Here is a 57,671-nt window from a genome sequence, read left to right as displayed (position 1 = left end):
ACAATATTAATTCCGATAGTGGCAATCATTAAGGTCAAACTACCTAAAATGACTACAAATGTGTTATCCAGTTTTCCAACCATCTCGACAGGGTCTGTAATAAGTTTTCCATATACTGGAAGCGTTGCCGCAATACACACCACAGTAAGTAAAGAAAAGCCTAAGAAGTTAATTGGTAAGCCAAGAAAGTTCCCCATTTTAATCGCGTTAAAACTTTTGCCATAACGAGAGAAGTCACCAAAGTTCAGCATCGGCCCTGAAAAATATGAAACAACAAGCGCAATAGCACCAATCATGACTGGTACAACCGCAAAACCGTCGTATTGAACACCGCTCAAGTTTAAATCAATATTCTGCCAGCCAGCTTTCCAGATGAGCCATACTGCCATCGCAAACATTACAACGTAGACAGCTGGACCTGCCCAGTCAATGAATTTACGAATGCTGTCCATACCAGACCAAAAAACAATCGCTTGCAGTAGCCAAAGCAGCATAAAGCCAACCCATCCTAAATAGGAAAGCCCAAGAAAGCCGTAAGTTGAAACATCAGCATAGACTGACCATTCTGGAAAGAACTTTAAAATGACCAATAAAAAGGCACTGGAGGCCAAATAAGTTTGAATGCCATACCATGCGACAGCAATAAGCCCACGAATAACGGCAGGAATATTGGCACCAAGCACACCGAAAGTGGCACGGCAAATAACAGGATAGGGCGTGCCAGTTTGTTGGCTAGACTTGGCAATGAGGTTTGTAAAAAACTGAACTATAGCAATACCGATCAGTAAAGATAAAAGTACCTGCCAGCTATTTAGCCCTAGTGCAAAAAGGCTCCCAGCCATGACATAACCGCCGACACTATGAACATCGGACATCCAAAAGGCAAAAATATTATAAGCGCCCCACGTTTGCTTTTTTAAAGGAGCTAAGTCTTGATTTGTTAGCTTTGCATCATAAGAAGATTTAATTATTGCTTCCGTATTATTCATCTTGAACACTCACTTCTTTAAGATGGAGGCACTTTCAGCAGCATTGTTGTTCTGTCTAAAAGAATGAAATTAAAATTGTGTACAATGTGATATTTGGATTGTGCACAATTTTAATTGAGCAAAAGTTATGCCAAATTTAGGAAGTAGTGTTTATGAGTCATTAAAACTGGTATGAATTTTGGATATGAAGGGATAGATTTATAAACTGAGACGTGCTTATTTTTTATAAAAACTAAATAAATTAAAACTAAATAAATTTAGGTGTATAAGTGGATATTTAGAGATTTAATATTGAATTATTCAGCTCAACATAAGCATGGTGAGAATGAGAGAAATATTTCCAAACGCTTAAGTTAAACTTACACTATTCAAAATAGATAAAGTTCTAAAAAGAGGAGACATTAATAAAAATGGAGAAATCAATGTCATCGAATGCACCAAAAAAAGCCGTAGAAATGAGCAATGATGAAATTGATGACCATATATATAATGCAATTGTAGATGCTATTTTAAATCGACAACTCGCACCTGGCGCACGTTTGGTTGAAGCACCTTTGTGTGAAGCATTTGGTGTAACGCGAGGAGTATTAAGACGTGTTTTCGTGAAACTTGCACATGATAAGGTGATCGAAATTCAGCCCAATCGTGGGGCACTCATCGCAAAACATAGCCTTGATGAAACAAAAGAAGTCTTTGAAGCACGCAGCATGCTTGAAATTGCTACGGTTAAAAAGCTAGCTCAAAAGTCACATAACCTAGATTTTAGTGAGCTTCGAGGCTTAGTAGACCAAGAGTCTCATGAGCGTTTAGCTGGCAATTGGGCTGAGTGGATTAAGCTATCAGGTCAATTTCATTTAAAGCTGATTGAAGCAAATCAAAATACGATCATGACCAATTATTTGCAGACACTTATTGCGAGGACTTCGTTATTAATTGGCTTATATGAAATTCCTAAACATAATAATTGTTCGGCAGATGAACACCGTGCAATTTTAGATGCCATTGAACAAGGTGATGAAAAACGAGCAACTCAATTGATGGAAGAACATTTAGAACACTACGCAACCACATTTATTGAAGAAAACAGTACAGTATCTGCCGAGCAAAATTTATTAAATTTATTTAAAAATAAGAAAATTGAAGCTATTTAAACGAGTTAAAAGTATTGGGCCAATTCTTATGAATTAGGCCCAGTTTAGTTATCTTATAGGAACGATTTGTTGCGTCAGAAAATCAATAAATAGTTTTACTTTCTTCGATAGAATTTTACGGTTTGGCCATGTCACATATAAGTGAAGGGGTTGACTGGTGTAGTCCTCCAAACACTTCTGTAATTTACCTTCTTTGTAGTAAGGTTCAGCAATAAACTCAGGAAGAAAGACAATACCGTGGTCTTTTAGGCACATATCTAATAATAATTCACCATTATTACAAGTCATCACAGGGAAGCAATTAAAGGACACTTCTTTCTGATCTTTTTGAAAAATCAATTTTTTATGTCGGCTATCTTGATAGTAAATCAGAAACTTATGTTCTTTAAGTTCTTCTAATGAGTTTGGTAGTCCATGCTGATTAAAATACTCAGGTGTTGCATATAGATAGCGCTGATAGGTATTTAATATTTTACTATTTGCCAAATTGGGAGGAGAGCCATCGACACGAATGGTTAAATCAAATTTATTATTATTCATATCTAATAGCTGATCAGTCATGAATAAATCAATTTTGATGCTGGGATATTTCTCTATAAAGTCTGAAATGATCTGTTGAAGAAAAATATTGCTAAAAGACATTGGTGTATTGAGCTTGAGTTCACCTTCAGGATATTGCTGGTTATAGCTAATTTCATAGGCAGCCCATTCGAACTCACTTAAAATGACTTTACTATGCTGATAAAACTTTTCCCCACAAGAGGTGAGGTTCATCTGTCTGGTGGTTCGGTTCAATAGCGTGGTTTTTAGGTCATTTTCGAGGTAGCAAACACGTTTGGCAACCAAGTCGCGAGAGATATCGAGTGCTCTAGCTGCACTACTAAAATTCCCATGTTCTACGACACTTACAAAAGTGGAAATACAGTCTAATCGATCCATGGATAAGCGAAAGTTAAAAAATATATATCAATGATTAAACTATAAAAATTAAAAAGCAATCATTGTTTTTATTGTATCCATACAGCATACAGATTCGTGCTGATTTGCTGTCTATGCTTTTACATTTTTATCTGTTTTCATAATAACCAGTAAGCAATTTTAAAGCATTACTCATAAGGAATAATGGAGTTTACCCATGAATAAGTCACTTTTAGAACAACTTTCACCAACGAATTGTCAGGTTATTTTTATTGATCATCAGCCACAAATGGCTTTTGGGGTACAGTCAATAGATCGTCAAGTATTAAAAAATAATACTGTAGGGTTAGCAAAAGCAGCTAAAACATTCAATATTCCTGTCACCATTACGACGGTTGAAACTGAAAGCTTCTCTGGTCATACCTATCCAGAACTTTTAGATGTATTTCCAGATGCTCCATTACTAGAACGTACTTCAATGAATTCATGGGATGACCAAAAGGTACGTGATTCGCTTGCAAAAAATAATCGTAAAAAAGTGATTGTTTCAGGTTTGTGGACTGAAGTGTGCAATAACACCTTCGCTTTTGGTGCCATGCTTGAAGGTGATTATGAAATTTATATGGTGGCAGATGCTTCTGGCGGTACATCGAAAGAAGCACATGACTATGCGATGCAACGTATGATCCAAGCGGGTGTTGTTCCTGTAACTTGGCAACAAGTATTACTCGAATGGCAACGTGATTGGGCACACCGTGATACGTATGATGCAGTTATGGCAATTGTACGTGACCATTCTGGTGCTTATGGTATGGGTGTGGACTATGCCTATACGATGGTACATAAGGCGCCTGAGCGTACAACGTCAAAACACGAAGTACTTGCACCAGTTCCTGCAAAATAAAACAGAACTGATTTAGGTAAAGGCATGTCTAGTATTCAATATTTAAGTGATATTAATACAGATATACCTTTATTTTTTAGAACGATAATTCACAAGAATGGAGTTCAGAATGACCGAAATAAACCTCATACTTAAAAACGGTAAAATCACAACACTAGATCCTCAGAACCCCGAAGTACAAGCCATTGCGATTGCAGATGGTAAAGTCGTACGCACCGGCTCAAATGATGAAATCATGAAGCTCGCAACACCAATCAGCAAAGTTGTAGACTTAAATGGCCGTCGCGTTATACCGGGTCTAAATGACAGTCATCTGCATATTATTCGTGGTGGTCTAAATTACAATATGGAACTGCGCTGGGAAGGTGTGCCATCCGTTGCAGATGCACTACGCTTACTTAAAGAGCAAGCAGATAATACGCCAGCTCCACAATGGGTCCGTGTAGTAGGCGGTTGGACTGAGTTCCAATTTGCTGAAAAGCGTTTACCGACTTTAGAAGAAATTAATAAAGCTGCGCCAGATACTCCTGTATTCGTTTTACATTTATATGCCAGTGCCTTGTTGAACCGAGCTGCGCTTAATGTATTAGGTTTTAACAAAGATACACCGGACCCACCGGGCGGCAAAATTGTACGTGATGAAAAGGGTGAACCAACTGGTCTGTTGCTCGCAACTCCATCCGCTATGATTTTATATTCGACTCTAGGTAAAGCGCCGAAATTGCCAGTTGAAGATCAAGTCAATTCAACTCGTCATTTCATGCGTGAGCTGAACCGATTAGGCATTACTTCAGCAATTGATGCGGGTGGTGGCGGTCAAAATTATCCTGAAGATTATGATGTGATTAAGCAATTGCACGATCAAAATCAAATGACGGTTCGAATTGCTTATAACCTATTTGCTCAGAAGGCAGGCCAAGAGCTTGATGATTATCGCCGTTGGACCGAAATGACATTTCCGGGTGATGGTGATGAGCTATTTAGAATGAATGGAGCAGGTGAGAACCTGACTTGGTCGGCAGGTGACTTCGAAGATTTCTATGAGCCACGTCCAGATTTACCGGAAAAAATGGAAGGTGAACTCGAAGCTATTGTAGAGCACTTGGCTGAAAAGAAATGGCCATTCCGTATTCATGCAACCTATGATGAAAGTATCAATCGTTTGCTCAATGTATTTGAGCGCGTCAATTCAAAACAGCCATTTGCAACTCGATTTATTATTGACCATGCCGAAACTGTATCTGAGCGTAATATCGAACGTATTGGTGCGTTGGGTGGCGGTATCGCCATTCAACACCGTATGGCATATCAAGGTGAGATTTTCGTAAAACGCTATGGTGCCGAGGCTGCTCAGGCAACGCCACCAGTTAAGAAAATGTTAGAGCTCGGTGTTCCTGTGGGTGCGGGAACAGATGCGACTCGTGTTGCATCCTATAACCCTTGGGTATGTTTGTATTGGTTGAGTACTGGTAAAACAGTTGGTGGTTTGCCGCTGTATGATGAAAAAAATCTGTTAGACCGTCAGACAGCACTCAAGCTCTGGACAAAAGGTTCGGCTTGGTTCTCTGGTGAAAAAGATATTAAGGGTTCACTCACAGCAGGTGAACTTGCTGACTTGGTTGTGCTATCCGATGACTACTTCAGAGTTGAAGCAGAAGATATCCAGTGGATTGAGTCTGTACTCACTGTTTTAGGCGGAAAAGTGGTATATGCAGGAGCAGAATTCAAGCAAGAAGATCCGCCGTTACCGCCAGCATCACCAACATGGTCGCCAGTAAAACGCTTTGGTGGTCAGTGGCGTTTATCTGAAAACCGTAATGCACCATCCAATCAGTCACTACAGTCACAAAGTGCATTGTGTGCATGCGCCAGCAGTTGTGGCATGCATGGACATAGCCACGCTTGGATGCTTGATGTTCCTGTAAATGATAAGGACAAAACATCTTTCTGGGGGGCACTCGGGTGTTCTTGTTTTGCATTTTAATTAAACAGTATGGGAACCTGCTTCGTTAAATGGCTTGCTTCCTTAAGGTATGTACGATGAAAATGTACTTGTTATCTTTGGCTGTAGGGTTGCTCGTTGGTGTTTTATATTACGTCTTAAATGTTAAGTCACCAGCTCCACCTCTTGTTGCGTTAGTCGGATTATTAGGAATGGTAATAGGAGAGCAACTTCTTCCTTTTATTAAGTCTTATTTTTAAACCGTTTCACTCAAAAAAGCTAAATGGTGTCGTGCCATTTAGCTTTTTATATTGATGAAAGTGTTCAATTATTTTATACGACGGCCATGCTCATCAATAATGACCTCACCATCTTCTTTGGCAAAATAGCCTAAGTTTTGTGGATCTAAAATATCCAATACAAGCTCAGAAGGGCGGCAAAGACGTGTGCCTTTGGATGTAACTACAAAGGGGCGATTAATTAAAATTGGGTACTGAACCATAAAATCAATTAATTGTTCATCGGTCCAGTGGTCTTGTTCCAATTCTAAATCTTTATAGGGATCTACATTTTTACGGATTGCTTCACGTACAGTTAAGTTTGAATCCCTAATAAGTTGAATCAATTCATCTTTACTGGGTGGTGTTTGCAAATATTCAATCACTATAGGCTCAAGCCCTGCATGACGAATAAGCGCCAATGTATTGCGTGAGGTTCCGCAAGCAGGGTTATGGTAAATTTTCACTAGCTCAGTCATGACAAATTTATCGATGAATTAAGATATTGCATTTATATATGGATATCCGTATATTTGCAATAACGAATATAATTGGCTGTACATATGATCACTCAAGTCGATTTCTTTAAATGTCTTTCTGATCAAACTCGGTTAAACATTCTTAAGTTAGTTCTGAGCAAACAAAATATCTGTGTCTGCGAGCTAACTGAACAGCTTGAGTTGAGCCAACCAAAAATTTCCCGACATTTAGCCCTATTACGGACCCATGGCATGCTCCTTGATTCGAGACAGGGGCAATGGGTGTATTACAGCGTTAATCCTGAACTGCCGATCTGGGCAATCAACATTTTGAATATTTTGGCGCAGCAAGATGACGATGCAATGAAACCATTGTCTGGTCAGCTAGGGTCTATTTCTACCTTTTGTGAGTAAAGATCATGAAATTTCTATTTCTATGTACGGGTAATAGTTGCCGTAGTATTTTGTCAGAAGTTTTATTTAACAGCCGCGCACCAGAAGGGTGGAAAGCTTATAGTGCTGGTAGCAAACCTTCCGGTCAGGTACATCCGCTAACGATTGAAACACTTGAAAATTTAGGTTTATCTACAGATGGCTTATGGAGTAAAACGATTGATGATTGCGAGCAATATCAACCAGATGTAGTGATTACTGTTTGTGACTCAGCAGCGCAAGAAGCATGCCCATTGTATTTAGGTGGTGCAATTAAAACACATTGGGGTTTAAGTGACCCATCACATCTCGACTTACCAAAAGAAGAAAAACTCAAAGCGTTCCAAAATACTGTCAATCATATTAACCGCCGTTTAGATGCTTTATTTGCATTAGATGTTGCACATTTGAGCCGTTCGCAACTTATTAATGAAATTAACCAAATCTCGCATATTGATTAAAGAGAATGACATGGCCAAATCTAAGCTATCATTTTTAGATAGAAACCTAACGCTATGGATTTTTATTGCTATGGCTTTAGGTGTAGCCATTGGTGTTTTCTTTCCTCAAGCATCAGTGTCTTTAAATCAGCTCAGTGTAGATAACGTTAATATTCCAATTGCGATTGGTTTAATTTTAATGATGTATCCGCCTTTGGCAAAAGTAGACTATGCTGCTTTGCCAGAAGTATTTAAAGATAAGAAAACACTCGCTTTGTCTTTAATACAAAACTGGATTATTGCTCCAGTCTTAATGTTTATTCTTGCGATTATTTTTTTACATAGCTATCCAGAATATATGACGGGTCTCATTCTAATTGGGTTAGCACGTTGTATTGCAATGGTTTTGGTTTGGAATGGCTTGGCATGTGGCGATAACCAATATGTTGCAGCTTTGGTCGCCTTTAACAGTATTTTCCAAATTTTATTCTTTAGCACTTATGCATGGCTATTTCTGACCTTTTTGCCTCCGTACTTTGGTGTGGCAGGACAAGTCATTAATGTCGATTTTTGGACTATTACCCATGCTGTATTGGTGTATTTGGGTATTCCATTTTTAATGGGTTTCTTGACTCGTCTAGTTTTAGTTAAGGCAAAAGGTTTGAATTGGTATCAAACCAAGTTTTTACCAAAAATTAGCCCGTTAAGTCTAATCGCCTTACTCTTTACTATTGTCGCCATGTTTAGTTTAAAAGGTGGCGATGTGGTGAGTTTACCTCTAGATGTATTGCTGATTGCTGTCCCACTGACGATTTACTTTGTGGTGATGTTCTTTATCAGCTTCTTTATGAGTAAACAGATGGGGAATAACTACCCACGTACGACTGCCATTTCATTTACCGCAGCGGGTAACAATTTTGAGCTCGCTTTAGCAGTGGCAATTGCAACATTTGGTTTAGCTTCTCCGGTTGCTTTTACTACAGTAATTGGACCATTGGTTGAAGTTCCGGTTTTAATTTCACTCGTTTCAGTTTCGCTTTGGTTAAAGAAAAAGTATTTCTCACATGAACAGTTCTAATGATGATTTAGTAAATGTAGAGCTAAGCCTTTTGGATAAGCCTACATTTGAACAAATACAAGCACAGCAGCTTGAACATCCACCTCGTATTTTATTGTTATATGGTTCTAACCGTGAACGCTCTTATAGCCGTTTTGCTGTGCTAACTGCTGGGCGTATCCTTGAATACCTAGGTGCCGAAGTCAAAATTTTTCATCCTAAAGGTTTGCCTTTACCCGAAGATGCAGCAATTGATCATCCAAAAGTACAAGAGTTACATGAACTCTTGGCTTGGTCAGAAGGTATGGTGTGGTGTTCGCCTGAACGTCATGGGGCGATGAGCTCAATTTTAAAAGCTCAAATTGATTGGATTCCTTTAGCTGGCGGAGCAATACGTGCAACACAAGGTAAAACCTTAGCCGTTATGCAAGTCAGCGGTGGTTCACAGTCTTTTAATGCCGTGAATCAAATGCGTATTTTAGGACGGTGGATGCGCATGATTACCATCCCAAATCAGTCTTCTGTTGCTAAGGCTTTTTTAGAGTTTGAAGAAGATGGCAGTATGAAACCATCCTCTTACTTTGACCGAATTGTTGATGTAATGGAAGAACTCTATAAGTTCACTTTATTAACACGTGGGCAAAAACAGTACCTGACTAATCGCTATTCGGAGCGGAAAGAATCGGCAGAAGAGCTATCAAAACGAGTAAATCAAAAATAAAAAGTTTTATCCCAAAAAGTGCTCTAGTTAGAGCACTTTTTATTGAGTATTTTTGAGACTAAGTCATTGTAGGTAATAATTTTTGTAATAATTCAATAAAGTTTGAAACTTTAGCCGAATTTTCATTTTCTCTGGTAATCAAGTAAATGGGCGCATTCAGTTTTATTGAGTGATCAAACTCGCGATAAATAATTTCATGATCCCAAAAATTATGCATGGAGGCGGGCACAATAGTGATGCCAATTCCGGCAGCAACTAAATTTAACGTTGCGGTAGGACGCGGCGCTTCTTGAATAATGTGTGGACTAAAACCTGCCTGATAGCAACTATATAAAATATTGTCATATAAACCTTGTCCAGAAGAGCGACGGTATAAAACAAAATTCTCATCTGATAAGTCACTTAAACTAATTTTCTCTTTTTGCGTAAGGGGATGTCCTATAGGCAATGCCACCACCATTGGCTCATCTAATATATGTAGGTGTTTTAACCCAATATCACGGCTGATCGGTGCTCTTAAAAAAGCAATATCTAGCTTTTCTGAAATTAGCCAATCCAGTTGTTTTTGACTGCCTGCTTCTTCAAGTTTGGTTTGTACTCCTGGATATATTTCCCGATATGAACGTAATACTAATGAGATAAGCGGATGTAAGCCGGCTGAACTAGTAAAACCAATATTAAGTTGTCCCGTTTTACCTTGGCTAACATCTTGGACTAATTGGGGTATATGTCTGGCATGTTCTAATAAAAGTTGTGCTTCTTTAAATAAGGCTAAACCTGCTTCTGTCGGTTCAATTCCACGCGGTTGACGAATAAGTAATTGAGTACCAAGTTCTTGTTCAAGTTTCTTGAGTAAACGCGTTAGAGGCGGCTGTTGAATAAACAAACGGTTTGCTGCATGAGTAATATTTCTTTCTTCAACCACCACCACGAAGGCATGAAGCTTATGTAAATCTAACATAGGAATACCTTTAGGGTATGGTTAGTGAAAATAAAAGCATTTGTAGATATATCATAAAAGTATCATTCTATCTTGGTCAGATAAAGTGAAAAGTAACGAAAATGAACCATGTTGAGATTGCCGTGCAGAAGGAGAGCGTACCGTCCTGCACAGAGTTATTTTTAGGTTTTTTAACATTAGGTTTAATTGGATTTGGTGGTGTATTGCCTTTAGCACGTAAAGTTGTTGTAGAGCAAAGGCAGTGGCTAAGTCCTGAAAAATTCACTGAGTTACTTGGTCTATGCCAATTCCTACCAGGTGGCAATATTATTAATTTATCTGTTGCGATTGGTATGGAATTCCGCGGTGTCCGTGGAGCCGCGAGTGCACTCATTGGCCTCATTTTTGCTCCAACAGTCATTGTCGTTCTTCTACATTATGTCTATGAACAGTTCCAAGATAATTTAATGGTTAAGCATCTTTTCGAAGGATTAGGTGCAGCAGCAGCAGGGCTTTTGGTCGCAACCGGCTTAAAAATGTTGAAACCCTTATTGCGTAACCCAATAGCGATGTGTGTTGTCGTAGCGGCAATTATCAGTATTGCTTTTCTAAAAATCTCCTTGCTTTTGACCATGCTAATTTTGTTGGCTCTTTATTCAACTATTATTTGGAGACGTGTGTAATGGGCGCAGTTCTACTTACTTTAGCCATCATTTTTACTCAGTTGTCTCTTATTGCATTTGGTGGTGGGAATACGATTTTGCCCGAAATGCAACGCCAAGTAGTTGATATTCACCATTGGATGACAGCACAAGAATTTAGTGCTCTGTTTGCTATGGCTCAAGCAGCACCCGGTCCAAATATGATGATTGTACCGTTGGTAGGGTGGCATGTAGCAGGGTTGTCTGGTCTACTCGTGACTTCTATAGCTAAATTTTTACCTTCATCGATTATTACTGTGTTTGTAATGAGAGGTTGGTCAAAATTTAAAGATAAAAAATGGCGCCGTGTTTTACAGCTTGCCTTACAACCTGTCACTGTTGGAACGGTGCTTGCCAGTGCTTGGATTATCTCTGAGGCAGCGGCAATAAATACTTTACTTATTATTATGGTGGTCATTGCAACTTTATTATCTTTAATTAAAAAAGTTCATCCCTTGCATGTCCTGATTGCTGGGGCTGTATTTGGTGTGGTCTTACTCTAGTTTAACCAGTTTGCTGACCTGCGCTGGGATGAGTTCAGGTTGGCTTTTTTTGATTTGAAGTGAATAACAATAAAATCTAAAAAACCGATCGAATATATAAAAACATACTGTTTTACCTATTTTATGTTTTAACGTACTATGCATCTATTGAAAGAATTTGGATGCATTGGAGTAAAAAACAGATGTTAGATCAAAACATTAAAACTCAATTAAAAGCTTACTTAGAACGTTTAGAAAGTCCAATCGAATTAGTTGCTGCTTTAGATGAGTCAGATAAAGCTGCTCAAATTAAAGAGCTGGTGAGTGAAATCGCCGAGCTTTCTGAGAAAGTCACTGCCCGTTTTGATGGCAACAATACACGTCGTCCAAGCTTTGGTGTGGCTAAAGCAGGTGAACAGCCTCGTGTGTTCTTTGCAGGCTTACCGATGGGTCATGAGTTTACGTCTTTGATCTTGGCACTGTTACAGGTGTCTGGTTATGCACCTAAAGTGTCAGATGAAGTGCTCAACCAGATTAAAGGCTTAAACCTCAAAGCAAACTTTGATGTGTTTGTATCGTTGAGCTGTCATAACTGTCCGGATGTAGTACAGGCGCTTAACCTGATTGCGATTTATAACCCGAACACTACAGCAACCATGATTGACGGTTCCTTCTTCCAAGACGAAGTTGAACAACGCAAAATCATGGCTGTACCGATGGTATTCCAAGACAACGAACACATTGGCCAAGGTCGTATGACCCTTGAAGAGATTGTGGCGAAACTTGATACCAACTCTGCTGAAAAAGATGCAGCAGCACTGAATGCCAAAGATGCATTTGATGTATTGGTGATTGGTGGTGGGCCTGCGGGTGCAACAGCTGCGATCTATGCGGCACGTAAAGGCATTAACACCGGTATCGTAGCTGAACGCTTTGGTGGTCAGGTCATGGATACCATGGACATTGAAAACTTCACATCTGTGCAAAAGACGCAAGGTCCTAAGTTTGCTGCCGAGATGGAAGCCCATGTCCGTGAATATGATGTTGACATCATGAACCTGCAACGTGTGAGCAAAATCACGGGTGCCAACCAAACGATAAACGGTCTGGTTGAAGTTGAACTTGAAAACGGTGCAAAACTTGAATCAAAAACAGTGATCCTTTCAACAGGTGCACGTTGGAGAGAAATGAACGTACCGGGTGAGCAAGAATACCGTACCCGTGGTGTCGCGTACTGCCCACACTGTGATGGCCCACTGTTCAAAGGCAAACGTGTTGCGGTAATTGGTGGCGGTAACTCAGGTGTTGAAGCTGCGATTGACCTTGCAGGGATTGTCGAGCATGTGACTCTGGTTGAGTTCGATACCAAACTTCGTGCGGATCAAGTGTTGCAAAACAAATTAAATAGCTTGCCAAACACAACTGTGATTATGAATGCGTTAAGCACAGAAGTACTGGGTGATGGCTCACAAGTGACTGGTCTTAAATATAAAGACCGTGCCACTGACGAAGAGCATGTGATAGAACTTGCAGGGATCTTTGTACAGATTGGTTTACTGCCAAACACTGACTTCTTGAAAGACAGTGAAGTTGAGTTAACCAACCGTGGCGAGATCATTGTCAATGACCGCAACGAAACCAATGTTCAAGGTGTGTTTGCTGCAGGTGACTGTACGACTGTACCGTACAAGCAAATCATTATTGCCACAGGTGAAGGCGCTAAAGCATCACTCTCTGCGTTTGATTACATCATCCGTTCTGGGCAGTAAAATTTAATACTAAAACGAAAGAGCCAAAGGTTATCCTTTGGCTCTTTTTCTTTTTATGGTTTATATAAACCATGTTCGACTAAATGTTCTCGTAAAATACGACGCAGTTCTAATACAGCTTGTGGTGTAAGCTGAATTGAATGACCACCAGGAAGAACTTTTTCTGACTTTGCTCCGTCTAAGTGAGCACTTTTATAGGGAACAATACCATCGGTAATCACATTTGGGTCATCACTCTTAGTTATATTTCCCATAATTGAATGGAAAACTAATCCTTGGTGTGGATTAATATCTTTTGTGAGCTCCATAAATTTAGATTGATGACTTAGATCGCTTGGTCCATTTTGAATCAAACCATTGTCAATATTACTCAAGAAATCTTTGACGTCTAAATTTTCGGTTGTTAGCGAGGTGGCTACAGCCGACAAAAATGCACCCGGTAAGCGAATAATTTTACGCGCTGCTAAGGTAAACCAGCGGTCTGCATAATCTGTACCTCGATGAGGAGAAGCTAAGAAAATTGCGCGATCAAAATTATTGATTGAATGCATTTGCAATCGTTCAGTAATCATTGGATGTTTTTTAAAACGATTTTGCTGGCGGATCGTCATCAAATCTAAAGCAGGCTTGGTAATATCTCCATCGCTCACCAGTAAACGGCTAATAATACCTCCCATGCTATGTCCCACAAGAACAGCATCATGTGCGGCCGGGTCGCTTGGGTTTAGCGAACTAAAAGCTTGTTTGAGTAGTGCATAAATTTGGAATCGGCTCTCCAAAATTGGCATGTTAGTTGAATAAAAGACTTGCCAAACTTGATAATTGTCCCTTAATACCGTATCACCCATAACATCATTGGTGAGCGCAATCCAAGCTTCGGGGCTACTTGCCAAACCATGCACTAATACAATAATTTTCTTATTTGGATTGTACGGTTCAAGCATATATAGGTGCGGCATAGTTAAATGCTGATCGCGATCAATCAGACTTAAATAAGCGGCGACTCCTAGGTTGTTTTCGGCTAACCATAGACCATAAGGCGCTGAAAAGTTAGCAGCTAGAGGATATTGTTTACCAGCTACCTTAATATTATCTGTCCGATATGGGTCATAAACTCGGATTACGAATTCAGGATTATTAATAATTTCTTCAACAGTATTTGCGTATTTTGGTTCAGCTACAATCGTCGCAGCTAAGTAGCGTGCATGATGAATATTTGGATTTACACCATTTTTATAATTGTATCTAAGGGGATCTAAAATATATTCATTAATATCTTCGCTTCCTGAACTCGGGAAAACAGCCACAAATTCAGACCCAAAGCCATCACGGCGGTTAATGGTTCTTAAACCCGAAAAATTTAAGTTATAACTTGAAATTAATTTTTCTAATTTTTGACCTGTTAACTGTCTATGAAACTCAAAGTCAATTGAATAAACACTTTTACCAATGTGAATTTGTGGTTCAACCACATTTTTCTTGGGGTGCCTTAAATCATAAACACTGACCATTTTGGCAATTGCTTGATTATAGAAATCGCGAATTTGAACTTGTCTATTATCAAAAATACGGTCATTAGGCTGACGTTTTGTTGAAAATAGATAAGCGTAGCTATAACGAATACTTTTATCTAATAAATTCAATTGCTGGTCTAAGCAGTTATCATAACTATTCTGGATACTCTTTTGTTCTTCTTCAGATTTATGTTTGGTAAATCTACTTACTTTGCAGCCAGAGGTATCTGATAAAGCCATTGCTTTTGCGAGATACATCTCGCTTGCAGCCGATAAGAACTGTTCATCTAAAATTTGAGGAAGATTTTTGAGTTGATTTACACAGGTTTCAGGGGTGTCTGTACAAACTTTAGCTTCCTGACCAGACATAGATAAAACATTCAGGCTTGCTTCGCTGAGTTTATCTTGCGTAAGAATACTATTACGTTCATTTGCAATCGTTACATTTAAAGCTTGCTGTTTAACATTTACGACCTGACATCCACTCAGAATTGAACCGAGTAGCATGACCGTCAGCAGTGTTTTGTTTCTTTTTATTGAAAACATTAGGGTCAAAATATAGTGGCTCAATGGTAGGTAGATCATACAAATTTTAAAGTAATTTTCAAATGATCAAATATAAAAAAGGGCTGTCAAAACAGCCCTTTTTAAATCATTAAACTTACTTTTTAGGTGTTTGAGTAGGAGTAGCAGGAGACATAGCCGGGTTAGTCAAAACTTGCCATACATTCCAACGACCTTGTTTTTCAATTTCTTGAATTAAACGATCAGCAACTTCCGCTTCATCTGGATATTTAACTTTATAATTCTTCAGTGTCTGAATCGCGTTTTTCTTTTGCTCCATCGCAATATAGTTATTGGCTGCAGCTAGATATGCTTCTTGAACATTACCTTTAATGGCTTTGTCTAAATATGGAATGGCTTCACGTTGGCCGCCACCTTCAGATAAACCAAAACCAAACCAGAAATTTGTTTCCGCATCATCTGGATTAATTTTTAAAAGTCTTTGAGCATATTCTAAAGATTTAGTGGTATGAACAGTACCTAAATCAAGGTTACGTGCAAGAACACTTGCTTTAAAAGCACGAAGTAGAATATCAAATGATGCATTTTCATTTGCAGCAAGTGTATCGAGTTGCTGTGTTACTTCTTTAAGCTTACTTTCAAAGCCTTTACGTTCTTGGCGGTCAGTAAAGCGAGGTGGGTAGTGACGTGCTTTACCTTCTACTAACTGTAAGAAGTCATCAATAGACGTTACGTCAATTTCATTCTCACCCGCTAAAACTGCATATTTCATTGAGCGTTGTGAATTATTTACAGTCGGAACAATGAGTTTATTGACGTCGAGTGTAAGCTGTTTGGTCGGATCATCTTGACGATTAACCACCATTTTCGTTACAGGCTGTGCAGCAGCATCTTTTAATGCAACTTCAAATGCCGGCGGCTGATCATAGTTAAAAGGATTTAGTGCATAAAAAGGAGGAGTAAGCTCTGGTTCCTTGAAAACAAAAGGCTCAATTTTTTGTTGTTTTACAGGTGCCATTGTACAAGCAGTTAAACTTGAGGTCGCAAGGAGTATATATGCCAAAGGCTTAAAATTCATAGGATCTTCCGTTCATTTTAGTAAAGTCAGATTTGGTACAGGTAAGTCTAGGAAAAGCTAAACCGACATGCAAGGGTAAGCGTGTTACATTATGAATCAAGAATATTACGTTTTTGATGTCTTGGTTTGCGCACCGCATTCACGACGAACTTCTTCAAGAATTTTTAGCTCTTCATCGCTAAAAGGTTGCTGATCCTGACTTTCTTTTTTAAAACTAGGGTCTAGCTCTGATAAACGCTGACATAAATTATTCATACGTGTTTCATTGTGCTGAATACGATCAAGTAAAACTCGCATACCGTCTAAAATTGGGTCTGACTGATCAGCAGCTGTGGTCGCATATGGGGCGAAACCAATACTTTGTGCATAATCACGACGACGTTCTTCATCTTTATCTTTAGTTTTGTCTGCATCTTTATAAATATAGCGAGCAGGGTTGCCTACAGCAGTTACACCAGCAGGAACCGCTTTAGTCACAACAGCATTTGAACCGACTTTTGCACCTTTACCCACCGTAAATGGGCCTAAGATTTTCGCACCCGCACCAACCACCACGCCATCTTCTAACGTTGGGTGACGTTTGCCGGTCTTCCATGTTGTACCACCTAAGGTTACCCCATGATAAAGCGTTACATCGTCGCCAATTTCAGCAGTTTCACCAATCACAACACCCATGCCATGATCAATAAAAAAACGCTTACCAATTTTAGCGCCTGGATGAATTTCAATACCTGTTGCAAAACGACTAAATGAAGAAAGTAGGCGAGCTGCACCTTTACAATCTTTTTGCCATAATTCATGCGCGACACGATGCATCATAATTGCATGAATGCCAGGGTAGGTGGTAAGAACTTCGAGTGTATTGCGTGCAGCAGGATCTCGCGCAAATACAGCCTTTATATCTTCTTTAAGCTGTTTAAGCATTGGGTTGATCCTCCTTGTCAGATAATGCTTTTTTCCATTTACCACTTGTTAGGGCTTGTACACGACTAAAAATACCGCGAAGTAAATGATATTCCATACGATCTAATTGTATACGACCAAATAAACGACGCAAGCGTAAAGGTAATAAACGTGGATTGTCTGGGTCTAAAAATTCAATTTCAGTCAGCATTTTTTCTAGATGAGGATAAAACTCTTCCATTTGTTGCTGAGTCACCAATGGTTCATCCCATTGCATGCTTTGACCTTGAACTAATGGCATTTCTTCTGCATCTTGGTCCACGTTTTGTTGCTCTAGAGCAGACATGCGAAGTTCGTAACATACGACTTGGATTGCTTGCGCAACATTTAATACGCCATAGTCAGGATTTACAGGAATTGTTAAATGATAATTGGCCAGTGCTAATTCTTCGTTTGTTAAACCACGATCTTCACGGCCAAAAACAATCGCAATTTGTTGTCCTTGAGTGGTGGCTTTAATGGCTTCTTTAGCTGCAGGTCGTACATCAAGTAGAGGCCAAGGAATGGTGCGGCTACGTGCACTTGTTCCAAACACTAAATGGCAATCTTTAATGGCATCTTCTAAAGTATCTACAATCTCAAGATGTTCAAATAAATCTTGAGCACCAGCAGCGAGCGCTTGTATATCTGGATGCGGATATGTTTTTGGAGCAACCAGAACTAATTTAATTAGTCCCATTGTTTTCATGGCACGTAAAGCGCTGCCAATATTAGCAGGCAAAGTGGTATTTACCATGACAATACGCACTTGTGCTAACTGTTTTGACACAGTGGTGTGATCAAACGAACTCATAAGATTTCCAGAAATTACGAATATTGAGAAACTTCGCTTTGGTATAAATCCAATGCATCGTCCATGGACATGCCTGCAGGAGGAGAGGCAACAGTTTGCGGACGGACAGGTTCTGCTGCTTTAGCTGCTTTCGACTTTACTTGATATTCAATGTAAATATTATCTTTACCAAAATAATCTCTGAGTTTAGCAAGTAATTCATCTAGAGGAGCGACTTTCCATTGCGGACCAAGTTGAAGCTCTGCTTGAGCATAAGGTTGATCTATCAGAAGTTGTAAGGTGATATGTTGATGCATATCTACATTGCAAAATGGCAAGATAATATTTTGCAGATCTTTTGCCAAAGTAGCTTGCATAAACTCTTCAGCTAATTTGATCTGAATGCTATTGGCACGTTTTTGTCGTATTTCATTTAAAGTAAAGGCTTTGTTCAAACGTCCCATTGGACGATCAAAGCCTTCTCTTTCATAAATTTCGCCTTCAAAGACGACAACGCGCTCAACTTGGATAATATCTTTAAAACGTTGGAAACGTTCATGATTACAACTTACTTCAATACGAGCGGTACCGTCATCTAGTACGATAACTACACGGTTTGGAAAGTTTGCAACGTCAATCACTAATCCTGCATAAACTGTTGTAACACCACGACGTGTAGCCGTAATTTCATTAAGTTTTACAGGAATAAAAGCTTTAAGTTCTTGTCGGTAAACATCAATTGGATGGCCCGTTAAATATAACCCAAGCGTATCTTTTTCGCCTTTTAGGCGAACTTCATCACTCCACGGTTTTACCGGTTTAGCTGGTTTTCGTTGAACTTCTTCAACTTCCCCAAACAAATCCATAATACCGCTTTCACGGTTACTGCGCGCTTGTTCGGCAGCTTGCACAGCTTCAGGCAATTGAGCCATCAAGCTTGCACGTTCGATTCCCAAGCAATCGAGTGCGCCTGCACGGATTAATGCCTCTAAAGTACGCTTATTAATTTTTTTCAGATCAATACGATGGCAAAAATCAAATAGATCTGTATAAGGGCCAAACTGTCGACGAGAGTCAATCACAGACTGCATCGCTTGCTCGCCAACCCCTTTAATCGCACCTAGACCATATACAATCGTTTTATCATCGCTCGCATGGAAATGATAGGTCGACATATTAACGGATGGTGGTAAAACTTCTAGGCCATTATTTCGGCAGTCATCAATTAAAAATACAACACTGTCGGTGTTCTGCATTTCCGATGACATTACCGCTGCCATAAACTCAGCAGGATAATGAGCTTTTAACCATGCAGTATGGTAGGCAACAAGGGCATAAGCAGCAGCGTGAGATTTGTTAAAACCATAGCCTGCGAACTTTTCCATATAGTCAAAAATATGGTTGGCTGTACTTTCGTCAATCCCTTTTTCAGCAGCACCTGCTAAGAAAATTTGACGCTGCTTAACCATCTCCTCAGGTTTCTTTTTACCCATTGCACGGCGTAGTAAGTCAGCGCCACCGAGCGTATAACCCGCACAAATCTGTGCCGTCTGCATTACCTGTTCTTGGTAAACCATAATCCCATAAGTTGGCTCTAATACGCCTTCAAGAAGAGGGTGAAGATATTCAAAATCTCCACCATGCATACGGTGAATAAAGTCAGGAATAAGATCCATTGGACCAGGACGGTACAACGATACGAACGCAATAATCTCTTCAAATTTACTTGGGCGAGCTTCTTTAAGCATCCGTTTCATGCCGACGGATTCAAACTGGAATACCGCTGTTGTATTTGCATCGGCAAAGACATCGTAGGCTTTAGCATCATCAAGTGGAACATGCGAAATAATGAGTGGATCATTACTATCGCGGTTTTTATTAATATTTTGAATTGCGTCTTCAATAACGGTTAAGTTACGTAAGCCCAAGAAGTCGAATTTAACAAGACCGGCTGCTTCTACATCGTCTTTATCGTATTGGGCAACACGGCTAGTTCCATCTTCATCACAAAGTACAGCCGAGAAATCGGTAATTTTACCGGGTGCAATGACAACACCGCCGGCATGTTTACCAGTATTTCGGGTAATACCTTCTAGTTTTAATGCCATTTCCCAGATTTCACTGGCATCGTCATTATCTGGATTCGATGGATTGGTAACGATATCTTTAAGCTGAGGTTCCATCTCAATAGCAGTGGCTAGGTCTACACCGAGTGGCTTAGTAGGCACCATTTTTGAGATACGATCAGCTAGACCGTAAGATTTGCCTAATACGCGGGCAACGTCACGAATCGCACCTTTTGCTGCCATCGTACCGAAAGTTGCAATTTGCGAAACCGCTTCACGACCATAAGTGCGTGAAACATAATCGATAACGCGGTCACGTCCAGCAATACAGAAGTCGACGTCAAAGTCGGGCATCGAAACACGTTCTGGGTTTAAGAAACGTTCAAAAAGTAGATCGTAACGAAGAGGATCAAGATCGGTAATTTTTAAACTATACGCAACGAGGGAACCCGCACCTGAACCACGGCCTGGACCGACGGGAACGCCATTATTTTTGGCCCATTGAATGAAGTCCATGACGATAAGGAAGTAACCTGGAAACCCCATTTTTAGGATAATGCCGACTTCATAATCAATTCGTTCATCGTAAGGCTTACGAATTTCTGGCCAGTCTTCACCACGTTTTTCGACAGGGTAAAGATAATCTAAGCGTTCTTCTAAACCTACTTTTGACAAATGTTCAAAGTAAGTATCGATGGTAAAACCATCTGGAATTGGGTAATCAGGTAAAAAGTAGGTACCAAGTTGTAGGCTAACATTACAGCGTTTTGCAATATTGTAGGTGTTTTCGATAGCACTTGGGATATCAGAAAACAATTCGATCATTTCATCTGATGTTTTAAAGTGCTGTTCAGGGCTATATAAACGTGGACGACGATCATCTGCTAATACATAGCCATCAGCAATACAAACACGGGCTTCATGTGCTTCAAAATCTTCTTTTTCTACAAAGTGCACATCATTATGTGCAACTACACCCACATTATATTGGGCAGCAAGTTTAGCAGCTTCTTGAATAAAATCTTCTTCACCAGGACGGTCAGTACGTGTTAAAGCAAGATAAACTCGATTACCGAATTTTTCGATCCATGCTTCTAAAAGAGGGGCTGCTTTTTGAGGGTTAGATGAACAAAGCATCTGACCCACATCACTATGCTGGCCAAGTAAAACGATAATATCTTGATGCTGTTCAAGTACCCATTCTTTTTTTACACATGGAATACTGAGTTGTTGACCTTCAATAAAACCGCGTGAAACGATTTCGGTCAGACTTTTCCAGCCTACATTACTCATTGCAAGTAAAGTTGCACGATGTTGTGCATCATCAAGGCGGATTGTGCTACCTAAAAGCGGTTTAATCCCTTTTTTTAAACAAGAATTATAAAATTTTACCGCTGCATGCAGGTTTGAAAGGTCGGTTAATGCCAGCGCAGGCATTTGGTCTTTAACCGCAGCGTTGACCAAGTCAGGTATGCGAACTATCGACTCTGTAATCGAAAATTCTGTATAAATACCGAGATGAACAAACTGCATAAACCAATCCTTAATACGACTGCAGCATAGTTTAGCACGCAAAGTTAAAACGAAATGCTTAATATTTTGGCAAACTGTTAAGGATTTTATTATTTAAGAAGAATGATTTGAACATCTATTGTACAGATTTAATATAAAAGAGCTTATTTTTATTAAATAGGACCAGTCCAAACCTTATGTCTGGACTGGTTGAAAAGCTTAGTACTGCCAGAACATGCGTTGAATTTCTTTCGTATCATTCGTCTTAGTAAGAGCTAAGGCTGCAAGAAGACGCGCTTTTTGTGGGTTTAAATCATGTGCTGCTACCCAGCCATATTTAGAGTCAGGTTGTTCTGCATCACGTAATACAAAACCTTGTGCAACACGTGATGAACGGATAATTTGGATACCGTTTTTGTCGTGAAGATTTTGTAAGGTTGGTACGATATATTTTGGTACAGAGCCGTTACCTGTACCAGCGTTAATAATCGCTTTAGCACCAGCTTTTGCATACGCTTCATATGCATCTGGAAGCATAGAGTCCGAACCATAAACGATCTGTACAGTTGGAAGTGCATCACCTTTAATATTTTCAATATTAAATTCTGAAGCATTGGTATGACGTTTTACAGATTGTCTAAACCAGTACGGCTTGCCTTCAACTAATGTACCTAAAGCACCCCATTGGCTAACAAAAGCATTTGTATGGATGTTAATGCCTTTAGTTACATCACGTGCAGCAAAAATAGAGTCGTTCATGAGAACCATAACGCCCTTATTTTTTGCGTCATCGGAAGCTGCTAAAGCAACTGCACTATAAAGGTTAAGTGGACCATCTGCTGAAAGAGCAGTTGAAGGACGCATTGAACCAACAAGTACAATTGGTTTATCAGTATGAACAACCAAATTTAAGAAAAATGCTGTCTCTTCTAAAGTATCTGTACCATGTGTAATCACGACACCATTAACAGATGGCTTTTTAACAAGTTCATTAACTTGACGAGCAATTTCTAATAATTCCTTATCAGTAATACTCTCAGAAGCGATTTGTAATGCTTGAATACCAGTTACATTTGCTAAATCTTTGATTTGTGGAACTGCATTGATTAGCGTATCAACAGGAACCTTTGCAGCAGTATAAGTTGCACTGTTTGCCGAGCTTGCGCCAGCACCAGCGATAGTACCGCCAGTTGCAACAACAACAACATTATTTTTTGCATAAAGTGGGAGAGAGCAGGCCAATAAGCCCATCGCTAAACCTAAAGATTTAACAGTTTTAGTCAACATCGAAAATATCCTTATGAAGTGACGAAGTAAAAGTTTGTTGAATAAGTCTGCTTTTCCTAAGCAAAATACATACCATGTAAAACATATTCATAACTTGTTTGAATAAGAAGCATCCCTGAATAGCATTTTGTTTCATCAACAATAGCTTAGTCATTGCTTTTATTTAGCGTTAATAAATAACATGAATAAAATAAAAAATCTATTAAGTTTTTCTAATTTATCTCGATTTGTTTATTTTTTAATATAACTAAAACAAATGATTTTTTTATCTTTATAAAATTAAAAAATAATAGGGTGGATAGAACTTTAATTTACCAGTCGGTATTTTTATATTGTTGATTTTTATTGTTATAATTTAACCTATCTATTTTTTGTAATTTTTAGAAATGAACTAAATATTAATTTTATTAAATTAATATAATTAAGTGTAAATAAAGTGAATTAAAAATTAATCATTTAATATTTATTTTCAATAATATAAATTTTGTTTGCGTAATTTTTATTCTCTTTTTAAGGTTTAATTTAAGAAAATTTAATAGCACTTTAAAATCATTATTTAATATAAAAATATGTGCGTATTTCTAACACTTAACTTTAGAATAAAAAAAGAGCAATTTTATAAGGTCATATAAAATTGCTCTTAAGTTGGGAGAGTGGGAGAAAAGAGAAACTTAAGCGATCGTTTGTTCTTGAGTTGATTTAATTAATACAGGTTCTGGTAATTCTTCAGTGTCGGTCACTTTGTCGCCTTCAAGCTTAGCAACAACTGCGGTCGCAATACTGTTACCAACTACATTTGTTGCAGTACGGCCCATATCAAGGAACTGATCGATACCGAGCAATAAGAGGATGCCAGCTTCAGGCAAATGGAACATGGTGAGTGTTGCTGAAATAACGACAATTGAAGCTCGTGAAACACCTGCAATACCTTTACTTGTTACCATAAGAGTTAACAAAATTAAGATTTGTTGAGTAAAGCTAAGATCAATATTGTACGCTTGAGCAATAAAGAGTACTGCAAACGTGGTGTACATCATTGAACCATCTAGGTTAAATGAATAGCCTAAAGGTAATACGAAGCTCGTTACTTTTTTAGGCACACCAAACTTATTTAGTGCATCCATTACTTTAGGGTAGGCTGACTCGCTTGAAGCTGTAGCAAAAGCGAGCGTTACAGGTTCACGAATTAATTTGCCTAAGCGAAAGATATCTTTTTTAAGTACGATTGCACCGACAGAGAATAAGATGATCCACAGTAATAAAAGACCGAAGTAGAACTCTGCGATTAAGATGCCATAATCAACAATCAAGCCTAAACCTTGTACGGTAATTGCTGAAGCGATTGCTGCAAATACTGCTACAGGTGCAAACATCATGACGTAATCGGTAATGCGGAACATGATCTTGCTTAGTTCATCAGTCAAACGAATAATCACTGAATCTTTTTCTTTGCCTTGATTTACAAAAGCGAGAGCTGAGCCAAAGAAAATAGAGAAAACAAGGACCTGTAAAATATCATTATTTGCCATTGCTTCTGCAATGCTGCGAGGGAACACGTGGCTGATGAATGATTGCAGGGTAAAACCACTCGTTGTAGGAAGAGAAGCGCCACTCAATTGCTGAGCTGTTGGTAATGCTAAATCTAGAGCCGCACCAGGTTGGAAAAAGTTTGCTAAGCCCATGCCGATCGCAAGCGATACAAACGAGGCGGTAATGAACCAAGTCATCGACTTAACAGTAATACTGCCGATTGATGTTGATTTTCCCATTGAGACAATGCCCGAAACAATTGTGGCAAATACCAATGGAGCAATAATCATTTTGATAAGACGCAAAAAGATGTCTGTACCAATGTTGAAATAAGAAGCGATCTGTTTGAGTTGTTCACCTTCATTGAAGAAGTGGTGACAAATCCAACCTGTTAGTACGCCAAGTAAAATAGCAATAACAATATACTTGAGCAATTTCTTTTGCTTCATATGAACCTCTATCCATTTGATTCAATCATCCTTTGATGGGATTTGGATAATTGAAAGCTTTCCTTGTTAGTTCAGTCCGGTCGTTTTAACGATTTTATCTTCCTAGATCTGTATCTGTTTTAACCGAATCGAATATGGCGATGTTGTTATGGAGAGGGATTGTTGCTCGATTTTGAAGCAGTGTGAAATGCAAAAATATATTGAACCATGCATTTTTTGCATAATAAAAATTGGCTAAGTTAACAGAATATAAGTAATTTTGAACGTATGGTAAAAAATATATGGATAAAAACGTGCACTATCTTTTACACTTAAAAAAATGAATAGGTTTACAAAAATATTTTAACTTCAATATCTTATTTTTGGAGAGTAAGGTGTGGGGAAGATTTATAATCCTTTTTTTTGTAAAAATGAATAAACCAGAATTATAAAAAAGGCACCTAGTTTAAGATGCCTTTTTTATTATGCATTTTTTTAACGACGGTTGGCTAAGAAACGGCCTAGTCGTGTAATTGCTTCACGTAATTCATTTTCGGCAGGTAGGAAAACCACACGGAAATGATCGGGTGTTGGCCAGTTAAAGCCCGTGCCTTGAACCAATAAAACTTTTTCTGCGCGCAGCAAATCAAGCATTAGTTTTTCATCATCTTCGATTGGGTAGATGTTTGGATCGAGGCGTGGGAAACAGTACATTGCTCCATCTGGTTTTACACAGCTCACCCCAGGAATCTCATTAAGCATTTCCCAAGCGATATTGCGTTGTTCGTATAAACGACCACCGGGACGGATCAAGTCATTAATAGATTGATAACCGCCTAGGGCAGTTTGGATTGCATATTGAGCTTGAACGTTTGCACATAGACGCATTGATGCCAACATGTCTAATCCTTCGATATAGTCGGCAGCACGGCTTTTATCGCCAGTGATTGCCATCCAACCTGAGCGGAAGCCTGCAATACGATAAGCTTTTGATAGGCCGTTAAAAGATACACAAAGTTGGTCGCCCGCTAATGATGCTACTGAAACATGTTCAATACCGTCATAAATAATTTTGTCGTAAATTTCATCAGCAAATAAAATTAGATCGTATTTTTTCGCAAGCGCTACAATCTGTTCAAGAATATGACGTGGGTATACCGAACCCGTCGGGTTATTCGGGTTAATAATGACAATACCACGAGTGCTCGGAGTAATTTTACTTTCAATATCAGCAATATCCGGATACCAGCTATTTTCTTCATCACATTTGTAGTGAATTGCTGTACCACCTGAAAGATTAACGGCTGCTGTCCAAAGCGGGTAATCCGGCATTGGAATAAGCATTTCATCTCCGTCATCTAATAGGCCTTGCATAGCCATGACGATGAGCTCAGACACACCGTTACCCACATACACGTCATTAACGTGCATATTTAAGATACCTTTTTGCTGGTAGTACTGGCAGATCGCTTTACGTGCCGGAAAGATACCTTTTGAATCTACATAACCAATCGCATTTGGCAGGTTTAAAGCAACGTCATTAATAATTTCTTGTGGTGCTTCAAAGCCAAATGGAGCAGGGTTGCCGATATTCAGCTTAATAATTTTATGTCCTTGCTCTTCCATTTCATTGGCGGCTCGCAATACTGGTCCACGAATGTCATAGCAAACATGCTCAAGCTTCGATGATTTTTTAATTTCTCGAGAAGTTGGCATGGATTGGAGAGTAGCAGTATTTTTAGACATAGCTGGATTCACTTTTGCATATCGGTATAAATAACTTTTAAATGTTTTAACTGTTACCAAATTCAGATCATGTTGATCTTTCAATAGTTCAACAATTTTTTCATGGGTAAAACCCGATTGTTGATATTGTTTAATAACTGGTAGTAGTTGCTGGAAAAGCACACTTTTTTTCTGAGACATGTTTTGTCCTGTACAACCGTGCCACACAAGAATAGCACCATCTTTGCTTCCTTGGAAGAAAATAAAATGTAAATTTGCTTACTTTTACTTTTGTATTTTGCTTACTTTTTGCTTTCTATGGCTTAGATGTTTAAATTCCAACAATTTTTACGTTCAGAGACTAGTGTTTTTTTGATGAATGGCGTAAATATAAAATACGTTTATCAATTTATGTTTACATCAGAATAAAAGGTGCAGGTCATGGGAAAAGTTAATAAAACAGACCGAGAATGGCAAAGAGAGTTATCACCTGAAGAATATCGGATAACGCGACAAAAGGGCACTGAACCAGCATTTACGGGGCAATACTGGAATACGAAGCAACATGGCACTTATGTGTGCCGTTGCTGCGGAGCAGAATTGTTCTCATCAGATACAAAATATGACAGCGGGTGCGGCTGGCCAAGTTTCTTCCGTCCTATCAATGGTGCTGTCATTGATGAACATGAAGATTTAACGCATGGTATGGTCAGAACGGAAATAGTTTGTCATGATTGCGAGGCTCATTTAGGGCATGTATTTGAAGATGGACCACAGCCGACTGGTTTGCGCTATTGTGTAAACTCGGCATCATTACAACTGAAAACACAAGAAAAAAATGATGAGGAAACCTATCCATGAGTAATATTTATCAGTTTGAAGCTGAGCTATTAGAGGGTGAAGTTAAGCAATTGGCTGATTACAAAGGTAAAGTTTTACTAATTGTAAATACTGCAAGTAAATGTGGTTTTACACCACAATTTGCTGGTCTTGAAAAGCTTTATGAAAAATATAAAGATCAAGGATTAGAAATTTTAGGTTTTCCCTGCAATCAGTTTGGTGGGCAAGATCCGGGAACTAATAAAGAAATCGGTAGTTTTTGTCAGCGTAACTATGGGGTGAAATTTCCCATGTTTGCTAAAGTTGATGTAAAAGGCCCGGAAGCCCACGTGATTTTCAGATATTTAACACGTGAAGCTAAAGGTATTTTAGGCAGTAGTAGTATTAAGTGGAACTTCACCAAATTTTTGGTAGGTAAAGATGGTGCTGTTTTAAATCGCTATGCACCTACGACTAAACCAGAGGCTTTAGAAGCTGACATTGAAAAAGCATTGGCGAGTTAATCGTTTAAATGAGCGCTATTCCTCCAGCCTTTGAGTTTTGGCAAGATGGGCGAATGCCTTATGTTGAAACTAGAAGGTCTTGTTTTAGCCGAACATGTTATAAGCCACATAGTCACCCAACCTTTTCTATTGGGGCTATCGATGAGGGGAATAGCGTTTTTCAAAGCTCATTTGGTACGTCCCAAAAGATTGGTGCTGGTACTTTGGTTATTGTACCAGCACATATTGAGCATTCATGTAATCCTTTGCCAGATCAAGCTTGGAGTTATCAGATGCTACATTTGGATATCTCATGGCTTAAGCAATGGTTTACAGAGTTTCAAAAAGAGGGGTTTGATCTAAATTTACCCCAGCATAGACCTCTTATTATAAAAAATAAGTCTTTATATCAGGCTTTTTCTGATATGAATGAGACTTTATTCGACCCTCAAAAGTTAATTATTGAAAAAGAACAATCACTGATTTATTGCCTTACTCAGTTGTTACTTCCTCATTTCATATTGGAAGAAATACAGAAAACTCAATATTTGTATGAAGATTTCTTGGACTTGATTAATATTATTAAATCGTCAGAGCGATTTATTTCTTTAGAAGCGCTTGCTGAGCAGGTAGGCCTGAGCCGATATGCAATCATTCGTTTATTTAAAGCCAATGTTGGCCTAACACCACATGCATTTCAAATTAATTTAAAAATTAATCAAGCTAGAGCCCAGTTGAAACAAGGAATCTCACTCGCAGAATTGGCAATAAATTTAGGTTTTAGTGATCAGAGCCATTTTCATAAAGCTTTCAAAGCGCATACAGGAATCACTCCTCGTCAGTTCCAACTTGCAGCCGCGCAATAATTTACAAGAAATTAATTTTCGCTATTTTTAAGCTACTCCATACAGTTTTAAAGATGAAATCGTTATGGAAGTTTTTTTGGTTATTGCCTTTACCCACTTTTTAGCATTGTTATCTCCAGGTCCAGATTTTTTTCTTATTCTTACTAGTCTTTTGCAAAAAGGTCGCCGTTATACCTATGGTGTTGTTTTAGGAGTTACCTTGGGCAATGCCCTGATCTTAATGGTTTGTCTATTTGGATTTATGATGCTTGGCAATTTAAGTACAACCATTCTTTTAGTACTTAAATGGATGGGGGCTGGATATTTAGCTTATCTGAGTTTTCTTTGTTTTAAAGCAGCCCAAGGTGCTAACGTAAATATGACGATTGAAGAAAATATTTTGGTTAAACAAGAGTTCAGTTATAAAAATAAGATTAAAAGCTTAGCTTTGGGTTTGCAGTCCAGTCTTCTAAATCCTAAAAATATAATGTTCTACAGCAGTTTAATGCTGCTTATTCAAAAGGATTTTAGCTTATTTCAAAAATTGCTCATGAGTACATGGATGGTCGGAGTGGTTTTAATCTGGAATATCTTATTGGTTAAACTACTTGCTCAGGGACGAGTTTTAGACAAAATTAAGCGCTCTGCGACAGGTTCATACTATTGTTCTGGTATCGCTTTTATTGTTTTTGCTGTGCTTTTGATTACATATAAATAGTGTTATAGCCCAGTTGTACAACCTGAGTAAAAGGTTGTACAACTGGTAAGAAGATGCTTACAGAATCGCTTTTAAGCGTTTTACCACTTCTTCACATTGTGCTAAGTCTGCCACTAAAGCCATGCGTACATGGTTGGCGCCTGGGTTACCTTGCGCGGTATCACGAGATAAATAACGACCCGGTAAAACTTTAATATGTGCTTTTTCCATTAACATCTTGGCAAAAGTTTCATCATTATCGACTTTTAACCAGTAATAGAAACCAGCGTCTGGCTTTTGTAATGGAAGCAAATGACCTAGCTCTGATTGAAATAAGTCAAATTTTGCACGATATTGCTTACGGTTTTCTTCAACATGGTTTTCATCATTCCATGCTGCAATTGAGGCGAGCTGATGTTGAACAGGCATTGCCGCGCCGTGATAGGTACGGTATTGTAAATATGGTTTTAATAATTCAGCATCACCCGCTACAAAACCTGAGCGTAGACCCGGCAAATTTGAGCGTTTTGAAAGTGAATGGAAGACGATACAGTTCTTATAGTCATCACGACCAAGTTCAGCACAAACTTCTAATAGACCAGTAGGTGCTTGGTCGAACCAAAGTTCTGAATAGCATTCATCAGAAGCAATAACAAAATTATATTGATCAGATAAGGCAATCAGCTTTTTGAATTGTTCTTTAGAAAGTACCGTACCTGTTGGGTTACCTGGTGTGCATACAAAAAGAAGAGCTGTCTTTTTCCAAACTTCGGCTGGTACAGCATCAAAGTCGCCTAAGTAACCATTTTCTTCAGTGCAATTAATGAAGTAGGGCTTTGCACCAGCAAGTAATGCCGCACCTTCGTAAATTTGATAAAACGGGTTTGGCATCACCACATAAGGTGCATCTTCACGATTAATTAACGCCTGTACAAAAGAGAAAATACCTTCACGAGTACCAGACACAGGCAAAATGTGGTTTTCAGCACTAATACTGTTAAGTTTAAAGCGCTTGGTTAACCAATCTGCAATGCTTTGGCGAAGCTCAGGTAAGCCTTTGCTGTTTGGATAAGTTGATAGATGGTTAAAGTTATCAATAATAGCCTGTTTAACAAACTCTGGTGCTGGATGCTTCGGTTCGCCAATTGATAGAGGAATCAAGGGAAGGTTCGCTGGGGTAATATCCTTAAAAAGTTGGTTTAACTTTTCAAATGGATACGGGTGTAATAACGACAAGCTAGAGTTCATTAAACAGTTACCAAGTAGTTGAGTTTCAGTGCTGACAAATTTGATTAGATGCTTCATCTAATGCAGCTTTCAGTTTTTCCGAGAAGAGTTTGACCTCTTCGTTATTCAGCGGTTTTCCATCCTTTTTGGTGACAAAGAAAATATCTTCTGCACGTTCACCTAAAGTTGCGATTCGGGCTGAATGGATGTCTAAACCTTGCATCATAAATAAACCACCCACGCGTGCAAGTAGGCCGGGATGATCAAGTGTTGAAATTTCGACCATATTTTGCTGTAACGCTTCATTCAATGTTACGTCGACTGTATTTTCAATATCAAAGTGACGTAATTGACGTGGAATACGGCGCTGCATGAGCCCCGGGTATTGATCTGGTTGGCTAAGTGCCTTCACTAAAGCATTTTTAACCGTTTCTTCACGTTCTGGGTCAGTAAGTAACGTACCGAAACGATCAAGTACAACATAGGTGTCTAAGCTAAAAGCTGTACTTGCGGTGATAATTTTTGCATCCTGAACGTCTAGGTTCATTCGGTCTAAAACAGCAACAGTGGTGGCAAACAGGTTAGGTTGATCGCGTGTATAAATAAAGATTTGTACTGCATCTTGAGCTGCTTTACGGTGAGCACGCAAGAGGACTAATGGCTCAGGATTATCGCCATGTTTTAAAATGGCTTGTGTGTGCCATGCAATTTCATCTGCCGATTCTTTAATGAAGTATTCATCACCAAGTTCTTGCCATACTTTTTCGACATCTGCCAATGAGAAGTTATTTACCAATAATTCACTGGCTGCAAATTTGGTATCTTCAATCAGCATTTGATAATCAACAGGACGACCTAATCCAGTACGGATTACATCACGAGCATGCGTATAAAGTTGACGCATGAGAGAGGCGCGCCATGTATTCCAAAGTTTTGGATTTGTCGCATTAATATCGGCAACTGTTAAGGTGTATAGATAATCAAGATGCTCCATATCACCAAGTTTTTCAGCGAAATCTTTAACAACATCCGGATCAGAAATATCTTTTTTCTGAGCTGTTAAAGACATGAGTAAATGGTTTTGAATGAGCCATGCAATTAATTTGCATTCACGTTCTGTAAAGCCATGTGCACGTCCAAACTCAATAGCATCTTCTGCACCAAGTTCACTATGGTCACCACCGCGACCTTTTGCAATGTCATGGAATAAAGCAGCAATAAACACAATATCTTGACGGGCAAGACGTTGGAAAACAGAACTTACCACAGGGAATTCTTTAGCGAATTCAGGTTCTCTAAAGCGGTTTAAATTACGAAGTAATAATAATGTGTGAGCATCGACTGTATAGATATGGAATAGGTCATATTGCATAAGGCCCATAATTTGGCCAAAAGCAGGGATGTAGTTTCCTAAAACACCATAACGCTTCATCGCAACCAAAGTATCATATAGACGATACGGTGAGCGAATAATCGACATAAATAGTGCTTGATGCTCTGGATTGTCGCGATAACTTTGGTTGATTCGTTTTGCAGCAAGAATGAGTAAGCGTAAAGTTCGAGCGCGAATGCCTTCAATATCTGGTCGATTGGCTAAAATATAGAACAGTTCTAAAATTGCGCTTGGGTGTTCTGCGAATATTTTATGATGCTGTACCGCAAGTTTATTGTCGACAATTTTAAAATGATTGTTAACTTCTTCAATTTTGCGTTCGTAGTTTGGTAAACGAGGGGTAATGACCGATTCGCTAAAATACGCCAGTAGCATTTCATTGAGGGTTGAAACCTGTTGCGCCGTACGGTAGTAGCGTTTCATGAATTGTTCAACACCGTAATTTACAGGTTGACCTTCTTGGCGCACATACCCAAATTTAGCGGCGATCTCTCTTTGGTGATCAAAGAGTAAACGATTTTCATCACGTTTGGCTAAACGGTGTAAATGGTGACGGATTTCCCAAAGAAAACTTTCAGCTTCTTCTAAAACTGCAAGTTCAAACTCTGAAATGAAACCTAAATGCACTAAGTCATAAATACGGTTTACTCGGAAGTGGCGTTTAGCAATCCAGCCAATCTGGTTAATATCTCGGATACCACCCGGTGCATTTTTAATGTCAGGTTCTAAATTACTTTCAGTATTATTGTGTTGGTGATAACGCTTGGCTTGCTCTGCCATTTTTGCGTCATAAAATGTTTTATCTGTCCATGTTTGCGAAACAATACGGCGAGGCCATTTCGCAAGCTGACTATTACCCGTAATTAATCGCGCTTCAATTAAAGTGGTTGCAACGGTTAAATCGGTCGCGGCTTGTTCAACACAGCTTTGAATGGTGCGAACGCTAATACCGGGTTTGAAATTACCCACATCCCATAAAGAGGAAATAAAAGTAGAGATGCGTTTTTCATTTTCTTCGTTAATTTCATGTTCCGATAAAATCATGATATCAACGTCAGAATAGGGCAACATTTCACGTCGCCCATAACCACCCACAGCAAAAAGACCTAGCCCTGTCTGATCCAGTTCAGCATGTTTCCATAAAAAGATCAGTGCTTCGTCAACGAGGTCTGAGCGTGCTTTAATGACTTCGCGAATAGATTGCCCATTTTCATATGAATCCTGCAATTGCTTTTCTACATCCGTTCGCCACTGATTAATGGCTTTAATATCATGATGGCTTGTAACGTAGTTTAACAATGGCGATGTATTGATCATGAAAATGGGTCTACCAATAAATAAATATTAAGAGTTGGTTTTTACGCTTACTTGATCAGCGGTTTCTTTCGCTAAAGTACGAGCAAGATCGGTGTTTTCTGCACGTGCAGTTGCTACACCCATACGACGGCGTTTGAAACCTTCTGGCTTACCAAACAATCGTAGGTCAGTATCTGGATGGGCTAATGCTGTATTTAAACCGCTAAAGCTTAAGTTGTTGGCATCTACACCCGCATAAATCACTGCACTTGCAGCTACACTATGGCGCGATGTATTCACAGGTAAACCTAAAATCGCACGGGCATGTAACTCAAATTCGCTTTGAAATTGCGATGCTAGTGTTACGAGGCCAGTGTCGTGTGGGCGAGGTGAAACTTCACTGAACCAGACCTTATCGCCTTTAATAAACAGCTCTACACCAAAAATACCACAACCGCCCAGTGCTGTTGTCACTTTATTTGCAATACGTTTTGCTTCTTCAAGTGCAGCCGCAGTCATGGGCTGAGGTTGCCAGCTTTCTACATAGTCGCCTGCATCTTGGCGATGACCAATTGGGTCACAGTAGTGAGTTTCAATTTCACCTGTTTCAGGGTTTTTAGCGCGAACGGTAAGGAGTGTAATTTCAAAGTCAAAATCAATTTGAGATTCAATAATGACCGTACCTTGGTTAACCCGGCCACCTTGCATCGCATATTCCCAAGCAGCATCGACCTCGTCAAAGCTTTTCACACGAGACTGACCTTTCCCTGAAGATGACATGACTGGTTTTACAAAGTTTGGATAACCAATATCATCACAAGCAGCACGGAAACTTTCTAGAGAGTCAGCAAAACGATAAGCAGAAGTAGGTAAACCAAGCTCTTCAGCCGCAAGACGACGAATGCCTTCACGGTTCATGGTGAGATTTACAGCTTTAGCAGAAGGGATCACAGTTGCGGTTTGGCTTGCTTCAACTTCAAGTAAAACTTCTGTCGCAATTGCTTCAATTTCAGGGACAATTAAATTCGGTTTAATTTTTTCGATGAGCTGTTTTAACTCAGTTGGATCGGCCATGTTGAGCACATAAGAGTAATGTGCAACTTGCATGGCTGGTGCATGATCATAACGGTCGGCTGCATGTACTTCTACACCAAGGCGTTGTAAGGAAATTACAACTTCTTTGCCAAGCTCTCCTGAACCTAACAATAAAACTTTAAATGCAGAAGATTGAAGTGGGGTACCGAGTGTCACGCTCATGCGAATCATCCTGACAAAATTATTTTTTTAAGCATAGCAGAACTTATGGTCGAGTTAAGCCTTATAACGCATAAAAAAGTAATTTTGTCGGACAATTAAAAATGTACTATTTAGATATTAACCTGATAGTTTAAAAGCAATTCATCAGCATTTTTACCACGGATGCCCCAATTTTCCTTAGGTGTTTCAAAAATAGTGATTTCGATATCTTGAGGTGCAATTTTGCATTGTTCTTGAATATTGCGAAATAGGGTTTGAATGAGTTGCTTTTTAGTCGCTGGACTGCGCCCTGCAAACATTGAAAGCTCGATAATAATATAATGTTGGCTTCGGTCAGAAGGGTAAATGAAATTCCCTGGCTTAAGACTAATAAAACGTTGAAATCTTTTCTCAACAGGATATTTCAATTCTTCAATAAGTGCTTGATGGATTGCATGAGAAAGCAGTTCTCGATACTGCATAATGGTTTGTTCATTTGCATAAATTTTAACTTGTGACATTTTTATCTCTATTAAGTAGCTAAGGTTATCTTTTTAATCAATTCAAAAATTAGATTTTTCAAGCCAGAAGTTTCAATCTTAAATACTTCTGGCTAGGTTTTATTTTATATAAGGAAGATCAGTTTATCTATTTATAAAGGTAAATAAGTATAAATCAGGCCATAAACAATTGCGGCAGTTAAAGTTGCCGGTACGATTTTCTTAAATTTAAAATAAAGACCTGCTAAAACTAAAAAACCGATCAGCATCGCTAAGCTTTTATCTGGGGTTTCAAGGAGTGGTGGAAGAGTTGCAACCACAAGCATAGCGCTAATTGCAGAGATACCAATACTTCCTAAAGCAATTTTGATCCAGACTGAGCCGCGTCTTTGCTGCGAACCTTGTAATTTTTGTATTACAAAAAATGGCCCGAAACGTGAAGCAAAGTTGGCAATACCCACAATAATGCCTACCAGAATAATTTCTAGGTTCATATTAAACCTCAACCTCATCATGCTGTTTTAGCACGTAGTGTTTAAACAGACCAGCTAAAATGCCTGAAAGAATACCAATAAAGATAGCCGCTGATAAGTTAATCCAATAACAGGCCAAGGCTGAAACTAATAACGATACAGCAACAACAAGGCTATGCTTTCGCTCAAATGCTGCTAATAAAAAGCTTAAAAATAAAGCAGGTAATAAGAAATCTAAAGCTGCTTGTAAAAACTTTGGAAGATGAGCGACTTGATCGGCAAATAATCCGCCTAACAAAGAACCGATTGCCCAAGCCATCCAACTAAATAGACTTAAGCCTAGCATCCATGACTCGGACCATTGCTGTCTGCGCTGCGATAGTTGGATCATTCCGCTAGCAAAAACTTCATCTGTTAAGCCCCAAGCCCACACTGCTGTTTTCTTAAGATTTAATTTATTCGGAATTAGATTATATAAAGCTGGTCCATAAAGGACATGGCGAATATCGAGGGCAATAACTGTTAATGCTGTTAGCCAGATGGATGAGCCGCTAGCCAAAAGTGCAACAACTAAAAATTGGCTAGCGCCGGCATACATTGAGCAAGATAGAAAAAAAGCTTCCCATGGTGTAAAACCGAATTGAGAGGCAGAAACGCCAAAGGCAAAAGAAACGGGTAAATAGGTGAGTACGATAGCTTGGCTATCTTTGGCGCCTTGCCAAAAAGTTGCCGTTTGGGCAGGCATCAATTGTTGTTCGGACACAATACACCTTGGCAATAAACCAAATGATAAAAATACTTGAAAGATTGAGTATTGTAGCCGAATTTAATAGCATAGTGCCGAAATGTTTAATCGGCAGTTTGATATGTTCAAGGCAAAGATTCGTTTAGTTTATATCGCCATGATGTGTGCAGGTATTTTTACATTGCAGGGCTGTGATAATGGTAATCAAGGTGCAGAAAAAAAAGTAGAAATTAAGCCAGCACCGAAACTAACCAATGATGCAACTGTTTATGCTCAAAAAGCATGGACATTAATTAACACGGTTGAGCATTTAGTTTATGAAAAGCAGCTTAGCCAAATCGATGACAAAGTTCGTAAACCGTTACGTCAATTAAGTACAGACTGGCGTATCAATGTAAAAATGACAGATTCGGTCACTGAAGGAAAATATGCGCTTTGCCGTAAAGCTTTAACGAGTCTAGATGTATGGGCGCGCGAAACGCTTCAAAATAATAGTTCGGTTGCTCAAAAACAGGCAGATTATGAGCGTGATAAACAGCAGTGTAAGGAAGCGATTGAAAATCCGAATTTAGGAAACACATCTCCTAAATAAAGCCTATACATATAAAAAAGCGAGATGATCAATCTCGCTTTTTTGCTTTAAACGATAGTGGGTGAATGATAATTATGGTTTTGTTGCAGCTTTAGCTGTGTTGGCAGTTTTTACAGCATCTTGCTTCATTTGGTGAGTCATTTGATGTGATTCATGTTGTGCATGAGTCGCACTGGTCATTGCGTCATGTTTTTGCGTAGTTAAATCTTTTTTTACATCCTGTTTAGTTTTAGCTGCTTCTTTCTTCACTTTTTGAGCGGTAGCTTTTCCATGTGCTACTACACATTTTCCACCTTTATGATTTGGTCCTGTACCACCTTGTAGTTGAGTTCCTTTAGGACATGCAAATGCCGAAACACTTAACATAGCCAATACGCCTGCTGTAAGAATTGTTGATAATTTTTTCATGTTAATCAGCGCCTTGTTGAGTATTATTGCTCAGCTTGAGTGTAGGGTGAAAATATCTGCTTTAACACATTTATTTTGTGGAAATAGAGTTTGAACAATGTGTTGTTTTGCAGTGTTATCTAATTTTTTAATTTAATTTTAAGTTTTTATTATTTAGCCGCTTTTAAAAAATTAGGATTGTGCTTGAGCAACTCCTTTCAATCTCTCAATATCTAAAATCTCAATTTTTCTAAAAGCAATTTTGATGATCTTTTGCTTTTCGAGTAGGTTCAGTTCATGATTGATCGTTTGCCTAGATGTGGTCAGCATATTGGCCAACTGTTCTTGAGAAATATGAATGTGACGATCTTGAATAAGAATATGATTGCCATATCCTTCTAGAATGAACAGAAGACGTTGAGCCAGCCTTTGAGAAATACTGCGTGTTTGTATCGCAATCTGTTCTAAGAAAACATACCTGAGTTTTTGGCTGGTTAATCGTGCAAAGTAGTACCAATAATAGGGATTTTCATTGAGTAGTTCATTTAATGGTTTTGCGGGAACGTGCAGTACTGTACTTTTTTTCAAAGCAATTGCGTCATGCGATCGTGGCTCATGGTCAATCAGTGATATTTCACCAAACCACATAATCGGCTCAGCAATAGCAGAAAGAGCTTCATTACCGTTTACATCGACATAACCCAAGCTAATTGAGCCTTCAAGTACTGTATAAATACCATCAAATACATCTTGAGCATGGAAAACATAGCTATTTTTCTCAAAGGTGATTTGCTTGCCATGTTCTAAAATAAAGTTTTGGAATGTTTCCGGAAGCACACTAAACCATGTATTTTCTTTTAGTCGGTTAATATAAATTAGGTCCAATATTCGATCATCCATGAAAAGATTCTTTACTTTGTCAAATAGCTGACAACTTTAAGTTTTCCTTATATGTACAGTATGACTATATGTTGATGAATAGGGAATAACTCATGTCAAATCTGGAGCAACAGCTTAGCAAATATGCGGCTTATCATTTAGATCATAAAAATATTTTGACGCATTTTATTGGTATTCCACTCATCGTGTTTTCAATTCTATGTTTAACTGCGAAAGCAGGGATTGATATTGGTAACTTTAAAATTACTTTAGCCATGGTGCTGATTGCAGCTAGTACCATCTATTATTTTATTTTAGATAAAGTATTTGGCTTACTCATGCTGATTCTTTTAGCCGCTGTGTATCCACTGGTGAGCCAAATTGCCCAGTTACCTTTAGGACAATGGTTAGCGGCAAGTATTGGTTTCTTTGTGGTGGGTTGGGGCTTTCAGTTTGTTGGGCATTATTTCGAAAAGAAAAAACCTGCTTTTGTTGATGATGTGATTGGACTTGCGATAGGGCCATTATTTGTATTGGCAGAATTTATATTTATGTTAGGTTTTAGAAAGCCTTTGCATGCGCGTATTTTACAAGAAGCGCGCAGTAAACGAGAGATGATGGATGTAAACCATTAAATATAAAAAAGCCCCAACATATTGGGGCTTTTTTTTGAGCTTTAACTTATACGTTAAAACGGAAGTGCATTACATCGCCATCTTGAACAACGTAAGTTTTACCTTCTAAACGCCATTTACCAGCTTCTTTAGCGCCGTTTTCACCGTTGTATTGTACGAAGTCATCATATGCAACAACTTCAGCACGGATAAAGCCTTTTTCGAAGTCAGTATGAATAACACCAGCAGCTTGAGGAGCAGTTGCACCAACTTTTACTGTCCATGCACGTACTTCTTGTACACCTGCAGTGAAATAAGTCTGTAAACCTAAAAGTGCATAACCTGCACGAATAACCACATTTAAGCCCGGTTCTTCCATGCCCATTGCTTCTAGGAACTCAGCACGATCTTCATCTTCTAATAATGAAATTTCAGCTTCGATTTGGTTGCAAAGTGGAACAACAATTGCGTTTTCTTCCGCAGCAAGTTTTTTTACTGCGTCTAAGTGCGGATTGTTTTCAAAACCGTCTTCTGCAACATTTGCAATATACATGGTTGGTTTTAAAGTCATTAAACCAAAACCACGAACTAATTTACGTTCATCATCAGACAAATCAGCCGCGCGAGCTGGTTTACCTTCGTCAAGTAAAGGTTGGATTTTTTCTAAAACTGCTTTAGTTGCTACAGCTTCTTTGTCACCGCCTTTAGCAACTTTAGTTAAACGTAAAATTGCTTTAGCAACCGTTTCAAGATCGGCAAGTGCAAGTTCAGTATTGATAGTTGCGATGTCGTCTAATGGATCAATTTTACCATTTACGTGAATTACGTTTTCGTCTTCGAAACAACGTACAACATGAGCGATTGCATCAGTTTCACGGATGTTAGCAAGGAATTGGTTGCCTAAGCCTTCACCTTTTGATGCACCAGCAACAAGACCTGCAATGTCCACAAATTCCATTGTAGTTGGCAAAATACGCTGTGGTTTAACAATCGCAGCAAGTTTGTCTAAACGTGGATCTGGTACAGGAACAATACCTGTGTTTGGTTCAATGGTACAGAAAGGGAAGTTTTCCGCTGCAATCGCTGCTTTCGTTAATGCATTGAAAAGGGTAGATTTCCCTACGTTTGGCAGACCAACAATACCGCAATTAAAACCCATGAAAACCACTCACAAATGTGTAAATTAAAAATTGTCGCTGATTTTACATGAAAGCCATGACAAAGTCATGGCTAGAGCAGGGTTGTATTGCGTTTAAACTTTACGTTTATCAAGTTGCTGGGCTAATGCATCGCCAGTTGCTTGTACCAACATGACTAAAACAATTAAGACTAAAATCACAGCCACCATAATTTGCATATCAAAACGTTGATAGCCATAACGATAAGCAATATCCCCTAGGCCACCTGCACCAATAGCACCAGCAATCGCAGAGGAGTTAATCATAGTTACAATAGTCACGGTAAAGCCTGCAATAATTCCCGGTAAAGCCTCTGGTAAAAGTACATGCCAAATTATTTGTTTACGGTTACAACCCATGGCTTGTGCAGCTTCAATTAAGCCTTGGTCGACTTCGCGTAAACTGACTTCTGCAATACGTGCAAAGAAGGGAATTGCTGCAATGGTCAATGGAACAACGGCAGCCCAAACCCCGTAACTTGTACCCACAATCCAGCGAGTAAGTGGAATCAGTGCAACCATTAAAATAAGAAAGGGTACAGAGCGAGTAATGTTAATGACCCAACCCAAAGCCTGATTAATCTTTTGTGAAGGGTGAATGCCGTGCTCAGAAGTACTTACTAAAATAACAGCAATGGGTAAGCCAATTAAAAAAGCAATAAATGCAGATGCGCCTACCATGAGTAAGGTATCTACAGTTCCAGTAATTAATAAATCAATGAGCTGGTCGTGCATAGCCAAGTACCTCAAATTGTGCAATTGCAGTTGATGTGTCTTGTCGTATAGATGAAAGATCAATTTCTACGTTGGGAATACCGACTAAAAGAGAACCAATAATGTGCCCTTGAATGGTATCGACCTGACTTTGATATAAATTGACGGGTGCTTTAAATCTAGCAAGTAGTTCTTGAATATCTGGAACCTGATGTGCTTCAGCTTCATATTTCAGTTTTACAATAATATGAGTTGAATCTTCATCGGGTAGAGGACTGATTTTAAAAGGTAGAGTGATCTGCTCAAGGTTTAACAATTCTTGAGTAATTTGTTGCTCTGGTCGTGAAAATACAGACCAGACTTGCCCAGCCTCTACAATTTCACCTTGGTCAATCACAACGACCTGATCACAAATTTCTCGAATGACCTGCATTTCGTGTGTGATGAGTACAATCGTTAGACCAAGTTCCTGATTAATCTTTTTAAGTAAAGCCAAAATAGTAGCGGTACTTTCTGGGTCAAGTGCTGAGGTGGCTTCATCACACAGTAAAATTTCAGGATGATGGACAAGTGCACGTGCGATACCGACACGTTGCTTTTGTCCGCCCGAAAGTTGTGATGGATAATGACCAGACTTATCTGCAAGACCTACGAGTGCCAGAACTTCATTTACACGCTCATCGATATCTGCTTTGTTGTAATTGGAAACTTTTAAGGGCAATGCCACATTTTCCCAGACCGTTTTTGCAGACATCAAATTGAAGTGTTGGAAAATCATTCCAATGCGTTGGCGAGTTTGAATAAGCTCGGCATGACTCAATTCAGCAATGTTTTGTTGATGAATATGAATACTGCCTGTATTTACTTGTTCTAAGCCATTTAAAGTGCGGAGTAGGGAAGATTTTCCCGCACCACTTTTACCAATAATGCCTAAAATCTTACCTTGAGGAATATCAAGGTTAATCTCTTTTAAAGCATGCAGCTTTTGACCCTGTGATTGGTAAAACTTATTTAAACCACGAATTTTGATATGAGGTAGAGAAAAATCAACTTGTGATCCAAAACTCACCATTGTCATTCTCCTTATTTCCAGCCTTGAAACCACATACCTTGGCCAAAGTCTTTATCCAGAATATCTTGTGCTTGTTTTGAGTTCTGGAATGCTTTAACAAAGGTTGCAAGTTTTTGGTTTTTATCTTGGTAATCGCGACGGGTCACAAACAAAATTGCATATTTTTTATCGATTGGATCTAAAAATAATGCGCTATGTGGGTCGGTTACCTTTGCCATTTTTAAGTAGTGAGGGAAGCCGAAAATTAAATCGACATCGTTATATGCATGTGCTGTCTGCGGACCTTCAACCTCAACAAAGCTCAGCTGTTTGGGATTAGCAATAATGTCTTGAGTGGTTGAAAGTTCATTATTAATGTCTTTAAGCTGAATTAAACCTGCACGGTGCAATAAAATTAAAGCACGGGCTAAATTGACCGGATCGTTTGGAATAGCAACACGTGCATTTGTAGGTAAGTCTTTAAGTGATTTATATTTTTTTGAATATAAACCCACATGACTTCCTGAGCCCACGGCAAATGCATGTAAGTCATAACCCGTTTCTTTTACAGCATTACGTAGAAATACGCTTTGCTGGAAAAAGTTTGCATCAATATCACCGTTTTGTACGGCAACATTTGGTGCTCGCCAGTCTGAAAATTCAACAAGTTTGACATGCACTCCTTGCTTTTCGACTTCATTGGCAACGCTTTGTAGCAGCTCCGCATAAGGTGGACTAATGCCAATCGTTAAAACATTATCGGCTTGTTTGTTTTTAATATAACGGTAACCGACGAGGCCCAGAACTACGATAATAATCGTAATTCCGAGTAACCAAGGCTTATGCTGTTTGAACTGAATCGCCATAATCTTTCCGTTATTACTTCCAGCCAGGGAACCAAAGTTTTGGCCCAATTTCAGCGTCTAAGACAGCTTTAACTTTTGGTGAATTTTGATAGATCTCAACAAATTTCTTTAACTTATAGCCTTTATCCTGATAGTCATCACGCACTACAAACAAAATGGCATAACGTTTATTAGTATTGTCATCAAGTAAAAGAGCACTATCAGGGTCAGCTGTTTTTGCTAAGCGCAAGTAGTGTGGGTAGCCAAAAGCCAAGTCAACATCATCAATTGCACGAGCAGTTTGCGGTCCTTCAACCTCGATAAATTGCAAGTTTTTAGGGTTTGAAACAACATCTTTAAGTGCAGATAAATGGTTATTTGAATCTTTAAGCGTAATTAATTTAGCTTGCTGTAAAAGTAGTAGGGCACGACCTTGGTTCACAGGATCATTTGGAATGACTACACGTGCGTTTTGTGGCAATTCATCAAGGCTTTTATATTTCTTTGAATAAAGTCCCACATGTGATGCTGCACCTACTGCAAATGCTTTTAATTTAAAGCCAGTTTCTTTAATTGCATTGTCTAAGAACGGTTGATGCTGGAAAAAGTTCGCATCAATATCCCCATGATTTAAGGTAATGTTTGGTGTGTTCCAGTCAGAAAACTCAACCAGTTTCACATTTAAACCTTGTTGCTTTGCTTCATCGGCAGCAGCTTGTAAAGTTTTTGCAAATGGTGGACTAATACCAATCACAAGTTCATTTGAGCCACTTTGACGGTGTTTATTCCAAAAGAATAAAGCAACAAAAAGGACTACAACGACTAAGCCTACGCCTAGCCATTTTTTAGAGGCTGTTTGAGCCATGTCTATCTCCAAATTTAAGCGGTTATTTCTTCAATTGTTGTTAGTTTTTTGCTGTTGTTATAGGGACTACATCGGAATGCTTGAACAGGGTGTTGTTCTGGTAATTGATCACCCCGATTAAAGATTTTGTTCCGCAGTGAACCCGTTTTATATGCAGTTTTATAGCGACCACGTTGTTGTAGCTCAGGAATAACCAAGCGAATAAAGTCGTGGTGAGACTCAGGTGCAACTGTACGTGTCAAATTAAAGCCATCAATATCTGTTTCATCTAAAAGATGAATTAAGTATTCAGCAACTTCTTCGCCACTACCCACGATGAGGGGATAACGACCACCTAAAACATGCTGAGCTTTTAAATCATTTTTTGTGATTTGTTGCTCTTTAAATTTTTCGGTAATCGAAACAATACTGTTACTTTTTTGGTAAGGAATCGCTTCATCGTCGGCAAATTTACTTAAGTCGATACCAGTTGAACTCGCATAATGCGCTAAGCCTGCTTCAGGACTTGCATACTGACGATATTCATTAAGTTTCTGTACAGCGAGATCATGTGTTTCGGCAACAACAACGGTTATACCGACAAAGACTTTAATATCATCCGCTGAACGGCCTTGCTGTTCTGCAAGAGCACGAATCTTTTTCACCTGTTCGCGTATTTTTTCGGGTTTGTCACCGCCAATAAAGATACATTCAGCATGACGTGTTGCAAACTGCATACCTTTTGGTGAAGCGCCTGCTTGAAATAGGGTTGGGGTGCGTTGCACAGAAGGAGACACCTGAAATACACCTTCACTCTGGTAATATTTTCCATGATGGTAAATGGTATGCACTTTAGAAGGGTCTGTAAAAACGCGCCGTGCTTTATCTTTTTTAACTGCGTCGTTTTCCCATGAACCTTCCCAATATTTGTAGCAAAGCTCTAAAAACTCTTCGGCTTGTTCATAGCGAGCATCGTGATCTTTTAAACCTTTTTGGCCAATTAAGCGTTCCGCACTATCTAGATAGCCTGTCACGATATTCCAGCCAATACGGCCTTGAGTTAAATGGTCAAGACTCGCAAAGCGGCGAGCAAATTGATACGGATGCTCATAGCTTAAGTTCACAGTGACTCCAAAACTTAAGTTTTGAGTAACTGCCGCCATAGCTGAAATGAGTGTAGATGGGTCATGGCTTGGAAGTTGAATAGACTCTTTTAGTGTTAGATCTATACCATTTTGATAGACGTCATAGACACCTGTAATATCGGCAATAAACAAGCCATCAAATAAACCACTTTCTAAGGTTTTGGCGTGTTCTGTCCAATAGCTTAGTTCATTAAATCGGTGTGATTCATCACGTGGATGTGTCCATAAGCCATGATTGATATGCCCAACACAGTTCATATCAAAGGCATTAAGTAAAATTTCTTTCGCTTTAAAATCTGTCATTACAATGTCCCCCGACGAGGTGGTAGAACACCGTTAAGAACATAGTTCCCAATAAAGTAATATTTCCAGCGTGCAGCGTCATGTAACGTATGTACGCGTGCATTGCGCCAGAAACGGTCTAAACCATCTTGTGACTGACTTCCACGACTACCAGCAAGTTCAATCAGTTTCGATGATGCTTTGAGAGCTGTATCGCTACTATGAGCACGTACTTTGGCAACATCGATGGATGCTTTTGCAATGCTTTCAGGTGTGGTTTCAATTTTTGCGGCATCAATTGATTGAGCTGCCTGTTTTAATAACACTTCACTTGCTCGTACATCTACCGCAATGCGTCCTAATTCATAAATCGTTAAAGGATCTTGGTTTGCAGTTTCTACATTTGAATCGATCCATGGGCGAGCTTGATGTACTCTTTGCAAGCTTTCTTCAAAGGCCGCTCGAGCAATGCCTACCTCAATTGATGCGTGCATAATTTGGGCAAAAGGACCCACTAAGGTTGGTTGTAAAAATGCAGTATCAAAAGGAATGACATCATCTGCATCGACAAAAACCTGATCAAATTTAACCGTGCCGCTACCTGTGGTTTTCTGTCCAAAGCCAGACCAGTCATCTACAAGCTTTAGACCTTGTGAACCACTTTTTACAAATGCCAGATACTCTCGACCTGCATCGTCTAAAACTAAGGTTGGAATACGGTGAGCAAATAAACTTCCTGTGCAGTAAAACTTTTCACCCTGAATCAAATACCCATTTTCATGCGGACGGATATTGGTTTGTTTATGGGTTGAAGTTTTGGTTTTAAACTCAGCAAGTGCATTACCAAAACGAGTGCCACTTAACACTTCGCCGTATAAACGTTGTTTTTGAGCTTCTGTTCCCGTATTGCGTAAGACTTCTAAAGCGTAAAAATGGTTTTGTGGAATTTGTCCGATTGAACCATCGGCACCGCTTAAAAGTGCAATCACTTTAGCAACAGTATGACTGGAAACTTCGGCACCGCCATATTGCTTTGGCACTGTAATTGCCCATAGGCCAGACTGGCTCAATGCATCGATTTCGGTATAGGGTAAAATTCGCTTAGCGTCTCGCTCAACTGCAGTTTTTTTTAATTGTTCAGCAAACTGTTTTGCAATTTCTAAAGCTTCAGCATCATTTTGAATAATGTGCGCTTGGCCAGATGCCGAGGTTTGTTTAGTTTGAACTGATTGATATGAAGTCATGACAATTTCTCCTTAAATCCAAGCATGGCGGGCAGGGAAATGACCATTAAGGTAATAATTGCCAATGGCATGTAATTTCCAGCGAACAGGGTCGTGTAAAGTATGTACACGGGCATTTCGCCAATGTTGATCTAAATTGTGTTGGCTTAAGCTTGAACGGCTACCGCCCAGTTCCAGCAGTTTTTCAGAGATTTGTAGAGCCGCATCATTGGCATAGACTTTTGCTTCAGCAACCAAAATTGAAGCTTTTGCAACTTGCTCATCGGTCACAGTTTGAAGTTGGTCAAGTTCATCTAAATATTCAGCAGCTTCATCGAGTAATAAAATGGCCGCGTCGAGCAAAATATTTAACTTACCCACTTCTTGTAGGGTGTAATGTTCAAAACTGGCTTTTTCAACATTTGCATCAATAATTGGGCGTGCTTTATGAATAGTCGATAAAGTATCGTCAAAAGCAGCTTCCGCTATACCTACATCAATCGCTACTTGTAATAACTGCGAATAAGCACCGCGATAAGTTGGGGTTTGCGTCAATAAGCGTTCATCAAAAATAAGCTCAGGATTAACTTCAACATGAGTTAATTTAACCGTACCGCTCGCTGTAGTACGCTGACCAAAGGCATTCCAGTCATTAATGACTTCAATGCCTTGAGCATCTCGGTTAACAATGACTAAAACGACATGGCCCTCAGGATGAATCGCTTTGATTGCAAGCCAATGCGCAAAACTTGTACCTGTCGAATAAAATTTTTCTCCATTTAAAATATATTTATCGTTTTCAATAGTAAGCGTGGTTTTTAAGGTTTTTGAGTCATGGGTATTTCGTTCGGGACCACCGTTGGCAAGACGTTTACCGGCTAATATTTCGGAAAAGATAAATTGTTTTTGTTGTTCTGTGCCCATGATTTCGATCAGGTTTAACAGGCTAATCTGATTTTGTGGAATCTGACCAACATTCGCATCGCCTTTACTTAAAATACGGAAAACTTGAGCCAAAGTTTTATTAGAAACAAAAGCACCGCCGTATTTTTTTGCAATGCGAATTCCGCCTAAACCTTTTTGGCTAAAGCTTTCAATTTGCTCATACGGTAATAAGCGTTGTTGATCACGTGTATTACGACCCTCTAAAGCAAAATCAGCTACTTGATAAGCAGCATTAATCGCTTGTTGATCATTTTGAATGATTTGGACGTATGCCGTCGTTTTAGATAGAGAATTAGACATAATGACACCTTGTATTGCTGTCATTACCTTACAAAAGAAATATTTTTCCACTAAACGAGGACTTATGCTCAGCTTATGAATAAAAATGCAAAGCACTTTTTTTGATTTTTAATAGATAAATAGAGATATAGAAATATATTAAAAATCAATAAATTATAATTTTTATCTGTAAAATGAATAACTAAAAAGGTTTTAATATGAAAAAGAGCTATAAGTACGGTAAAAAAAGATATAAAAAATATAGACCTAACTGTCAGCGAAAAATGAGCACAATATCCATTGTTTTCATTAAAAATAGCTTCTAAAGTATCTACTTACCATCGACCATTTTTGTACAAATAGTCAAATAAAAATAAACGTGGAGATTTTATGCGGGTTTTGTATCAGTTTCCTTTGTCCCATTATTGTGAAAAAGCTCGCTGGTTGTTAGACCATAAAGAACTTGATTATGTGGCTCATAACTTAATTCCAGGATTTCATCGTGCTTTTGCACAACTCAAAACAGGCCAAAATTTATTGCCTATTTTGAAAGATGATCATCAATGGATTGCTGAATCGACTAAAATTGCACTTTATCTGGATGATACCTATCCAGAGCACTCACTGTTACGTCGTGATGAACAATTAAGACAGCAAACATTAAAAATAGATAGTTTGGCTGATGAGCTAGGTATTCATGTCCGTCGTTGGGCTCTGGCTCACACTTTGGCACATGGTGACCATGCTTTAGAAATTATGATGGGTGAACAAGGCTATTTGCGTCAGTTTGAAAAAATCTCGAAACCCTTTCTCAAGACACTGGTAAAAAAGAACTATAAACTTGAAGAGGAGTTAGTGAGTCAGTCAAAAGAACGTATGGATGAACTCATAAATGAACTAAATAACTGCTTAATAGAAAATCAGGCACGTTATATGGTGGGTGATCGCTTAAGTCTTGCTGACATTTCTGTATGTTCTATGCTTGCTCCTTTATTGGAAATAAAGGGTACGCCGTGGGAACGCGAAGAGGCGGAAGATGCTTCAGAAGAGTGGAATAACTATCAGCAAAATTTACTCGATTTACCTCTTGGTCAGTATGTTTTAAGAATATATCAAACTGAGCGTAATGCGCGTGTAGATTGGCGCGGAATTTAAAGTCATAAAATGCCCTGAGAAAATCGGGGCTTTTTTTATCTTTCATAATTAATTTATTTATTCATGTATTACTATCAATTTTCTAAATGATTTTTATCAGGCCATTTGTTTATATTATTGTACTAACTAAACGACTTTTAACTCTATAAATTTAATTTTACCTAAATGACTAATAATTTTAATTTTTATGATTTTTTGGAAAATACAATTTTTCTAAATACTGTTTTTAGCCAAAGTTAAGCCACTTTATTGTGCGTGTGTTTACATTGTAATCAATAATTGCCACATTTAAGTGTAAATAGATGAGCTTAATAATAGACAGAAGATTAAAACATAGATTAAAGTAGAAACATGTGAGCAGTTTTAAAGGTATTAATTCTGCAAAACAGATTGAATAAAATAAGTGAAGCAAATGGATGTGTCCTGCTTGGAAAAGTTGGCTCGATAATTGCAATTTAATAATAAATCACTCTATTGCCCTATATGAATGATTCTATAGATAAATAGAGAGAATGATCATCAAGGAGTTCTTATGAAACGTTCTGCAACCTCTCTCATTATTTCAACAGTTATGCTTTGTACGGTTGGCGCTACTTCTCAAATTCAAGCAGCAGATACATTAGCTAAAATTAAAAGTACCGGAAAAATCGTAATTGGTCATCGAGAATCTTCAGATCCAATTTCATATGTTGTTGCAGGTAAACCAGTAGGTTATGCAGTCGATATCTGTAACCAGTTTGCAAATGACATTAAAAAAGAATTGAAAATGCCTGGGTTAAAAGTTGAATACAAGGCAGTAACATCATCAACACGTATTCCTGAGCTTTTGGCAGGCAATATCGATATGGAATGTGGTACAACTACAAACTCTAAACAACGTCAGCAACAAGTTGGTTTCTCAACAAACTACTACGCAACTGAAGTACGTATGGCTGTTAAAGCGAGCTCTGGCATTAAGAGTTTGGCAGACTTAAATGGTAAGGCAGTGGTTACTACTCAAGGCACTACATCTGACAAATACATCAAGATGAATGAAAAAGGTCAGGCTGTTAATGTTCAAAATATTTATGGTAAAGATCATGCTGACTCTTTTGCTATGATGGCATCTGGCCGTGCTGCTGCATTTGTAATGGATGATAATATTTTAGCAGGCTTGATCGCTAAGTCTTCTACACCTAAAGCGTTTGCAATTGTTGGCCCAGTACTTTCATCTGAACCTTACGGTATTATGCTTGCTAAAGATGATCCAAAATTTAAAGCAGTTGCAGACCGCACTGTAAATAATTTATGGAAAACTGGTCAAATGGACGCTTTATATAAGAAGTGGTTCTTATCACCAATTCCACCAAAAAACACGAATTTGAACATGCAACAAAGTTCATCTTATAAGAAATTAAAAGCTCACCCAACAGATGCAGGAATCTAACTGGATCTTTTTGTCCTAAATTTACTTGTGCAAGTGTAAAAATTCATTTGCACAAGTGGTCTATTTTCTAAAGATATTAATTTAAGGGGCAAACATGTCAGTCGGCTCGCTAAACTGGACTATATTCTGTGCGGAGTCTAATGAATATGGTGTCGATAAAGCCGCATGGGCAGAATCAGTTTGTAAAGCTATTGGTAGCTCAAGCTACAATACTTATGCTGAGGCACCCACATGGTTACAAATGTTAGGTTCAGGCGTGTTCACTATGATTTGGACAGCTGTTATAGCCTTTCTTATCGCATTTTTATTAGGTTCTCTCCTCGGGGTAATTCGTACATTACCTAACAAACCTCTCGCATTTATCGGCAATTGTTACGTTGAAATTTTCCGTAATATTCCACTTATTGTGCAATTATTCTTCTGGGCTTTTGTTTTTCCCGAATTTTTACCGGACAGCTTAAGTGCAGGTAGTGGGGATGTAGTTGCTGGTGGTTGGTGGAAAAATATTTTGAATCAGCAACCTGCGGTTATTGGTGTTTTTGCATTGGGTCTCTACACGGCTGCCCGTGTATCTGAGCACATACGTGCCGGTATTAATACCGTTTCTCGTGGACAGAAGTTTGCAGCTTCCGCTATGGGGTTTACGACAGCACAAAGTTATCGTTATGTCATTTTACCGGTTGCATATCGTACTGTATGGCCAACGATTACGTCTGAAGCAATGAACGTTTTCAAAAACTCAGCTGTTTTATATGCCTTGAGTGTGTTGAATTTCTTTGCTTATACGAAAACCATGCGTGAAGAAACTTCTCAGGACATTATCATTCTTATTCTCTCTACTCCTGTTTATTTAATTATTACTTATAGCATTAAGTTTGTGATGGCATGGATTGAGAAACGAATGGCTGTACCTGGCTTAGGTTCAGGAGGGAAGTAATCATGGATTTTTCTTTATTACAAAACCCTGATGTGATTGCAGCACTCAAAGAAGGTTTCATTTTTACGCTTACCGTAACGGTATTGGCAATGATGGGCGGTATCTTAATTGGAACCCCATTGGCAATGATGCGTTTATCTAGCAATGCTATCGCCAGCAATTTTGCAAAATTTTATGTTGATCTGTTTCGTGGTATTCCACTAATTCAGGTGATCTTTATTTTTTACTTTTTGTTGCCGAAAATTTTTGAGTTTCAATCTGATACCTATTGGGGGCCGTTGTTCTCAAGCGTTGTGACTTTTGCGATTTTTGAAGCAGCTTTTTTCTCGGAAATTGTACGTTCCGGAATTCAGTCTATTTCAAAAGGACAGGTACATGCAGGCTATGCGCTAGGGTTTACCTATGGTCAATCAATGCGCTACGTGGTTTTACCTCAAGCCTTCCGTAACATGCTTCCAGTATTGTTAACTCAAACAATTATTCTATTTCAGGACATCTCATTAGTTTATGTCATTAGTGCACCAGACTTTTTAGGTCGTGCAGATACATTGGCTAATACTTATGGGCCTGAAACAAAAGCAACATTCTATTTAATCGTCGCTGTAGTGTATTTCTGTAGCTCGTTTGTGCTATCGCATTTAGTCAAACGCTTACAGCAAAAAATTGCCATCATTCGCTAATTGGAGATTTTAAATGCCAATGATAGACATCCAACATATCTCTAAATGGTATGGTGATTTTCAGGTTTTAACAGATTGCACGACGAGTATTGAAAAAGGTGATGTCGTTGTTGTGTGTGGACCATCTGGTTCAGGAAAATCAACACTCATTAAAACAGTAAATGCTTTAGAACCATTTCAACAAGGTGACATTATAGTTGATGGAATTTCGCTTAAAGATCCAAAAACGGATCTTGCTAAATTCCGTTCAAGAGTAGGAATGGTCTTTCAGCACTTTGAACTTTTTCCACACATGACTGTTTTGGAAAATTTGACGATCGCTCAGGTTAAAGTGTTAAAGCGCTCAGTTGCAGATGCTCGTGCAAAAGGATTGAAATATTTAGAGCGTGTAGGTTTACTCGCTCATAAAGATAAATTTCCGGGTCAGTTATCGGGTGGTCAGCAGCAACGTGTAGCAATTGCACGTGGTTTGTCTATGGACCCAATCTGTATGTTGTTTGACGAACCAACTTCTGCACTTGATCCGGAAATGGTCGGTGAAGTACTTGAAGTTATGGTGCAACTTGCACATGAAGGCATGACCATGATGTGTGTTACCCATGAAATGGGCTTTGCTAAAAGAGTATCTAATCGTTTAATTTTTATGGATGAAGGTAAAATTTTAGAAGACTGCCCAACGCATGAATTCTTTGATAATTTAGAAGCTCGCCATGAACGTGCGAAACTCTTCTTGGAAAAAATTCAGGCAATGCACTAATACCCTTAAAAAAGAGCCTTTCAAGGCTCTTTTTTTAAACTCATTTCTCTAGAAGTTATATTTTGCTAAGAGATTGATATATGAATAGCTTCCCATATTAAAGGTGTGCGAGTAGAAAGTGTAGAAGGGCTTGCAGATGCATTTGGCTGGCAAAGTTGTTTTTAGCTACCTTTAAGCCTTTGTATTTTCAATGCAGAAGTAGTGGTATAGGGTATACTGTCGTTATTATAAAATTCTGGCTGGAGATAAGAATGGAGTTAGACCGTTTTGATAAACAAATTCTAGAAATTTTGTCTCATGAAGACCTAAATTTGAATGAACTTTCAGAACGGATCAATCTGTCAGTCAGTTCTGTACATCGTCGTATCAAACATCTGATTGAAGCCAACATTATGGGCCAGCTCAAAAGGGAAATTAACTTTAGTAAGCTTGGATTTACTTTACATATTTTATTGCAAGTTTCATTAAGCAAGCATGATAGTGAAACGTTTGACAAGTTTCTTGCTGAAATAGAAGCAATTCCAGAAGTCACTAATGCTTTTTTGGTGACAGGGCAAAGTGCTGATTTTATTTTAGAACTTGTAGCGCGTAACATGGATGACTACAGCGAAATTTTGTTAAGACGTATTGGAAAAATTGACAATGTTGTTGCTTTACATTCAAGCTTTGTTATTAAAAAATATAATGTGTTTAACTGCTATAACTTACTTAATAAACTATAAAAAAACGCACCAGATGGTGCGTTTTCTTTCATTCAAATGTCTGATTTAGGCATCTAATTGAGCTAAAACCTCATCCGAGAACTCAACGTTGGTATAAACGTTTTGTACATCATCGAGATCTTCAAACATATCGATCATTTTTAGAATTTGTTTTGCTTGATCAACATCTGTAATTTCAGCTTTTGTAGATGGACTCATCACAACTTCTGCGTTGTCAGATTTTAAACCAGCAGCAGCGAGAGCATCTTGAACTTCACCAAAGGTCTCAGGTGAAGTAATTACTAAAATTTCATCTTCTGAAACTTCAATATCTTCAGCGCCAGCTTCTAAAGCAACTTCCATGATTTTATCTTCTAAAGAAACATCTTCAAAAGTAATCTCACCACGTTTAGTAAATAGATAAGATACAGAACCCGCAGTTCCTAAGTTACCATTTGTCTTACTAAAGCAGTGACGTACGTCTGGTACGGTACGGTTTAAGTTATCTGTCATTGTTTCAACAAGAACAGCAACACCACCAACGCCATAACCTTCGTAAGTTACTTCTTTTAAATCATCATTATCTTCACCACCAGCACCACGTTGGATCGCACGGTTAATGGTGTCACGTGTCATATTAACTGAGAGTGCTTTTTCAACTACTGCACGCAGACGAGGGTTGCTAGCAGCATCTCCACCACCAAGTTTGGCAGCAGTCACAATTTCACGAATATATTTAGTAAAAACTTTACCGCGACTTGCATCTTGTTTCGCTTTACGATGCTTAATATTGGCCCATTTAGAATGACCCGCCATGGACGTGAACTCCAAAAAAGAAAATGCAAAAGTGCTAGAATATTAGCATAGGCATGGTTTTGTTGAAAACTGTTGCCCTGCGTTTTGTTAGCCAATTGAATAAGAACAATAAGCTTAAGACCTAATGACTGAGATTAGGTCAAATTAAGTCCAATTTGATTTAGTTAATTTTCACATCTATGTTAAATTGTGCATATAGTTCTTTAATTGTTTCCAAATCTTTTTGTAAATCTGTTGGATAAATTTTACCTAAAATCCCACCTTGTTTACTTCGAGCATTGGCATACATTAAAACGATTGGAACATTGGCTGCTTTAGCAATATGCCAAAAACCGGTACGGATAGGTTTGCGTTCTGAACCATCTTTAGCGCGAGTAGCTTCAGGAGCAATCACTAAGTTAAAAGTTTCATGTGTTTGAAATTGTTCAACCATCTGAGAAACAATATCTTTACTTGCTTTGCGATCAACTGGAATGCCACCTAGCTTTTCTAAAAGTGGTTTAAGCGGGCCTTTAAAAAGTTCCTTTTTTATTAAAGTATGAATTTTTATATCTAAAATTTGAAAGAGGGCAATCGATAACACTGCATCTAGATTTGATGTATGTTCAAAGCCAATAATAACTTGTTTTTTCTCAAGAATTTGAGGATCTACATTGTAGGTCCAACCAACGGCTTTAAAAATAGAATTACCTAGAAATTTTTTCATAGATCAGTGCAAGTTGATAAATTTTCAGGATTCTAATATGAGTTTGTAGAAAAGCCTAGAGAAATTATGAAAGCTAAAGTAGGGCACCAAAATTAAGGATGAAGTAAGCTCTAAATTGTTTGAAAATTTATTTTTTATTTTTCTCTCAAACTTTTTATGAAAATAATAAACCTGAAGAATATTAAAACTATGAGACTTGCTGAGGGATCTCTTCATTAATTAAATATTCAATATATTGCCAGATCTTTTCTGGATTAATCAGGTTTTTATCCGTGGTGCCATCAATAATCATTCCATCAATAATAGAAATAATAATATGAACAAGAGGAGTAGGATTTTTTATACCTAATTGAGTAAGCTTTTCATGCAATAAATTAGTGAGCCATTTTGTATATTCGTAAAATGGTTCACGAATTGAAGTATATTGTTTAGATACTTCAATAAATGCTTTTTTAAATAAACATCCATTAAAGGTTTCGCTATTGATCCACTCAATATACCAATTAAAAATAATATGGATTTTTTCAAGAGGGCTGGCATCTTGATGTAAATTTAATTGTGCATTGATTGAGTTTTGAATATTTATATTCCGATGTTGCAAACACTCCATAATTAAATTTTCCTTTGAAGGAAAATATTTATAAAAAGTCATCTTTGCAACATTTGATTCAGCAATAATACGGTCAACACCAGTAGCATTGTATCCAATCTGATTAAATAAATTTAAAGCAGTATTTATAATATCTTCTTTTTTTGACATTACTATTCCATATAGTTAAAACTAATTATAACTTAATCTAAAATATTAAATTTTTAATACAAATTATGATAATAAAAAACTGAAATTGATTCAAGTTTATATTGTGATAATGATTATCATTTAATTGGATTTTTTTTAAATTTTCTATTTGATTTCGTATGATTTTACTTCTAATATTAATTAATGATGGAACATGTTTAAATATTAATTTAAGTCATTGTTTTTATAATAAAATATGTAAAAATCGGACAGGCTTTAATAAGTTTAACGAGAGCGGATATGCCTAAGAAATTTGAGAATTTTAATAATCCTAGAAAGAAAGCACTTGCAGGGATGAAGCAAAGCATTTCAGCCGAATTATGGGAAAAAAATTTAAACTTTTTGACCCGTTTGAGGGCGAAAATTGCTGAACACCCTGTATCTCATCATTCGGCAATTGATACTTTAAATAATGGCAAAATTAATAAAGAAGATTTAAAAAAAATTCATTTAGAATATCGTCACGCAATTGTTCAAACTTTCACCGATGCTTTGCTCATGGCACAATTTCAAACAAAACAATTAGAGCCAAGATTACATGCAGGTGCAAAAATGTATCCACGCTTTCTTTTGAGTTTAAATATTTTTGATGAGTTTGGATTTCGTCCAGGTTTAGATAAAGACGGTTACTATCAGGGGAATCCAGAATATGCTCACTATCCGCTATTTGAAGATATATTGAATGATTTTGGTATTACAGAACAAGATCGCCTCACGTATCAACCTTCTGAAATTGCAAAGCAAGTCAGGGTGTTTTTAGAAAATGCTTATGATGACTATAAGGCTGTTTCAGCGTTATTAGCAGTTGCAGAGGAAGAAGTTATTCTTTATAGCCCACCGTTACGTAAAGCCACCAAAGCAGTAGGTCTGGACGTGGAGGGTGGTGGTTATTACCATGTACATGGGATATCTGAGGATGAAAGTGCAGAAGCCGCAGATGATGACCATGAAGAAGACTTATGGTATGTCTTGATGCAAGCTTGTACAGAAGAAGATTATAACTATATTGAAAAGTTATGCTTAGAGTATTGTGATTTGTGGGAAAAGTTTTGGGATGCTCAGTTAGAAAATACAGAGCTGATGCAGAAGCAAATTTTAGCTTAATAGAAGAAATAGGAATATTCAGTTTAGAAGAAAGGTATTTAAAAGCAGTTTAAACTTTAAGATAAAATAAACTTTACAATTTGTTAATTAAGTTTTGAATATTGTTTAAATGAGCGAAAACTATTCTATTTAGATAATTATTAAAAAACCCCATAAACTTTTTAGTTTATGAGGTTCGAATTTGGTGGGCCCACACAGACTTGAACTGTGGACCAACGGATTATGAGTCCGCTGCTCTAACCAACTGAGCTATAGGCCCTATAAGTCAGAAAAGCTTTTAATCTCAAGGCTTTTCAGTGCGTGCAATACTAATCAATTTTTTAATTAAACACAAGTCATTTTCTGAAGTAGACGTAAAGTAAACTCAAAAAATATGGTGATTTATTGATTAAATATTACAAGCGATGGCGATTCTAGCGTATGTTTACTTCATGAGTAAAGTGAACTTAGTTATTTATCGATCAATTAGAACTTATTTCAGCAGTTTGTCATGTTAGTGATATAAATATTTTTTCAATTTGCATGATTAACTTATATAGAATGTCTTCGTTTAAAATGTGATCATTTTTGTATTTTATTTGTTTGTAGTAAATAATAATATATTAGTTAAACTTATTCAAAATACTTAAATATAAAAAAATACAAATTTTGTATGTATTAAAATTAAATTCAAAAAATATAGAAAGCGTCATTTCAAAAATCATATCTATTGAAAAATACTGTCTATAATTTTAATTTATTAGAATTCTAATGAAGTGTTTGTAAATGTATAATATTAAAAAATTATTCAGTCAAATAATTTAAATGAGGTATTGTTACTAATTTTTAGAGCAAATATAAAATTAAAAATTTAGAATAAAGTTATTTACAATTATATTGGTAAAAAGTTTAATTGAAGTAGTAAGGCAATTACTTCGAATATAAAAGTAGTGAATAAACGTATTTCCAATATTTAGATATGTGAATTTAATTAATTTAAAAATATAATATTTGTTCTTTATTTGTTGATTGTCTTTTTCTAAAAGCGGATAAGCCTTTTAGGGAAGAGAATGGAAGTTTTTATCATTGAAATAACCTTCTTTTTTCTAAAATATTTTCCATATAAAACTTAAAAAATGGCTATCATCGTAAGAATGTAATTCTTTGTATCTAATCAATTTTATTCTTGACTAAAACACTTGGGTTTAATAAAGTATAAGTGTATTTTTTACAAAATAAAATATTATTGCTTAATCCTGAAATACAGTAAGAAGCCTACTTTTTGAGTAGGCTTTTT

General features: G+C 38.0%; 55 protein-coding genes and 1 tRNA gene (1 of these 56 running past the window's edge). 24 read left to right on the top strand and 32 right to left on the bottom strand.

Features of this window, described 5'->3' with window-relative positions:
- A protein-coding gene (locus tag POD11_RS08685; protein WP_262456950.1) for an NCS1 family nucleobase:cation symporter-1 crosses the window boundary here: on the bottom strand, nucleotides 1-989 show its 5' portion. 481 nt of this gene lie to the left of the window's left edge; only the first 989 of its 1,470 coding nucleotides appear in the window; its start codon is at nucleotides 987-989; its stop codon lies off the left edge, out of view.
- A gap of 410 nt (nucleotides 990-1,399) precedes the next feature.
- On the opposite strand from POD11_RS08685, the gene POD11_RS08680 reads away from it, so the two are divergent.
- Complete coding sequence (locus POD11_RS08680; RefSeq protein WP_080649475.1) at nucleotides 1,400-2,140, top strand: GntR family transcriptional regulator; 741 nt, start codon at nucleotides 1,400-1,402, stop codon at nucleotides 2,138-2,140.
- Nucleotides 2,141-2,188: 48 nt separating this feature from the next.
- On the opposite strand, the gene POD11_RS08675 is transcribed toward POD11_RS08680, so the two are convergent.
- A complete protein-coding gene (locus POD11_RS08675; protein WP_262456949.1) occupies nucleotides 2,189-3,079 on the bottom strand; it encodes a LysR family transcriptional regulator in 891 nt (296 codons plus the stop codon).
- Nucleotides 3,080-3,275: 196 nt separating this feature from the next.
- On the opposite strand from POD11_RS08675, the gene POD11_RS08670 reads away from it, so the two are divergent.
- From POD11_RS08670 to POD11_RS08660, 3 genes are all read left to right on the top strand, one after another.
- Nucleotides 3,276-3,962 (top strand): hydrolase, encoded by a 687-nt coding sequence (locus POD11_RS08670; protein ID WP_262456948.1) that lies wholly within the window; start codon nucleotides 3,276-3,278, stop codon nucleotides 3,960-3,962.
- A 109-nt stretch (nucleotides 3,963-4,071) separates the two neighbouring features.
- The gene (locus POD11_RS08665; protein WP_262456947.1) at nucleotides 4,072-5,946 is read left to right on the top strand and encodes an amidohydrolase; all 1,875 of its coding nucleotides are present in this window, start codon (nucleotides 4,072-4,074) and stop codon (nucleotides 5,944-5,946) included.
- Between the two features lie 56 nt (nucleotides 5,947-6,002).
- Nucleotides 6,003-6,164 (top strand): DUF1427 family protein, encoded by a 162-nt coding sequence (locus POD11_RS08660; protein ID WP_000784879.1) that lies wholly within the window; start codon nucleotides 6,003-6,005, stop codon nucleotides 6,162-6,164.
- A 68-nt stretch (nucleotides 6,165-6,232) separates the two neighbouring features.
- Here POD11_RS08660 and arsC read toward each other — a convergent pair whose 3' ends face one another.
- Nucleotides 6,233-6,661 carry an arsenate reductase (glutaredoxin) gene (gene arsC, locus POD11_RS08655; RefSeq protein ID WP_262456946.1) on the bottom strand — a complete coding sequence of 143 codons (429 nt, stop codon included), beginning with the start codon at nucleotides 6,659-6,661 and terminating at the stop codon, nucleotides 6,233-6,235.
- 84 nt (nucleotides 6,662-6,745) lie between these two features.
- Here arsC and POD11_RS08650 point away from each other — a divergent pair, with 84 nt between their 5' ends.
- Genes POD11_RS08650 through arsH form a run of 4 tightly spaced genes read left to right on the top strand, consistent with a single transcriptional unit; the run spans nucleotide 6,746 to nucleotide 9,311 of the window.
- Nucleotides 6,746-7,075 (top strand): metalloregulator ArsR/SmtB family transcription factor, encoded by a 330-nt coding sequence (locus POD11_RS08650; RefSeq protein ID WP_262456945.1) that lies wholly within the window; start codon nucleotides 6,746-6,748, stop codon nucleotides 7,073-7,075.
- Between the two features lie 5 nt (nucleotides 7,076-7,080).
- Nucleotides 7,081-7,554 (top strand): arsenate reductase ArsC, encoded by a 474-nt coding sequence (locus POD11_RS08645; RefSeq protein ID WP_262456944.1) that lies wholly within the window; start codon nucleotides 7,081-7,083, stop codon nucleotides 7,552-7,554.
- A 10-nt stretch (nucleotides 7,555-7,564) separates the two neighbouring features.
- On the top strand, nucleotides 7,565-8,611 hold the full coding sequence (gene arsB / locus POD11_RS08640; protein ID WP_262456943.1) for an ACR3 family arsenite efflux transporter: 1,047 nt from the start codon (nucleotides 7,565-7,567) through the stop codon (nucleotides 8,609-8,611).
- Nucleotides 8,598-9,311 (top strand): arsenical resistance protein ArsH, encoded by a 714-nt coding sequence (gene arsH, locus POD11_RS08635; RefSeq protein ID WP_262456942.1) that lies wholly within the window; start codon nucleotides 8,598-8,600, stop codon nucleotides 9,309-9,311. Before arsB ends, arsH begins: the two co-directional genes overlap by 14 nt.
- A 58-nt stretch (nucleotides 9,312-9,369) precedes the next feature.
- On the opposite strand, the gene POD11_RS08630 is transcribed toward arsH, so the two are convergent.
- Nucleotides 9,370-10,272 (bottom strand): LysR family transcriptional regulator, encoded by a 903-nt coding sequence (locus POD11_RS08630; protein WP_262456941.1) that lies wholly within the window; start codon nucleotides 10,270-10,272, stop codon nucleotides 9,370-9,372.
- 101 nt (nucleotides 10,273-10,373) lie between these two features.
- On the opposite strand from POD11_RS08630, the gene POD11_RS08625 reads away from it, so the two are divergent.
- The 3 genes from POD11_RS08625 to ahpF all read left to right on the top strand — a co-directional run bounded on the left by POD11_RS08625 (nucleotide 10,374) and on the right by ahpF (nucleotide 13,203).
- Nucleotides 10,374-10,934 (top strand): chromate transporter, encoded by a 561-nt coding sequence (locus POD11_RS08625; protein ID WP_239975981.1) that lies wholly within the window; start codon nucleotides 10,374-10,376, stop codon nucleotides 10,932-10,934.
- Nucleotides 10,934-11,455, top strand: coding sequence for a chromate transporter (locus POD11_RS08620; protein WP_016141293.1), 522 nt, complete (start codon nucleotides 10,934-10,936; stop codon nucleotides 11,453-11,455). Before POD11_RS08625 ends, POD11_RS08620 begins: the two co-directional genes overlap by 1 nt.
- A 182-nt stretch (nucleotides 11,456-11,637) precedes the next feature.
- On the top strand, nucleotides 11,638-13,203 hold the full coding sequence (gene ahpF, locus POD11_RS08615; RefSeq protein ID WP_262456940.1) for an alkyl hydroperoxide reductase subunit F: 1,566 nt from the start codon (nucleotides 11,638-11,640) through the stop codon (nucleotides 13,201-13,203).
- Nucleotides 13,204-13,256: 53 nt separating this feature from the next.
- Here ahpF and POD11_RS08610 read toward each other — a convergent pair whose 3' ends face one another.
- From POD11_RS08610 to POD11_RS08575, 8 genes are all read right to left on the bottom strand, one after another.
- A complete protein-coding gene (locus POD11_RS08610) occupies nucleotides 13,257-15,263 on the bottom strand; it encodes an esterase/lipase family protein (protein ID WP_262456939.1) in 2,007 nt (668 codons plus the stop codon).
- A 115-nt stretch (nucleotides 15,264-15,378) separates the two neighbouring features.
- Entirely contained in the window at nucleotides 15,379-16,320 is a 942-nt protein-coding gene (locus POD11_RS08605; protein ID WP_016141290.1) for an ABUW_2363 family tetratricopeptide repeat lipoprotein, read from the bottom strand.
- Nucleotides 16,321-16,425: 105 nt separating this feature from the next.
- Nucleotides 16,426-17,244, bottom strand: coding sequence for a serine O-acetyltransferase (gene cysE, locus POD11_RS08600; RefSeq protein ID WP_016141289.1), 819 nt, complete (start codon nucleotides 17,242-17,244; stop codon nucleotides 16,426-16,428).
- A complete protein-coding gene (locus tag POD11_RS08595; protein ID WP_016145007.1) occupies nucleotides 17,237-18,076 on the bottom strand; it encodes an RNA methyltransferase in 840 nt (279 codons plus the stop codon). The genes cysE and POD11_RS08595 overlap by 8 nt, the downstream gene beginning before the upstream one ends.
- 14 nt (nucleotides 18,077-18,090) lie before the next feature.
- The gene (dnaE, locus tag POD11_RS08590; RefSeq protein WP_262456938.1) at nucleotides 18,091-21,654 is read right to left on the bottom strand and encodes a DNA polymerase III subunit alpha; all 3,564 of its coding nucleotides are present in this window, start codon (nucleotides 21,652-21,654) and stop codon (nucleotides 18,091-18,093) included.
- A gap of 198 nt (nucleotides 21,655-21,852) precedes the next feature.
- Nucleotides 21,853-22,920, bottom strand: coding sequence for a type II asparaginase (locus POD11_RS08585; protein ID WP_014206524.1), 1,068 nt, complete (start codon nucleotides 22,918-22,920; stop codon nucleotides 21,853-21,855).
- A gap of 671 nt (nucleotides 22,921-23,591) precedes the next feature.
- Nucleotides 23,592-24,899 (bottom strand): dicarboxylate/amino acid:cation symporter, encoded by a 1,308-nt coding sequence (locus POD11_RS08580; protein ID WP_016141286.1) that lies wholly within the window; start codon nucleotides 24,897-24,899, stop codon nucleotides 23,592-23,594.
- 474 nt (nucleotides 24,900-25,373) lie between these two features.
- Nucleotides 25,374-26,804 (bottom strand): pyridoxal phosphate-dependent aminotransferase, encoded by a 1,431-nt coding sequence (locus POD11_RS08575; protein ID WP_239969988.1) that lies wholly within the window; start codon nucleotides 26,802-26,804, stop codon nucleotides 25,374-25,376.
- Between the two features lie 240 nt (nucleotides 26,805-27,044).
- On the opposite strand from POD11_RS08575, the gene msrB reads away from it, so the two are divergent.
- The 4 genes from msrB (at nucleotide 27,045) to POD11_RS08555 (ending at nucleotide 29,488) form a co-directional block, all read left to right on the top strand.
- On the top strand, nucleotides 27,045-27,464 hold the full coding sequence (gene msrB / locus POD11_RS08570) for a peptide-methionine (R)-S-oxide reductase MsrB (RefSeq protein WP_016141284.1): 420 nt from the start codon (nucleotides 27,045-27,047) through the stop codon (nucleotides 27,462-27,464).
- Nucleotides 27,461-27,946 (top strand): glutathione peroxidase, encoded by a 486-nt coding sequence (locus POD11_RS08565; RefSeq protein WP_016141283.1) that lies wholly within the window; start codon nucleotides 27,461-27,463, stop codon nucleotides 27,944-27,946. Before msrB ends, POD11_RS08565 begins: the two co-directional genes overlap by 4 nt.
- An 8-nt stretch (nucleotides 27,947-27,954) precedes the next feature.
- Nucleotides 27,955-28,791, top strand: a complete 837-nt coding sequence (locus POD11_RS08560) for an AraC family transcriptional regulator (protein WP_262456937.1) — start codon at nucleotides 27,955-27,957, stop codon at nucleotides 28,789-28,791.
- A 64-nt stretch (nucleotides 28,792-28,855) separates the two neighbouring features.
- Nucleotides 28,856-29,488, top strand: coding sequence for a LysE family translocator (locus tag POD11_RS08555; RefSeq protein ID WP_262456936.1), 633 nt, complete (start codon nucleotides 28,856-28,858; stop codon nucleotides 29,486-29,488).
- Between the two features lie 57 nt (nucleotides 29,489-29,545).
- Here POD11_RS08555 and dapC read toward each other — a convergent pair whose 3' ends face one another.
- The 6 genes from dapC to POD11_RS08525 all read right to left on the bottom strand — a co-directional run bounded on the left by dapC (nucleotide 29,546) and on the right by POD11_RS08525 (nucleotide 36,337).
- Entirely contained in the window at nucleotides 29,546-30,715 is a 1,170-nt protein-coding gene (gene dapC / locus POD11_RS08550) for a succinyldiaminopimelate transaminase (RefSeq protein ID WP_262457000.1), read from the bottom strand.
- A 25-nt stretch (nucleotides 30,716-30,740) separates the two neighbouring features.
- Nucleotides 30,741-33,404, bottom strand: a complete 2,664-nt coding sequence (glnD, locus tag POD11_RS08545; RefSeq protein ID WP_262456935.1) for a [protein-PII] uridylyltransferase — start codon at nucleotides 33,402-33,404, stop codon at nucleotides 30,741-30,743.
- Nucleotides 33,405-33,431: 27 nt separating this feature from the next.
- Nucleotides 33,432-34,649: a formate-dependent phosphoribosylglycinamide formyltransferase gene (gene purT, locus POD11_RS08540; protein WP_262456934.1), complete on the bottom strand. Its 1,218-nt coding sequence runs from the start codon at nucleotides 34,647-34,649 to the stop codon at nucleotides 33,432-33,434.
- A gap of 101 nt (nucleotides 34,650-34,750) precedes the next feature.
- A complete protein-coding gene (locus POD11_RS08535; RefSeq protein WP_125739966.1) occupies nucleotides 34,751-35,140 on the bottom strand; it encodes a tautomerase family protein in 390 nt (129 codons plus the stop codon).
- Nucleotides 35,141-35,271: 131 nt separating this feature from the next.
- Nucleotides 35,272-35,613 (bottom strand): L-valine transporter subunit YgaH, encoded by a 342-nt coding sequence (gene ygaH / locus POD11_RS08530; protein ID WP_057105800.1) that lies wholly within the window; start codon nucleotides 35,611-35,613, stop codon nucleotides 35,272-35,274.
- Nucleotide 35,614: 1 nt separating this feature from the next.
- Nucleotides 35,615-36,337: an AzlC family ABC transporter permease gene (locus tag POD11_RS08525; protein WP_262456999.1), complete on the bottom strand. Its 723-nt coding sequence runs from the start codon at nucleotides 36,335-36,337 to the stop codon at nucleotides 35,615-35,617.
- 121 nt (nucleotides 36,338-36,458) lie between these two features.
- On the opposite strand from POD11_RS08525, the gene POD11_RS08520 reads away from it, so the two are divergent.
- A complete protein-coding gene (locus POD11_RS08520) occupies nucleotides 36,459-36,929 on the top strand; it encodes a hypothetical protein (RefSeq protein ID WP_262456933.1) in 471 nt (156 codons plus the stop codon).
- 72 nt (nucleotides 36,930-37,001) lie between these two features.
- On the opposite strand, the gene POD11_RS08515 is transcribed toward POD11_RS08520, so the two are convergent.
- Together POD11_RS08515 and POD11_RS08510 are read right to left on the bottom strand one after the other, a co-directional pair.
- A complete protein-coding gene (locus POD11_RS08515) occupies nucleotides 37,002-37,337 on the bottom strand; it encodes a hypothetical protein (protein ID WP_262456932.1) in 336 nt (111 codons plus the stop codon).
- A 171-nt stretch (nucleotides 37,338-37,508) separates the two neighbouring features.
- The gene (locus tag POD11_RS08510) at nucleotides 37,509-38,216 is read right to left on the bottom strand and encodes a Crp/Fnr family transcriptional regulator (RefSeq protein ID WP_262456931.1); all 708 of its coding nucleotides are present in this window, start codon (nucleotides 38,214-38,216) and stop codon (nucleotides 37,509-37,511) included.
- A gap of 92 nt (nucleotides 38,217-38,308) precedes the next feature.
- Here POD11_RS08510 and POD11_RS08505 point away from each other — a divergent pair, with 92 nt between their 5' ends.
- Nucleotides 38,309-38,830 (top strand): Mpo1 family 2-hydroxy fatty acid dioxygenase, encoded by a 522-nt coding sequence (locus POD11_RS08505; RefSeq protein ID WP_262456930.1) that lies wholly within the window; start codon nucleotides 38,309-38,311, stop codon nucleotides 38,828-38,830.
- A gap of 46 nt (nucleotides 38,831-38,876) precedes the next feature.
- Here the strand turns inward: POD11_RS08505 and ychF are convergent, their stop codons facing one another.
- The 8 genes from ychF to POD11_RS08465 form a co-directional block, all read right to left on the bottom strand.
- On the bottom strand, nucleotides 38,877-39,968 hold the full coding sequence (gene ychF, locus POD11_RS08500; protein ID WP_004642544.1) for a redox-regulated ATPase YchF: 1,092 nt from the start codon (nucleotides 39,966-39,968) through the stop codon (nucleotides 38,877-38,879).
- Nucleotides 39,969-40,061: 93 nt separating this feature from the next.
- Nucleotides 40,062-40,721, bottom strand: a complete 660-nt coding sequence (locus tag POD11_RS08495; protein WP_262456929.1) for a methionine ABC transporter permease — start codon at nucleotides 40,719-40,721, stop codon at nucleotides 40,062-40,064.
- Nucleotides 40,702-41,778 carry a methionine ABC transporter ATP-binding protein gene (locus tag POD11_RS08490; protein WP_262456928.1) on the bottom strand — a complete coding sequence of 359 codons (1,077 nt, stop codon included), beginning with the start codon at nucleotides 41,776-41,778 and terminating at the stop codon, nucleotides 40,702-40,704. The genes POD11_RS08495 and POD11_RS08490 overlap by 20 nt, the downstream gene beginning before the upstream one ends.
- Nucleotides 41,779-41,783: 5 nt before the next feature.
- Complete coding sequence (locus POD11_RS08485; protein WP_262456927.1) at nucleotides 41,784-42,617, bottom strand: MetQ/NlpA family ABC transporter substrate-binding protein; 834 nt, start codon at nucleotides 42,615-42,617, stop codon at nucleotides 41,784-41,786.
- A 13-nt stretch (nucleotides 42,618-42,630) separates the two neighbouring features.
- Complete coding sequence (locus tag POD11_RS08480; RefSeq protein ID WP_262456926.1) at nucleotides 42,631-43,461, bottom strand: MetQ/NlpA family ABC transporter substrate-binding protein; 831 nt, start codon at nucleotides 43,459-43,461, stop codon at nucleotides 42,631-42,633.
- Nucleotides 43,462-43,475: 14 nt separating this feature from the next.
- Nucleotides 43,476-44,888 (bottom strand): LLM class flavin-dependent oxidoreductase, encoded by a 1,413-nt coding sequence (locus POD11_RS08475; protein ID WP_262456925.1) that lies wholly within the window; start codon nucleotides 44,886-44,888, stop codon nucleotides 43,476-43,478.
- On the bottom strand, nucleotides 44,888-46,111 hold the full coding sequence (locus POD11_RS08470; RefSeq protein ID WP_262456924.1) for an SfnB family sulfur acquisition oxidoreductase: 1,224 nt from the start codon (nucleotides 46,109-46,111) through the stop codon (nucleotides 44,888-44,890). The genes POD11_RS08475 and POD11_RS08470 overlap by 1 nt, the downstream gene beginning before the upstream one ends.
- A 12-nt stretch (nucleotides 46,112-46,123) precedes the next feature.
- On the bottom strand, nucleotides 46,124-47,359 hold the full coding sequence (locus POD11_RS08465) for an SfnB family sulfur acquisition oxidoreductase (RefSeq protein WP_262456923.1): 1,236 nt from the start codon (nucleotides 47,357-47,359) through the stop codon (nucleotides 46,124-46,126).
- 345 nt (nucleotides 47,360-47,704) lie between these two features.
- On the opposite strand from POD11_RS08465, the gene POD11_RS08460 reads away from it, so the two are divergent.
- The 6 genes from POD11_RS08460 (at nucleotide 47,705) to POD11_RS08435 (ending at nucleotide 52,991) form a co-directional block, all read left to right on the top strand.
- Nucleotides 47,705-48,469 carry a glutathione S-transferase family protein gene (locus POD11_RS08460; protein WP_016141265.1) on the top strand — a complete coding sequence of 255 codons (765 nt, stop codon included), beginning with the start codon at nucleotides 47,705-47,707 and terminating at the stop codon, nucleotides 48,467-48,469.
- 532 nt (nucleotides 48,470-49,001) lie between these two features.
- On the top strand, nucleotides 49,002-49,895 hold the full coding sequence (locus POD11_RS08455; RefSeq protein ID WP_016141264.1) for an amino acid ABC transporter substrate-binding protein: 894 nt from the start codon (nucleotides 49,002-49,004) through the stop codon (nucleotides 49,893-49,895).
- A 94-nt stretch (nucleotides 49,896-49,989) separates the two neighbouring features.
- Nucleotides 49,990-50,832: an amino acid ABC transporter permease gene (locus tag POD11_RS08450; RefSeq protein ID WP_016141263.1), complete on the top strand. Its 843-nt coding sequence runs from the start codon at nucleotides 49,990-49,992 to the stop codon at nucleotides 50,830-50,832.
- A 2-nt stretch (nucleotides 50,833-50,834) separates the two neighbouring features.
- Nucleotides 50,835-51,512 carry an amino acid ABC transporter permease gene (locus POD11_RS08445; RefSeq protein ID WP_016145033.1) on the top strand — a complete coding sequence of 226 codons (678 nt, stop codon included), beginning with the start codon at nucleotides 50,835-50,837 and terminating at the stop codon, nucleotides 51,510-51,512.
- A gap of 13 nt (nucleotides 51,513-51,525) precedes the next feature.
- Nucleotides 51,526-52,269: an amino acid ABC transporter ATP-binding protein gene (locus POD11_RS08440; RefSeq protein ID WP_002114298.1), complete on the top strand. Its 744-nt coding sequence runs from the start codon at nucleotides 51,526-51,528 to the stop codon at nucleotides 52,267-52,269.
- Nucleotides 52,270-52,520: 251 nt separating this feature from the next.
- Complete coding sequence (locus POD11_RS08435) at nucleotides 52,521-52,991, top strand: Lrp/AsnC family transcriptional regulator (RefSeq protein ID WP_016141261.1); 471 nt, start codon at nucleotides 52,521-52,523, stop codon at nucleotides 52,989-52,991.
- Between the two features lie 45 nt (nucleotides 52,992-53,036).
- Here the strand turns inward: POD11_RS08435 and POD11_RS08430 are convergent, their stop codons facing one another.
- From POD11_RS08430 to POD11_RS08420, 3 genes are all read right to left on the bottom strand, one after another.
- On the bottom strand, nucleotides 53,037-53,786 hold the full coding sequence (locus POD11_RS08430; RefSeq protein WP_016141260.1) for a YebC/PmpR family DNA-binding transcriptional regulator: 750 nt from the start codon (nucleotides 53,784-53,786) through the stop codon (nucleotides 53,037-53,039).
- Nucleotides 53,787-53,946: 160 nt separating this feature from the next.
- Entirely contained in the window at nucleotides 53,947-54,492 is a 546-nt protein-coding gene (locus POD11_RS08425; protein WP_262456922.1) for a 1-acyl-sn-glycerol-3-phosphate acyltransferase, read from the bottom strand.
- 187 nt (nucleotides 54,493-54,679) lie between these two features.
- Complete coding sequence (locus POD11_RS08420; RefSeq protein WP_016141258.1) at nucleotides 54,680-55,252, bottom strand: TetR/AcrR family transcriptional regulator; 573 nt, start codon at nucleotides 55,250-55,252, stop codon at nucleotides 54,680-54,682.
- A gap of 279 nt (nucleotides 55,253-55,531) precedes the next feature.
- Here POD11_RS08420 and POD11_RS08415 point away from each other — a divergent pair, with 279 nt between their 5' ends.
- Nucleotides 55,532-56,395 (top strand): iron-containing redox enzyme family protein, encoded by an 864-nt coding sequence (locus tag POD11_RS08415; protein ID WP_262456921.1) that lies wholly within the window; start codon nucleotides 55,532-55,534, stop codon nucleotides 56,393-56,395.
- A gap of 182 nt (nucleotides 56,396-56,577) precedes the next feature.
- Here the strand turns inward: POD11_RS08415 and POD11_RS08410 are convergent.
- Nucleotides 56,578-56,654 (bottom strand) — tRNA-Ile (locus POD11_RS08410).
- Between the last annotated feature and the right edge of the window lie 1,017 nt (nucleotides 56,655-57,671).

This window comes from Acinetobacter sp. P1(2023) (genome assembly GCF_028367635.1).
Lineage (GTDB): Bacteria > Pseudomonadota > Gammaproteobacteria > Pseudomonadales > Moraxellaceae > Acinetobacter > Acinetobacter pittii_E.
This window is presented reverse-complemented; position numbering and strand designations above follow the sequence as displayed.

Coding starts and splice junctions, on each gene's coding strand:
- POD11_RS08680 (WP_080649475.1), top strand. CDS start 1,400: ATGGAGAAATCAATGTCATCGAATGCACCAAAAAAAGCCGTAGAAATG.
- POD11_RS08675 (WP_262456949.1), bottom strand. CDS start 3,079: ATGGATCGATTAGACTGTATTTCCACTTTTGTAAGTGTCGTAGAACAT.
- POD11_RS08670 (WP_262456948.1), top strand. CDS start 3,276: ATGAATAAGTCACTTTTAGAACAACTTTCACCAACGAATTGTCAGGTT.
- POD11_RS08665 (WP_262456947.1), top strand. CDS start 4,072: ATGACCGAAATAAACCTCATACTTAAAAACGGTAAAATCACAACACTA.
- POD11_RS08660 (WP_000784879.1), top strand. CDS start 6,003: ATGAAAATGTACTTGTTATCTTTGGCTGTAGGGTTGCTCGTTGGTGTT.
- arsC (WP_262456946.1), bottom strand. CDS start 6,661: ATGACTGAGCTAGTGAAAATTTACCATAACCCTGCTTGCGGAACCTCA.
- POD11_RS08650 (WP_262456945.1), top strand. CDS start 6,746: ATGATCACTCAAGTCGATTTCTTTAAATGTCTTTCTGATCAAACTCGG.
- POD11_RS08645 (WP_262456944.1), top strand. CDS start 7,081: ATGAAATTTCTATTTCTATGTACGGGTAATAGTTGCCGTAGTATTTTG.
- arsB (WP_262456943.1), top strand. CDS start 7,565: ATGGCCAAATCTAAGCTATCATTTTTAGATAGAAACCTAACGCTATGG.
- arsH (WP_262456942.1), top strand. CDS start 8,598: ATGAACAGTTCTAATGATGATTTAGTAAATGTAGAGCTAAGCCTTTTG.
- POD11_RS08630 (WP_262456941.1), bottom strand. CDS start 10,272: ATGTTAGATTTACATAAGCTTCATGCCTTCGTGGTGGTGGTTGAAGAA.
- POD11_RS08625 (WP_239975981.1), top strand. CDS start 10,374: ATGAACCATGTTGAGATTGCCGTGCAGAAGGAGAGCGTACCGTCCTGC.
- POD11_RS08620 (WP_016141293.1), top strand. CDS start 10,934: ATGGGCGCAGTTCTACTTACTTTAGCCATCATTTTTACTCAGTTGTCT.
- ahpF (WP_262456940.1), top strand. CDS start 11,638: ATGTTAGATCAAAACATTAAAACTCAATTAAAAGCTTACTTAGAACGT.
- POD11_RS08610 (WP_262456939.1), bottom strand. CDS start 15,263: ATGTTTTCAATAAAAAGAAACAAAACACTGCTGACGGTCATGCTACTC.
- POD11_RS08605 (WP_016141290.1), bottom strand. CDS start 16,320: ATGAATTTTAAGCCTTTGGCATATATACTCCTTGCGACCTCAAGTTTA.
- cysE (WP_016141289.1), bottom strand. CDS start 17,244: ATGCTTAAACAGCTTAAAGAAGATATAAAGGCTGTATTTGCGCGAGAT.
- POD11_RS08595 (WP_016145007.1), bottom strand. CDS start 18,076: ATGAGTTCGTTTGATCACACCACTGTGTCAAAACAGTTAGCACAAGTG.
- dnaE (WP_262456938.1), bottom strand. CDS start 21,654: ATGCAGTTTGTTCATCTCGGTATTTATACAGAATTTTCGATTACAGAG.
- POD11_RS08585 (WP_014206524.1), bottom strand. CDS start 22,920: ATGTTGACTAAAACTGTTAAATCTTTAGGTTTAGCGATGGGCTTATTG.
- POD11_RS08580 (WP_016141286.1), bottom strand. CDS start 24,899: ATGAAGCAAAAGAAATTGCTCAAGTATATTGTTATTGCTATTTTACTT.
- POD11_RS08575 (WP_239969988.1), bottom strand. CDS start 26,804: ATGTCTCAGAAAAAAAGTGTGCTTTTCCAGCAACTACTACCAGTTATT.
- msrB (WP_016141284.1), top strand. CDS start 27,045: ATGGGAAAAGTTAATAAAACAGACCGAGAATGGCAAAGAGAGTTATCA.
- POD11_RS08565 (WP_016141283.1), top strand. CDS start 27,461: ATGAGTAATATTTATCAGTTTGAAGCTGAGCTATTAGAGGGTGAAGTT.
- POD11_RS08560 (WP_262456937.1), top strand. CDS start 27,955: ATGAGCGCTATTCCTCCAGCCTTTGAGTTTTGGCAAGATGGGCGAATG.
- POD11_RS08555 (WP_262456936.1), top strand. CDS start 28,856: ATGGAAGTTTTTTTGGTTATTGCCTTTACCCACTTTTTAGCATTGTTA.
- dapC (WP_262457000.1), bottom strand. CDS start 30,715: ATGAACTCTAGCTTGTCGTTATTACACCCGTATCCATTTGAAAAGTTA.
- glnD (WP_262456935.1), bottom strand. CDS start 33,404: ATGATCAATACATCGCCATTGTTAAACTACGTTACAAGCCATCATGAT.
- purT (WP_262456934.1), bottom strand. CDS start 34,649: ATGATTCGCATGAGCGTGACACTCGGTACCCCACTTCAATCTTCTGCA.
- POD11_RS08535 (WP_125739966.1), bottom strand. CDS start 35,140: ATGTCACAAGTTAAAATTTATGCAAATGAACAAACCATTATGCAGTAT.
- ygaH (WP_057105800.1), bottom strand. CDS start 35,613: ATGAACCTAGAAATTATTCTGGTAGGCATTATTGTGGGTATTGCCAAC.
- POD11_RS08525 (WP_262456999.1), bottom strand. CDS start 36,337: ATGCCTGCCCAAACGGCAACTTTTTGGCAAGGCGCCAAAGATAGCCAA.
- POD11_RS08520 (WP_262456933.1), top strand. CDS start 36,459: ATGTTCAAGGCAAAGATTCGTTTAGTTTATATCGCCATGATGTGTGCA.
- POD11_RS08515 (WP_262456932.1), bottom strand. CDS start 37,337: ATGAAAAAATTATCAACAATTCTTACAGCAGGCGTATTGGCTATGTTA.
- POD11_RS08510 (WP_262456931.1), bottom strand. CDS start 38,216: ATGGATGATCGAATATTGGACCTAATTTATATTAACCGACTAAAAGAA.
- POD11_RS08505 (WP_262456930.1), top strand. CDS start 38,309: ATGTCAAATCTGGAGCAACAGCTTAGCAAATATGCGGCTTATCATTTA.
- ychF (WP_004642544.1), bottom strand. CDS start 39,968: ATGGGTTTTAATTGCGGTATTGTTGGTCTGCCAAACGTAGGGAAATCT.
- POD11_RS08495 (WP_262456929.1), bottom strand. CDS start 40,721: ATGCACGACCAGCTCATTGATTTATTAATTACTGGAACTGTAGATACC.
- POD11_RS08490 (WP_262456928.1), bottom strand. CDS start 41,778: ATGACAATGGTGAGTTTTGGATCACAAGTTGATTTTTCTCTACCTCAT.
- POD11_RS08485 (WP_262456927.1), bottom strand. CDS start 42,617: ATGGCGATTCAGTTCAAACAGCATAAGCCTTGGTTACTCGGAATTACG.
- POD11_RS08480 (WP_262456926.1), bottom strand. CDS start 43,461: ATGGCTCAAACAGCCTCTAAAAAATGGCTAGGCGTAGGCTTAGTCGTT.
- POD11_RS08475 (WP_262456925.1), bottom strand. CDS start 44,888: ATGACAGATTTTAAAGCGAAAGAAATTTTACTTAATGCCTTTGATATG.
- POD11_RS08470 (WP_262456924.1), bottom strand. CDS start 46,111: ATGACTTCATATCAATCAGTTCAAACTAAACAAACCTCGGCATCTGGC.
- POD11_RS08465 (WP_262456923.1), bottom strand. CDS start 47,359: ATGACAGCAATACAAGGTGTCATTATGTCTAATTCTCTATCTAAAACG.
- POD11_RS08460 (WP_016141265.1), top strand. CDS start 47,705: ATGCGGGTTTTGTATCAGTTTCCTTTGTCCCATTATTGTGAAAAAGCT.
- POD11_RS08455 (WP_016141264.1), top strand. CDS start 49,002: ATGAAACGTTCTGCAACCTCTCTCATTATTTCAACAGTTATGCTTTGT.
- POD11_RS08450 (WP_016141263.1), top strand. CDS start 49,990: ATGTCAGTCGGCTCGCTAAACTGGACTATATTCTGTGCGGAGTCTAAT.
- POD11_RS08445 (WP_016145033.1), top strand. CDS start 50,835: ATGGATTTTTCTTTATTACAAAACCCTGATGTGATTGCAGCACTCAAA.
- POD11_RS08440 (WP_002114298.1), top strand. CDS start 51,526: ATGCCAATGATAGACATCCAACATATCTCTAAATGGTATGGTGATTTT.
- POD11_RS08435 (WP_016141261.1), top strand. CDS start 52,521: ATGGAGTTAGACCGTTTTGATAAACAAATTCTAGAAATTTTGTCTCAT.
- POD11_RS08430 (WP_016141260.1), bottom strand. CDS start 53,786: ATGGCGGGTCATTCTAAATGGGCCAATATTAAGCATCGTAAAGCGAAA.
- POD11_RS08425 (WP_262456922.1), bottom strand. CDS start 54,492: ATGAAAAAATTTCTAGGTAATTCTATTTTTAAAGCCGTTGGTTGGACC.
- POD11_RS08420 (WP_016141258.1), bottom strand. CDS start 55,252: ATGTCAAAAAAAGAAGATATTATAAATACTGCTTTAAATTTATTTAAT.
- POD11_RS08415 (WP_262456921.1), top strand. CDS start 55,532: ATGCCTAAGAAATTTGAGAATTTTAATAATCCTAGAAAGAAAGCACTT.